The 54,214-nt window shown below is 70.3% G+C and carries 58 protein-coding genes, 1 tRNA gene and 1 pseudogene (1 of these 60 cut by a window edge); 31 read left to right on the plus strand and 29 right to left on the minus strand.

Going from position 1 to position 54,214, the window contains the following annotated elements:
- Window positions 1-330: 330 nt before the first annotated feature.
- From ACWEJ6_RS12660 to ACWEJ6_RS12675, 4 genes are read left to right on the plus strand one after another with little or no spacing between them, the layout of a single operon-like run.
- Window positions 331-618, plus strand: a complete 288-nt coding sequence (locus ACWEJ6_RS12660) for a hypothetical protein (protein ID WP_358290831.1) — start codon at window positions 331-333, stop codon at window positions 616-618.
- Window positions 619-621: 3 nt separating this feature from the next.
- Entirely contained in the window at window positions 622-1,353 is a 732-nt protein-coding gene (locus ACWEJ6_RS12665) for a prolipoprotein diacylglyceryl transferase (protein ID WP_358290828.1), read from the plus strand.
- Complete coding sequence (locus tag ACWEJ6_RS12670) at window positions 1,350-2,888, plus strand: radical SAM protein (RefSeq protein WP_452423535.1); 1,539 nt, start codon at window positions 1,350-1,352, stop codon at window positions 2,886-2,888. The genes ACWEJ6_RS12665 and ACWEJ6_RS12670 overlap by 4 nt, the downstream gene beginning before the upstream one ends.
- A gap of 32 nt (window positions 2,889-2,920) precedes the next feature.
- A complete protein-coding gene (locus tag ACWEJ6_RS12675; RefSeq protein WP_352365768.1) occupies window positions 2,921-3,130 on the plus strand; it encodes a hypothetical protein in 210 nt (69 codons plus the stop codon).
- Here the strand turns inward: ACWEJ6_RS12675 and ACWEJ6_RS12680 are convergent, their stop codons facing one another.
- From ACWEJ6_RS12680 to ACWEJ6_RS12690, 3 genes are read right to left on the minus strand one after another with little or no spacing between them, the layout of a single operon-like run.
- Entirely contained in the window at window positions 3,131-3,589 is a 459-nt protein-coding gene (locus ACWEJ6_RS12680; RefSeq protein ID WP_352365766.1) for a MaoC family dehydratase, read from the minus strand.
- 11 nt (window positions 3,590-3,600) lie between these two features.
- Window positions 3,601-4,764, minus strand: a complete 1,164-nt coding sequence (locus ACWEJ6_RS12685; protein ID WP_452423538.1) for a TolB family protein — start codon at window positions 4,762-4,764, stop codon at window positions 3,601-3,603.
- Complete coding sequence (locus ACWEJ6_RS12690; protein WP_452423540.1) at window positions 4,761-5,246, minus strand: SigE family RNA polymerase sigma factor; 486 nt, start codon at window positions 5,244-5,246, stop codon at window positions 4,761-4,763. The genes ACWEJ6_RS12685 and ACWEJ6_RS12690 overlap by 4 nt, the downstream gene beginning before the upstream one ends.
- 220 nt (window positions 5,247-5,466) lie before the next feature.
- On the opposite strand from ACWEJ6_RS12690, the gene ACWEJ6_RS12695 reads away from it, so the two are divergent.
- A complete protein-coding gene (locus ACWEJ6_RS12695; protein ID WP_352318114.1) occupies window positions 5,467-6,648 on the plus strand; it encodes an ATP-binding protein in 1,182 nt (393 codons plus the stop codon).
- A 103-nt stretch (window positions 6,649-6,751) separates the two neighbouring features.
- Here the strand turns inward: ACWEJ6_RS12695 and ACWEJ6_RS12700 are convergent, their stop codons facing one another.
- A complete protein-coding gene (locus tag ACWEJ6_RS12700) occupies window positions 6,752-7,567 on the minus strand; it encodes a MauE/DoxX family redox-associated membrane protein (protein WP_452423542.1) in 816 nt (271 codons plus the stop codon).
- Window positions 7,564-8,511: a hypothetical protein gene (locus ACWEJ6_RS12705; RefSeq protein ID WP_452423544.1), complete on the minus strand. Its 948-nt coding sequence runs from the start codon at window positions 8,509-8,511 to the stop codon at window positions 7,564-7,566. Before ACWEJ6_RS12705 ends, ACWEJ6_RS12700 begins: the two co-directional genes overlap by 4 nt.
- Window positions 8,512-8,726: 215 nt before the next feature.
- Here ACWEJ6_RS12705 and ACWEJ6_RS12710 point away from each other — a divergent pair, with 215 nt between their 5' ends.
- Entirely contained in the window at window positions 8,727-9,257 is a 531-nt protein-coding gene (locus tag ACWEJ6_RS12710) for a SigE family RNA polymerase sigma factor (protein WP_452423546.1), read from the plus strand.
- A gap of 14 nt (window positions 9,258-9,271) precedes the next feature.
- Here the strand turns inward: ACWEJ6_RS12710 and ACWEJ6_RS12715 are convergent, their stop codons facing one another.
- Window positions 9,272-9,763 carry a MarR family winged helix-turn-helix transcriptional regulator gene (locus ACWEJ6_RS12715; RefSeq protein WP_358290806.1) on the minus strand — a complete coding sequence of 164 codons (492 nt, stop codon included), beginning with the start codon at window positions 9,761-9,763 and terminating at the stop codon, window positions 9,272-9,274.
- 94 nt (window positions 9,764-9,857) lie between these two features.
- Here ACWEJ6_RS12715 and ACWEJ6_RS12720 point away from each other — a divergent pair, with 94 nt between their 5' ends.
- From ACWEJ6_RS12720 to ACWEJ6_RS12730, 3 genes are all read left to right on the plus strand, one after another.
- Window positions 9,858-10,418: a YceI family protein gene (locus tag ACWEJ6_RS12720; RefSeq protein ID WP_352318104.1), complete on the plus strand. Its 561-nt coding sequence runs from the start codon at window positions 9,858-9,860 to the stop codon at window positions 10,416-10,418.
- A gap of 164 nt (window positions 10,419-10,582) precedes the next feature.
- A tRNA-Ser gene (locus tag ACWEJ6_RS12725) sits at window positions 10,583-10,674 on the plus strand.
- Window positions 10,675-11,001: 327 nt separating this feature from the next.
- Entirely contained in the window at window positions 11,002-11,124 is a 123-nt protein-coding gene (locus ACWEJ6_RS12730; RefSeq protein WP_452423548.1) for a hypothetical protein, read from the plus strand.
- A 194-nt stretch (window positions 11,125-11,318) separates the two neighbouring features.
- Here ACWEJ6_RS12730 and ACWEJ6_RS12735 read toward each other — a convergent pair whose 3' ends face one another.
- The 3 genes from ACWEJ6_RS12735 to ACWEJ6_RS12745 form a co-directional block, all read right to left on the minus strand.
- Complete coding sequence (locus ACWEJ6_RS12735; RefSeq protein ID WP_452423550.1) at window positions 11,319-12,293, minus strand: DUF4360 domain-containing protein; 975 nt, start codon at window positions 12,291-12,293, stop codon at window positions 11,319-11,321.
- A gap of 71 nt (window positions 12,294-12,364) precedes the next feature.
- Window positions 12,365-12,694 (minus strand): hypothetical protein, encoded by a 330-nt coding sequence (locus ACWEJ6_RS12740; protein ID WP_452423552.1) that lies wholly within the window; start codon window positions 12,692-12,694, stop codon window positions 12,365-12,367.
- A gap of 703 nt (window positions 12,695-13,397) precedes the next feature.
- Window positions 13,398-13,529 (minus strand): hypothetical protein, encoded by a 132-nt coding sequence (locus ACWEJ6_RS12745; protein ID WP_452423822.1) that lies wholly within the window; start codon window positions 13,527-13,529, stop codon window positions 13,398-13,400.
- Here ACWEJ6_RS12745 and ACWEJ6_RS12750 point away from each other — a divergent pair.
- The gene (locus ACWEJ6_RS12750) at window positions 13,470-13,805 is read left to right on the plus strand and encodes an ester cyclase (protein WP_452423817.1); all 336 of its coding nucleotides are present in this window, start codon (window positions 13,470-13,472) and stop codon (window positions 13,803-13,805) included. The two genes, ACWEJ6_RS12745 and ACWEJ6_RS12750, sit on opposite strands and share 60 nt — an antisense overlap.
- A gap of 960 nt (window positions 13,806-14,765) precedes the next feature.
- On the opposite strand, the gene ACWEJ6_RS12755 is transcribed toward ACWEJ6_RS12750, so the two are convergent.
- The 4 genes from ACWEJ6_RS12755 to ACWEJ6_RS12770 form a co-directional block, all read right to left on the minus strand.
- Window positions 14,766-15,326: a DoxX family protein gene (locus ACWEJ6_RS12755; RefSeq protein ID WP_452423554.1), complete on the minus strand. Its 561-nt coding sequence runs from the start codon at window positions 15,324-15,326 to the stop codon at window positions 14,766-14,768.
- Window positions 15,327-15,610: 284 nt separating this feature from the next.
- Window positions 15,611-15,979 carry a VOC family protein gene (locus ACWEJ6_RS12760; RefSeq protein ID WP_387677505.1) on the minus strand — a complete coding sequence of 123 codons (369 nt, stop codon included), beginning with the start codon at window positions 15,977-15,979 and terminating at the stop codon, window positions 15,611-15,613.
- Window positions 15,980-15,981: 2 nt separating this feature from the next.
- The gene (locus ACWEJ6_RS12765) at window positions 15,982-16,359 is read right to left on the minus strand and encodes a VOC family protein (protein ID WP_452423556.1); all 378 of its coding nucleotides are present in this window, start codon (window positions 16,357-16,359) and stop codon (window positions 15,982-15,984) included.
- A 135-nt stretch (window positions 16,360-16,494) separates the two neighbouring features.
- Entirely contained in the window at window positions 16,495-17,595 is a 1,101-nt protein-coding gene (locus ACWEJ6_RS12770; protein ID WP_452423558.1) for a S1 family peptidase, read from the minus strand.
- Between the two features lie 185 nt (window positions 17,596-17,780).
- Here ACWEJ6_RS12770 and ACWEJ6_RS12775 point away from each other — a divergent pair, with 185 nt between their 5' ends.
- Window positions 17,781-18,299, plus strand: a complete 519-nt coding sequence (locus tag ACWEJ6_RS12775) for a hypothetical protein (RefSeq protein ID WP_452423560.1) — start codon at window positions 17,781-17,783, stop codon at window positions 18,297-18,299.
- Here the strand turns inward: ACWEJ6_RS12775 and ACWEJ6_RS12780 are convergent.
- Together ACWEJ6_RS12780 and ACWEJ6_RS12785 are read right to left on the minus strand one after the other, a co-directional pair.
- On the minus strand, window positions 18,256-19,437 hold the full coding sequence (locus tag ACWEJ6_RS12780; protein ID WP_452423562.1) for an MFS transporter: 1,182 nt from the start codon (window positions 19,435-19,437) through the stop codon (window positions 18,256-18,258). The two genes, ACWEJ6_RS12775 and ACWEJ6_RS12780, sit on opposite strands and share 44 nt — an antisense overlap.
- 161 nt (window positions 19,438-19,598) lie before the next feature.
- The gene (locus ACWEJ6_RS12785) at window positions 19,599-19,937 is read right to left on the minus strand and encodes a winged helix-turn-helix transcriptional regulator (RefSeq protein WP_352357614.1); all 339 of its coding nucleotides are present in this window, start codon (window positions 19,935-19,937) and stop codon (window positions 19,599-19,601) included.
- Between the two features lie 79 nt (window positions 19,938-20,016).
- Here ACWEJ6_RS12785 and ACWEJ6_RS12790 point away from each other — a divergent pair, with 79 nt between their 5' ends.
- The 3 genes and pseudogenes from ACWEJ6_RS12790 to ACWEJ6_RS12800 all read left to right on the plus strand — a co-directional run bounded on the left by ACWEJ6_RS12790 (window position 20,017) and on the right by ACWEJ6_RS12800 (window position 21,881).
- Window positions 20,017-20,595 carry an NADPH-dependent FMN reductase gene (locus tag ACWEJ6_RS12790; RefSeq protein ID WP_358290706.1) on the plus strand — a complete coding sequence of 193 codons (579 nt, stop codon included), beginning with the start codon at window positions 20,017-20,019 and terminating at the stop codon, window positions 20,593-20,595.
- Between the two features lie 78 nt (window positions 20,596-20,673).
- Window positions 20,674-20,913 (plus strand): annotated as a pseudogene (locus ACWEJ6_RS12795) (TIGR04013 family B12-binding domain/radical SAM domain-containing protein); the annotation flags it as partial.
- 398 nt (window positions 20,914-21,311) lie between these two features.
- Complete coding sequence (locus ACWEJ6_RS12800) at window positions 21,312-21,881, plus strand: radical SAM protein (RefSeq protein ID WP_452423565.1); 570 nt, start codon at window positions 21,312-21,314, stop codon at window positions 21,879-21,881.
- A 106-nt stretch (window positions 21,882-21,987) separates the two neighbouring features.
- Here ACWEJ6_RS12800 and ACWEJ6_RS12805 read toward each other — a convergent pair whose 3' ends face one another.
- Together ACWEJ6_RS12805 and ACWEJ6_RS12810 are read right to left on the minus strand one after the other, a co-directional pair.
- Entirely contained in the window at window positions 21,988-22,218 is a 231-nt protein-coding gene (locus ACWEJ6_RS12805; protein ID WP_352318077.1) for a hypothetical protein, read from the minus strand.
- Between the two features lie 44 nt (window positions 22,219-22,262).
- Complete coding sequence (locus ACWEJ6_RS12810; protein WP_452423567.1) at window positions 22,263-22,772, minus strand: VOC family protein; 510 nt, start codon at window positions 22,770-22,772, stop codon at window positions 22,263-22,265.
- Window positions 22,773-22,835: 63 nt separating this feature from the next.
- Between ACWEJ6_RS12810 and ACWEJ6_RS12815 the strand changes: the two genes are divergently transcribed.
- The 6 genes from ACWEJ6_RS12815 (at window position 22,836) to ACWEJ6_RS12840 (ending at window position 28,931) form a co-directional block, all read left to right on the plus strand.
- The gene (locus ACWEJ6_RS12815; RefSeq protein ID WP_397154845.1) at window positions 22,836-23,285 is read left to right on the plus strand and encodes a MarR family winged helix-turn-helix transcriptional regulator; all 450 of its coding nucleotides are present in this window, start codon (window positions 22,836-22,838) and stop codon (window positions 23,283-23,285) included.
- 165 nt (window positions 23,286-23,450) lie between these two features.
- Window positions 23,451-23,639 carry a hypothetical protein gene (locus ACWEJ6_RS12820; protein WP_387677531.1) on the plus strand — a complete coding sequence of 63 codons (189 nt, stop codon included), beginning with the start codon at window positions 23,451-23,453 and terminating at the stop codon, window positions 23,637-23,639.
- An 84-nt stretch (window positions 23,640-23,723) separates the two neighbouring features.
- Window positions 23,724-25,232, plus strand: coding sequence for a xylulokinase (locus ACWEJ6_RS12825; protein ID WP_452423570.1), 1,509 nt, complete (start codon window positions 23,724-23,726; stop codon window positions 25,230-25,232).
- A 353-nt stretch (window positions 25,233-25,585) separates the two neighbouring features.
- The gene (locus ACWEJ6_RS12830; protein ID WP_364327722.1) at window positions 25,586-26,269 is read left to right on the plus strand and encodes a DUF998 domain-containing protein; all 684 of its coding nucleotides are present in this window, start codon (window positions 25,586-25,588) and stop codon (window positions 26,267-26,269) included.
- A gap of 56 nt (window positions 26,270-26,325) precedes the next feature.
- Entirely contained in the window at window positions 26,326-28,560 is a 2,235-nt protein-coding gene (locus ACWEJ6_RS12835) for a sensor histidine kinase (protein WP_452423572.1), read from the plus strand.
- Window positions 28,557-28,931, plus strand: a complete 375-nt coding sequence (locus ACWEJ6_RS12840) for a DUF742 domain-containing protein (protein ID WP_358290686.1) — start codon at window positions 28,557-28,559, stop codon at window positions 28,929-28,931. The genes ACWEJ6_RS12835 and ACWEJ6_RS12840 overlap by 4 nt, the downstream gene beginning before the upstream one ends.
- A gap of 50 nt (window positions 28,932-28,981) precedes the next feature.
- Here ACWEJ6_RS12840 and ACWEJ6_RS12845 read toward each other — a convergent pair whose 3' ends face one another.
- The 6 genes from ACWEJ6_RS12845 to ACWEJ6_RS12870 form a co-directional block, all read right to left on the minus strand.
- Window positions 28,982-29,554 (minus strand): GTP-binding protein, encoded by a 573-nt coding sequence (locus tag ACWEJ6_RS12845; RefSeq protein WP_352318064.1) that lies wholly within the window; start codon window positions 29,552-29,554, stop codon window positions 28,982-28,984.
- Entirely contained in the window at window positions 29,535-29,897 is a 363-nt protein-coding gene (locus ACWEJ6_RS12850; protein ID WP_352357593.1) for a DUF742 domain-containing protein, read from the minus strand. The genes ACWEJ6_RS12845 and ACWEJ6_RS12850 overlap by 20 nt, the downstream gene beginning before the upstream one ends.
- Window positions 29,894-30,301, minus strand: coding sequence for a roadblock/LC7 domain-containing protein (locus ACWEJ6_RS12855; protein WP_352318060.1), 408 nt, complete (start codon window positions 30,299-30,301; stop codon window positions 29,894-29,896). Before ACWEJ6_RS12855 ends, ACWEJ6_RS12850 begins: the two co-directional genes overlap by 4 nt.
- The gene (locus ACWEJ6_RS12860; RefSeq protein WP_452423575.1) at window positions 30,298-32,409 is read right to left on the minus strand and encodes a sensor histidine kinase; all 2,112 of its coding nucleotides are present in this window, start codon (window positions 32,407-32,409) and stop codon (window positions 30,298-30,300) included. The genes ACWEJ6_RS12855 and ACWEJ6_RS12860 overlap by 4 nt, the downstream gene beginning before the upstream one ends.
- Before the next feature lie 164 nt (window positions 32,410-32,573).
- Window positions 32,574-33,431 (minus strand): PrsW family intramembrane metalloprotease, encoded by an 858-nt coding sequence (locus tag ACWEJ6_RS12865; RefSeq protein WP_452423577.1) that lies wholly within the window; start codon window positions 33,429-33,431, stop codon window positions 32,574-32,576.
- Window positions 33,428-34,816, minus strand: a complete 1,389-nt coding sequence (locus ACWEJ6_RS12870) for an NAD(P)-binding protein (RefSeq protein WP_452423579.1) — start codon at window positions 34,814-34,816, stop codon at window positions 33,428-33,430. The genes ACWEJ6_RS12865 and ACWEJ6_RS12870 overlap by 4 nt, the downstream gene beginning before the upstream one ends.
- 182 nt (window positions 34,817-34,998) lie before the next feature.
- On the opposite strand from ACWEJ6_RS12870, the gene ACWEJ6_RS12875 reads away from it, so the two are divergent.
- From ACWEJ6_RS12875 to ACWEJ6_RS12885, 3 genes are all read left to right on the plus strand, one after another.
- On the plus strand, window positions 34,999-35,223 hold the full coding sequence (locus ACWEJ6_RS12875; protein WP_452423581.1) for a hypothetical protein: 225 nt from the start codon (window positions 34,999-35,001) through the stop codon (window positions 35,221-35,223).
- 10 nt (window positions 35,224-35,233) lie between these two features.
- Window positions 35,234-36,721 carry an SPFH domain-containing protein gene (locus ACWEJ6_RS12880; RefSeq protein WP_452423583.1) on the plus strand — a complete coding sequence of 496 codons (1,488 nt, stop codon included), beginning with the start codon at window positions 35,234-35,236 and terminating at the stop codon, window positions 36,719-36,721.
- Between the two features lie 107 nt (window positions 36,722-36,828).
- Complete coding sequence (locus ACWEJ6_RS12885) at window positions 36,829-37,476, plus strand: hypothetical protein (protein ID WP_387677553.1); 648 nt, start codon at window positions 36,829-36,831, stop codon at window positions 37,474-37,476.
- A 3-nt stretch (window positions 37,477-37,479) separates the two neighbouring features.
- Here ACWEJ6_RS12885 and ACWEJ6_RS12890 read toward each other — a convergent pair whose 3' ends face one another.
- Together ACWEJ6_RS12890 and wecB are read right to left on the minus strand one after the other, a co-directional pair.
- The gene (locus ACWEJ6_RS12890) at window positions 37,480-39,516 is read right to left on the minus strand and encodes a glycosyltransferase family protein (protein ID WP_452423586.1); all 2,037 of its coding nucleotides are present in this window, start codon (window positions 39,514-39,516) and stop codon (window positions 37,480-37,482) included.
- Window positions 39,517-39,570: 54 nt separating this feature from the next.
- Window positions 39,571-40,701: a non-hydrolyzing UDP-N-acetylglucosamine 2-epimerase gene (wecB, locus tag ACWEJ6_RS12895; RefSeq protein ID WP_452423588.1), complete on the minus strand. Its 1,131-nt coding sequence runs from the start codon at window positions 40,699-40,701 to the stop codon at window positions 39,571-39,573.
- Window positions 40,702-40,877: 176 nt separating this feature from the next.
- Here wecB and ACWEJ6_RS12900 point away from each other — a divergent pair, with 176 nt between their 5' ends.
- The 7 genes from ACWEJ6_RS12900 (at window position 40,878) to hisC (ending at window position 49,063) form a co-directional block, all read left to right on the plus strand.
- A complete protein-coding gene (locus tag ACWEJ6_RS12900) occupies window positions 40,878-42,431 on the plus strand; it encodes a glycosyltransferase family 4 protein (RefSeq protein ID WP_387677560.1) in 1,554 nt (517 codons plus the stop codon).
- A gap of 115 nt (window positions 42,432-42,546) precedes the next feature.
- A complete protein-coding gene (locus ACWEJ6_RS12905) occupies window positions 42,547-43,809 on the plus strand; it encodes a nucleotide sugar dehydrogenase (RefSeq protein WP_352357573.1) in 1,263 nt (420 codons plus the stop codon).
- 19 nt (window positions 43,810-43,828) lie between these two features.
- Window positions 43,829-44,917, plus strand: a complete 1,089-nt coding sequence (locus ACWEJ6_RS12910) for a glycosyltransferase (protein ID WP_358290655.1) — start codon at window positions 43,829-43,831, stop codon at window positions 44,915-44,917.
- 43 nt (window positions 44,918-44,960) lie between these two features.
- The gene (locus ACWEJ6_RS12915; RefSeq protein ID WP_452423591.1) at window positions 44,961-46,760 is read left to right on the plus strand and encodes a DUF4434 domain-containing protein; all 1,800 of its coding nucleotides are present in this window, start codon (window positions 44,961-44,963) and stop codon (window positions 46,758-46,760) included.
- A gap of 31 nt (window positions 46,761-46,791) precedes the next feature.
- Entirely contained in the window at window positions 46,792-47,448 is a 657-nt protein-coding gene (locus ACWEJ6_RS12920; protein WP_387677565.1) for an NUDIX hydrolase, read from the plus strand.
- Window positions 47,445-47,942, plus strand: coding sequence for a GNAT family N-acetyltransferase (locus ACWEJ6_RS12925; protein WP_452423594.1), 498 nt, complete (start codon window positions 47,445-47,447; stop codon window positions 47,940-47,942). Before ACWEJ6_RS12920 ends, ACWEJ6_RS12925 begins: the two co-directional genes overlap by 4 nt.
- Window positions 47,943-48,004: 62 nt before the next feature.
- A complete protein-coding gene (gene hisC / locus ACWEJ6_RS12930) occupies window positions 48,005-49,063 on the plus strand; it encodes a histidinol-phosphate transaminase (protein ID WP_452423596.1) in 1,059 nt (352 codons plus the stop codon).
- Here hisC and ACWEJ6_RS12935 read toward each other — a convergent pair.
- Complete coding sequence (locus tag ACWEJ6_RS12935; RefSeq protein ID WP_452423598.1) at window positions 49,060-49,998, minus strand: EamA family transporter; 939 nt, start codon at window positions 49,996-49,998, stop codon at window positions 49,060-49,062. The genes hisC and ACWEJ6_RS12935 overlap by 4 nt on opposite strands.
- Window positions 49,999-50,157: 159 nt before the next feature.
- On the opposite strand from ACWEJ6_RS12935, the gene ACWEJ6_RS12940 reads away from it, so the two are divergent.
- Entirely contained in the window at window positions 50,158-50,616 is a 459-nt protein-coding gene (locus ACWEJ6_RS12940; protein ID WP_452423600.1) for a rhodanese-like domain-containing protein, read from the plus strand.
- Window positions 50,617-51,013: 397 nt separating this feature from the next.
- Here the strand turns inward: ACWEJ6_RS12940 and ACWEJ6_RS12945 are convergent, their stop codons facing one another.
- From ACWEJ6_RS12945 to ACWEJ6_RS12955, 3 genes are all read right to left on the minus strand, one after another.
- Window positions 51,014-52,303, minus strand: a complete 1,290-nt coding sequence (locus ACWEJ6_RS12945; RefSeq protein WP_352357559.1) for a GTP cyclohydrolase IIa — start codon at window positions 52,301-52,303, stop codon at window positions 51,014-51,016.
- A 201-nt stretch (window positions 52,304-52,504) separates the two neighbouring features.
- On the minus strand, window positions 52,505-53,770 hold the full coding sequence (murA, locus tag ACWEJ6_RS12950; protein ID WP_358290635.1) for a UDP-N-acetylglucosamine 1-carboxyvinyltransferase: 1,266 nt from the start codon (window positions 53,768-53,770) through the stop codon (window positions 52,505-52,507).
- A 78-nt stretch (window positions 53,771-53,848) separates the two neighbouring features.
- Window positions 53,849-54,214: the 3' end of a phosphoribosylaminoimidazolesuccinocarboxamide synthase gene (locus tag ACWEJ6_RS12955; RefSeq protein ID WP_358290632.1), read on the minus strand. The gene runs 471 nt beyond the window's last position; 366 of the gene's 837 nt are visible here — the last part of the coding sequence; its start codon lies off the right edge, out of view; its stop codon occupies window positions 53,849-53,851.

Genomic DNA, 54,214 nt, shown 5'->3' on the forward strand with positions numbered 1-54,214 from the left:
CCGCCACCGCCACAGGCGAGGCCGACGGCCCCGCCACCGCCACAGGCGAGGCCGACGGCCCCGCCACCGCCACAGGCGAGGCCGACGGCCCCGCCACCGCCACAGGCGAGGCCGACGGCCCCGCCGCCATCACAGGCGGGGCCAATGCCCCCGCCGTCGTCACAGGGGGGATCGATGCCCCCGCCGTCGTCACGGCCGGCACCGTTGTCGCCGCCACCGTCACAATCCTGGGCGGGGAACTTCCCGCCGCCCCCGTCGTCACCACCGCGACCGTCACGGTCGACGCATCTACCGCCGCCGCCACCACCACCCAGCAGTCGCAACTCCGCGATGCTTCTCGGCGCGATGCTGGTCGTCGGCGTGTTCACCTACACCGTCGTCAACGGCATCGTGGGCTTCTTCGCCTTCTTCTCCGCCATCAACGGCACGAACAAGGGGGTCGTGATCGCCGCCGCGGTGCTGCTGGCCCTCGTCGGTCTCGGCGGTGGTCTGGGGTTCGGCCTGGTCCGCAAGTCGTGGTCCCGAGGTCTGGGGCTGGGGCTCGCGATCGGCTGGGCACTGTGGTCCATGCTGACGGCCGGAGTCTGCACCGGCCTCAACCCCAGCCTGTACGGCTGAACCATGCCTTACCACGAGATATTCGTCGGCCTGGGCGTCCTGGTGGCCTCGGTGGTCTTCGTCCGCGAGGCCAGGGCCAGGGGCGCGCTCAACGAGCAGTCACTGGTCGCCGTCACCGGAGCCCTGGTGGGGGGCGCGATCGGCATGCGTCTGGCGGGCTGGCTGGAGACGCTCGACCTCGCCGACCTCTGGCTGTACGGCTCCCGCAGCATCCTCGGCGGACTGACCGGCGCGTACGTCGGCGTGCTGGTCGCCAAGAAGGTCATCGGCTACAAGGAGCGCACCGGTGACCTGTTCGCCCCGGCGGTGGCGCTCGGCATGGCGATCGGCCGTATCGGCTGTCACCTGACCGAGGCGCCCGGCAGGCCCACGGACCTGCCCTGGGGGGTGCACGCGCCGCCGTCCACCCCGGAATGCCCGGGATGTCTGACGGGCCAGGCCATGCACCCGTCGTTCGTGTACGAGATCGTCTTCCAGCTGGCCGCGTTCGTCGCGCTGCGGTGGGCGCGCAAGCGGCTGACCGAGCCCGGCGAGCTGTTCACGCTCTATCTCGCCGGATACGCGGCCTTCCGGTTCCTGGTCGAGTTCACCAGGGCGAACGAGACGTTGTGGCTAGACCTGACCGGGCCGCAATGGTTCCTGGTCCCTGGCCTGACGCTGCTCGCGCTCAGGCTCGCGTACGGGTGGCGTCGCGGCCACTACGATGCCCTTTTCAAACGGAAGGTCACGACATGAGCGCAGGGATGGGGCTACGGGGAGACCGCATCCTCCGGTACGTCAACGCGTTCTGCCCGAAATGCCACGGCCGGGACCTCGACCAGGTCGAACGGCTGAGCGGCTGGCTGGCCGAACGCGACGGCAAGGTGTGGCTGGAACGCGGCTGCCGCGAACACGGCCTGATCCGCACGCTGTACGACGAGGACCCGGAGATCCTCTCCTACCTGGAGGAGTGGACCGCTCCCACCAAACAGCACATCCCCGACGTGTCCGGAAACTTCGCCCCGATCCCCGGCGCGTACCTCGACGGCCTGCCCGAGATGCAGACCCAGCACACCTGCATCCTCCTGGAGGACATCGCCGAGGCGTGCAACCTGCGCTGCCCCACCTGCTTCGCCGACAGCTCGCCCGACCTGAGCGGCGTCGTCCCGGTGGCCGACGTGCTGGCGAACGTGGACCAGCGTCTGGCCAGGGAGAACGGCAAGCTCGACGTCCTGATGCTGAGCGGCGGCGAGCCCACGCTCCACCCCGAGCTGAAGACCCTCCTCGCCGAGCTGGTGAGCCGGCCGGTCACCCGCATCCTGATCAACACCAACGGCATGCTCATCGCCAGGGACGACGCCCTGCTCGACCTGCTCACCGAGCACCGCGACCGGGTGGAGGTCTACCTCCAGTACGACGGCTCGTCGGCCGAGGCGTCCAAGCACCACCGCGGCGGCGACCTGCGCCGGATCAAGGCGGAGGCCGTACGGCGGCTGTCGGAGCGGGAGATCTTCACGACCCTGGTCATGACCGCGGCCCTGGGCGTCAACGACGGCGAGATCGGCGACGTCGTGCGCCTCGCGCTCGACACGCCGTTCGTCGGCGGCGTGTCGCTGCAACCCCAGTTCGGCTCGGGAAGATCGGGCGTCATCGACCCGTCCGACCGGCTCACCCACACCGGGGTGCTCAAGCGGCTCGGCCCGCAGACCGGCGGCCTGGTGACCTGGCGCGACCTGACCGCGCTGCCCTGCTCGCACCCCCACTGCTGCTCGGTCGGCTACCTGATCCGCGACGACGCCCAGCAGTGGCGCTCGCTGGTCGCCCTGATCGGCCACGACCGCCTCAAGGAGAACCTGGGCCTGGTCTCCAACCGCATCGCCGACTCCGAGCTGCCGCGCGAGCTGCGGATGGCCGTCCAGGAATCGCTGCTGGGGCTGCTGTCGGAGCAGTCGTCGCTGTCCCACCCGCAGATCGGCGACCTGTGGCGGGACATCTGCGAGAACTGCGACCTGGGCGTCGCCACGCTGCTCACCCTCGCCTCCTCGGCGCTGCCCGGCCGGCGGAAGAAGCTGCGCAGGATGCTGGGGGAGCGGGTGGTGCGGATCACGATCAAGCCGTTCATGGACATCTCGACCATGATCGAGGAGCGGCTCACGCAGTGCTGCGTGCACGTCGGCACGCGTGCCGAGCAGGACCAGTGCGCGCCGTTCTGCGCCGTGCAGGCCTGGCCGCAGTTGTCGCGGCAGCGGCTGTCCGCGGTGGCCGCCAAGCCGGGGCTGGTGATCCTCTGAAGGGCCAGCCGTACGATCCGCTCCGGTTGTGCGTGTACGCCACCGTGGCGCTGCTGGCCTGGCTGCTCGGGCCGTGGGCGGTGCTCGGCTTCGCGGCGCTGGGGTTCGCCGGGTACTGGAAGGCGCGGCGGGCCGGGCTGACCCGGAGCAAATGCCTGCTCAGGGACACCCGGCTCGTGCTGGCCTATCTCGGGCTGATCGGGCTCGCCGCGGTGGTGGGAATCGTCCTGTCGCTGCGGTGATCAGCTCGCGGGGACGTACAGGATGAGCGACTCGGCGATGCAGGCCGGCCGGCGCTCGCCCTCGATCTCGATCGTCATCTTCAGGTTGGCCAGATAGCCGGCCGGGGTGCCCTTGACGTCGGTGAGCTCGCCCACGGCCCTGACCCGCGCGCCCACGGGCACCGGCCGGGGGAAACGGACCTTGTTCAGCCCGTAGTTGACGCCCATCGCGATGCCCTCGACGCGCACCATCTCGAACATGAACGTCGGCAGCAGCGACAGGGTCAGGAAGCCGTGGGCGATCGTGCCGCCGAAGGGCCCCTCCTTGGCGCGCTCCACGTCCACGTGGATCCACTGGTGGTCGTCGGTGGCGTCGGCGAAGAGGCCGACCTGCTCCTGGGTGACGGTGCGCCACTCGGTCGGGCTGAACGTCTCGCCCACGGCCGCCTTGAGTTCCTGTACGTTCGCGAAGGTCCGCATGGCCACGAACGCTATTGCGCGGGCGGGACGGCTGCCAAGTTGAGCAACCGGTACTCCTTCCCCGAGACCGCCCAGTAGACGATCGTGCTGGGCTCGGCGGACCGATCGTCGCCCCACCAGATCCCCACCCGCTCGAACGTCACCAGCGCGCCGGTCGCGAGGTCGTACACCTCGCCGTCGGAAACCGCGAAGCGGTCGAGAGCCGGGTAGTCGGCGAGCCGGGGCGCGAGGCCGAGCCCCTGGGGCTCGATCGCGCCGGTCCCGTCGGCCCGCTGCAGGTACGAGCGCCCGCCCTGGGCTCCCCAGCACCAGAACGGCCCGCACCGCAGCGTCACGACGTCCCGGGGGACGACGACGCGCACGGTGTAGGGGTCGCCGGACAGGTCCACGACCTTGGTCTGGACCTTCTGCGAGTCGTCCGCGTCCGTGGCCCACGGCCACCTGATGAGGTGCAGGCCCTCGCTGCCGGGGATCAGCCGCGGCGCTTCGCCGCCTGCGAGCGGCATCCACCACACGCCTCCGCCGCCCTCCGACCAGATGATCCGGTCACCGTTTACGGCGATGCGCTCGATCCGGAGGTGCTCGCCCGTCATCGCGGCGACCCGCCGGGGCGCGCCGCCCGCGAGCGGGGCCGTCCAGATCTCGCGTACGGGGGTGCCGTCGTCGCGGAGGGCTTTCACGTACCAGGCGAGGTTCGTCCCGTCGAACGCCGGCGGCTGGGGCAGGTACGTCCTCATGCCGGGAGGGACCGTCAGTCCGGCGAGCTCGCGGAACGTCCGGGTGACCGTGTCGTACACCTCGAACAGGCGGAACGTGTCCTCCCTGGGGCCGGTGGCGACCAGGATCCGCGTGGCGTCGAACGCGGTGAGCGGGAAGCGCCGCCATCCGTCCGGCCCTTGCGCGGGCATCGTGGTGACCGCCTGCGGCCACGCCCGTTCCAGGGGCACGACCTGCGGCGCGGCGACGGGCCGCGGCGCCTCCTCCCGTCCGTTCCCGGTGGTGAGCGTGACGGCCGCGATCACCGCCGCCACCGCCGTCGCGGCGGCCAGCCCCTGTGTACGCCGCCTGCGCCGTCGCCGTCTGCGCGCCGCCACCCCGCCGAGCAGGCTGGACGGTTCCGGCGCACGGTCCGCCGCCGCCCGCAGGGCCTCCGCCAGGTCGTCCTCGCTCCTCATGTTCGTCCCTTCTCGAACAGCCCTGGCCTGATGCGCAACGTCTGGAGCGCCCGGAACGCCTGGCTGCGGACGGTTCCGCGGGAGATGCCGAGGACGTCGGCGATCTCCTGGTCCGACAGGTCCTCGTAGTACCGCAGCACCAGGACGACCCGCTGCCTGCGCGGCAGCGTCGCCAGCTCCCGCCACAGCTCGCCGGAGGAGTGGCTGTCGGTGTACGCCCCCTCGGGCACCTCGCCCGTGAGCTGCTCCCTGCGCCGCCGGCGCCACCAGCTCACGTGCTGCCGCGCCATGATCGTGCGGACGTAGGACTCCGGGTTGTCCTTGTTGCGCACCTTGCGCCAGGTGTCGCCGAGCTTGAGCAGCGCCTCCTGGACGAGGTCGGCGGCGTCGTCCGGATTCCCGGTGAGCACGTATCCGTACCGGAGCAGGGCGGCGCCACGCGCTTGCACGAACTCCTCGAACTCCACAACACCCAGACGCACGGGCGTCCCGGACTGTTGCAAAGATCTTTTACTCGAAACCATCGCATGCATGTTCGAGTCCGCGCTACAGTTCTGGGTATCGAAATCGAACAAGGGTTCGGCCTGGTGAGAGGGGGTGTGTCCGATGACGATGCTCGCCACAGCTCCCGCTCGGACACGCCGTAGCGCTTTCTTCCCAAATCTAAGACGGCCGCTATATCCGGCAATAAAGTCCGAGAGCGTGGACCCTGTGCGCAATCCCTACGCCCCCGGCGCCGGGCAGCGTCCGCCGGAGCTGGCCGGGCGCGACCGTGAGCTGCAGCAGTTCGAAGTGGTGCTGGAGCGGGTCGCCCGAGGCCGCCCCGAGCGCAGCATGGTCGTCACCGGCCTGCGCGGCGTCGGCAAGACCGTCCTGCTCAACACGTTCAAGTCCATGGCCATGCAGCGGCTGTGGGGCACGGGCAAGATCGAGGCCCGGCCCGACCAGTCGATCCGGCGTCCTGTGGCGGCCGCCCTGCACATGGCCATCCGCGAGCTGGCGCCGCGTCACCGCGCGCCCGAGCGCATCGAGGAGTTCCTCGGCGTGCTGAAGGCGTTCGCGATGCGCGACCCGTCCGCGGCCAAGGGCACCTCCCACTGGTCGCCCGGCATTGAGGTGCCCGCCAGCCGCGGGCGCGCCGACTCGGGCGACCTGGAGATCGACCTCACCGAGCTGTTCGTCGACGCCGCCGGCGTGGCGACCGACCTCGGCGTGGGCATCGCGCTGTTCATCGACGAGATGCAGGACGTGCAGTCCGCCGACGTCTCCGCGCTCTGCGCCGCCTGCCACGAGCTGTCCCAGTCGGGCGGGCCGCTGATCGTGGTGGGCGCCGGGTTGCCGCACCTGCCGAGCGTGCTGTCGGCCAGCAAGAGCTATTCCGAACGGCTCTTCCGCTACGCGCGCATCGACAAGCTCGATCGTGAGGCCGCCGACCTGGCGCTGATCCTGCCCGCGCGGGAGGAGAAGGTCGAGTTCACCCAAGAGGCCCTCGACGCGCTCTACGAGGCCGCCGACGGCTATCCCTACTTCGTCCAGGCGTACGGCAAGGTCGCCTGGGACCTCGCGCTGCGCAGCCCGATCACCCTCGACGACGTCAAGGTGTCCGCGCCCGAGGCCGAGGAGGAGCTCGCCGTGGGCTTCTTCGGCAGCCGCTACGAGCGGGCCACCCCCGCCGAGCGCGACTACATGCACGCCATGGCCCAGATCGGCGACGAGCCGGTCGCCACCGCCGACGTGGCCGACGCCCTCGGGCGGAAGCCGTCCAGCCTCTCGCCCGCCCGCGACAGTCTGATCAAGAAAGGGCTCATCTACAGCGCCGAACGCGGTCTGATCGCGTTCACGGTGCCGCACTTCGGAAGGTTTCTGCGGGCTCAACCCATTTGAGCGCCGCCCCTAGACCTCTATTGGGCTGTCTAGTGGGGAAGCTAGACAGCCCAATAGAGCTGTATCGCCATGCCCGGATAGAGAAATCTAGGGCTCTCTAGCGTCACGCCGATACGGACGTATATTCCGGCAGAGAATCGCTGTCGTCGCTGCTCACGACCGCCACGCGCACCGCCGGACGCCGTCCGCTCAGGTAGACCGCGAAGACCACGTCGTCGTGGTCGTGGCCGGTGAAGACGAAGAAGCGCCAGCACAGCTCGCGCCAGCTGTCGTACGGTTCGGACGAGGTCAGCGCCTCCCGGTACGTCCGCCACGGGCCGCTGGACCTGAGCCTGGAGAGCATCACCTGCTCGGCGGGGCCGGGGCGCTGCTCGCAGGGGGCGCGGTACCGTACCCGATCGATCAGCTCCTCGATCTCGGGGGAGAGCAGCGCGATCACCGCCACCCCCGCGGCCGTGAACCAGGTCGGATGGGTCATCGCCGCCCAGCCTGACGCCGGCGCGGCCACCGACAACGCCGACATCCCGGTCAGCACGACCGTCCGGCCGATCGAGCGCATGCCGACCGGCGCCGAGCTGACCTCGCCGAAGCAGCCGCAGCCCGCGTCCGGACGTCGCCTGCGCAGCTCGATCAGCACGTACGTGGACAGAGCGAAGAAGCAGACCGTCCCCCACCTGAAGATCGGCGCGGTGGTGGCCAGCAGCCCGACGGCGAGCACCAGCTCGCCCGCCGCGCAGACCAGCAGCGAGGGCGCCTGCATCCGGCCGGGCATGAGCACGGCCGGGCCCAGCCTGGACAGGGCGCCCGGCTCCCCGCCCCCGCGGACCGTGACCACCTTCGCGCCGGTGCCCATGACCAGCAGCACGATCAGGATCGGCAGCTGCGATTCCAGCACGCCCGTCTCCAGCACGTCCGTCACCCCAATCCGATCTGAGCGTTGAAGCAGCCTTTGATCAACTCGCCGCCCAGCTCGACGAACGAGGCCGGCGACAGCTCGGCGACCCGGCCGCGTGGCGAGGTCTCGCACTCGACGCAGCGGTCGCAGAACCGCCCGGCCAGGCAGCCGCAGGCGACCACCGGCAGGTTGGCCGTGCGGCCGGCGCACGTGTTCCTGATCTGCAGCAGCGAGCCGATGGCGAGGTAGGGCAGGCCGGTGCAGGAGAGCCCGGCGTCGGGGCAGCCGGTGTCCACGCGTTCCAGCATCGGGTACGCCGCGCCTCGCTCCTCCTCGTCGAACGCGTCGGACCAGGTGGCGGTGCCGGAGATGCGCCCCTGCGCCCCGGCGTAGGCCGGCGGCGGAGCCGGGACGCTGCCCGACCGGTGGGCGGGCTGCGAGGTCGCCGGCAGCAGCGCCAGGGCGGAGCCGTCGCGCCTGATCCCGATCGCGTCGAACAGGTAGCCCGGCTCGAACTTCGGATGCCGCACCTGCAGCCGTCCGGTGGCCGGGTAGGGGATGACGATCGTGCGGGGGCCGCGGTGGGGGCCGCAGTCGAGCTCGACCGTCAGCTCCCCGCGCCCCTCGATCGAGACGATCGTGCCGGTGAGGCGGGTGGTGTCGGCCCAGATCCGCTCGACCACGCGGCCTTCGCGCAACGTGCGCATGAGCACCCTGGAGCCCACCGGGAGGTCCGCGGGCGCGATCTCCGCGCCGTGCCAGGCCGTGGCCCAGGGGGCGATCACCAGCCGCTCCTCGGTGCCTTCTGGGGTCTCGATGGCGATGAGATGCGGGCTCACGTCAAGGATCTCGCCGGTGACGGCGCATAAAGGCGCGCCGTCGGCCGGGTCGGGGCCGGCGATGCCCGGGGCGCGGCCCAGCGCGGCGGCCGCGAGCAGTCTGCGGCGCTCGACGTTCGGATAGCCCATCCGCCCTCCCTCGTCAGGTACTAGGTTCACATGACTCCGGAGCGGCTCGTGCCGCGGCGAACAGATGGGAGCAAAATACGCATCCCCGGGGAAGGTAGCTGACACCCGCCTTCGAACAATCTGCCACCGACCTTGACTGACCTTTGTCTTCGTCGGGCCGAAACCTGAATTGTGGCTCAGTCGCAAAAGGGCATCAGGCTGCGATTCTGGCCACGATGCAGACCACCGGGTGGGAAGAGGAGTTCCGCGAGTACGTCATGGCCCGCGGTCCCGCGCTGCTGCGCGCCGCCCGTCAGCTCACCGGGCATCCGCTGGACGCGGAGGACCTGTTGCAGAGCGCCCTGGCCAAGACGTACCTGGCGTGGGGCAAGATCGAGGACCGGGGGGCACTGGACGGGTACGTCCGCCGGGCGATGGTCAACATCAACATCTCGCAGTGGCGGCGGCGCAAGCTGGAGGAGTACCCGTCGGACGATCTGCCCGAGGTGGCCACGGTGGACCCGCCGACCTGCGGGGAGGTGCACGAGCTGCTGGAACAGGCGCTGGAGGGGCTGCCAGAGCGGATGCGGGCCGCGATCGTGCTGCGGTACTACGAGGACATGACCGAGCCGGAGATCGCCAGGACGCTCGGGATCAGCGTCGGCACGGTCAAGAGCACGGTGTCACGGGCGATGGGCAAGCTCAGGAGCGCCTTGGGGATCCCCTCGGACGCGGGAGGACCGGGGGTTCCGGAGACGTCCTCGTAGGAGCGCTCCAAGGATCAGTTGAGCGAGGGGGTGGTCTCCTCGGCGCCGGCGGTCGCGCAGGGGCGGACGACGTCTCTGATCTTGCGGAGCGTCTGCAGGAACGCGGCGAGCTCGTCCTGGCTCAGCAGGCCGGTGAAGGTGTCCTCGATGTCCTGAAGGTGCTGGGGGAGGACGCTCGCCAGCCGGTCGCGGCCCTCGTCCGTGAGCGCGGCGTAGGAGGCCCTGCGGTCGGTGGCGCACGCCTGCCTGGTCACCAGGCCCTCGCGTTCGAGCCGGTCGACGACCCTGGTCACGCCGCTGGTGGACAGGCCCGTCTGGGCGGCCAGGTCGGTCATCCGCAGCGCCTGCCGCGGTGATCGGGCCAGGCGGATGACGGTCTCGAAGTCGATGCCCGACAGCCCGGCCGCGCTGAAGACTGGCTGCATCCGGGCCGTCAGACCTGCGTGAACCTCGGCGAGCAGGCCCATCGCCGTCAGCCTGGGGTCATCGATGTGCTTCACGTCCATACCTTAACCGACGTTAGTTGACTTGCGGAATATTCCTCGTGTAGACATTTGTTGCCGCAGACATCCGCACAGCAACGTTCCCAAGGAGAACCCGATGAGCACCCGCACCTGGGAGTCCCTGACCATCCCCGCCGCCGGCACGTACAACCTCGACGTGGCCCACACCCGCATCGGGTTCGTGGTCAAGCACATGATGGTGAGCAAGGTCCGCGGCCGCTTCGGCGACTTCAGCGGCACCGTGACGATCGCGGAGAACCCGCTGGAGTCCACGGCCGAGCTGACGATCAAGACCGCCAGCATCGACACCGGCGTGGGCGACCGCGACGGCCACCTGCGCAGCGACGACTTCCTCGCCGTGGACAAGTTCCCCGAGATCACCTTCCGCAGCACCCGCGTGGTCGGCCACTCCGGCGACGAGTTCACCGTCGTCGGCGACCTGACCATCCGCGACGTCACCAAGGAGGTCGAGCTCACGGTCGAGTACGGCGGCGCCGGCACCAACCCCTGGGGCAACTCGGTCTGGGGCTTCTCCATCAACACCGAGTTCGACCGCGAGGAATTCGGCCTGACCTGGAACCAGACCCTGGAGGCCGGCGGTGTGCTCGTGGGCAAGAAGGTCAAGATCGAGATCGAGGGCGAGGCGAACCCCGCCTGAGCTGGGTTGTCCACACCCCGGAAGCCCGCCCTGGCATGGGGCGGGCTTCATCCACAGGTGGTTACCCACAGGCTGTTGATAACTCTTGGTGAAGGCACGACGCGCAACCGCTTTGCCGCCTCGGCAGAAGGCCGGTACGCTGTGCTGAGCCGCGATGGCTTCCAGGAGGATTCGCCTAGTCAGGTCTATGGCGCCGCACTGCTAATGCGGTTTGGTGGCAACACCATCCGGGGTTCAAATCCCCGATCCTCCGCCAGGCGGAAGGCCCTCTCCCTTGATCGGGGAGAGGGCCTTTTTGATCTCCGAAGGTGTCGTAGTCACAACGACCCGGGATTTCCCCAGAGAGCGGAGGCGAGCTCGCCCGTGTCGCGCACCAGGGGTGTGGATACGTGGGTGTAGGGCTCGGTGGTGGTCACTCGGGGTGTGGCCGAGCACTTGATGAACGATCCGGATGTTCACACCTGCTCGATGAGGACTGTCGTGGCGGTGTGGCGAGCGTCGTGACCCGGACGTTCTGGACGCCAGCCTGCTGAAGGATGGGCTTCCAGATCTTCCAGTCCTCTGTGCGCTCGCTGGGAGAGCCGTGCTTGGTCGCGAACACCAGGCCATGGTCTTCCCGTCGATCTCCCGCCCTCTCCCGCTCGGCATCCTGCACCACGGGATGTGCCTTGAGCTGGGCGAAGAGTTCGAGCGGGCACGGGCCTGAGTTTGCTCTTGCCCTTCCTCTGGTGGAAGACCAGGCCGCCGACGGTGCACTTGGGGCACTTGTCCGCATGGCCGGCGCAGTCATTGAGGCGGGCCCGCTTGTAGCAGGCATGGCCTGATTCGGTGCAGCCCGGCTTGCAGGTCGGCTGATGTCCGTGGATCGTGCATCTCTTGTGGCGGGAGCGTCGACCTGACTCAGCAGGAGGTGGTCGTCTCGGCTACGCAGGAATCGGTGCCCGGCCCTCCGTTGGCGGTGTCGATGCCCGGCCCACCCAGGATCCGGTCGTTGCCGGCTTCGCCGTCGAGGCTGTCGTTGCCGTCGTCGCCACTGATGTCGTCGTCGCCGTTGCCGCCGAAGACGGTGTCGTTTCCGGCGCCGGCGGAGATCCGGTCGTTGCCCGCGAAGGAGAGGATGACGTCGTCGCCGCCCAGCGCGGCGATGCGGTCGGCGAACGGTGACCCGCAGATGACATCGGCGCCCGCGGTGCCGACGATGGTCTGCCCCGAGGTGGCGGTGCGCCGGTCGATGGTGCAGCTCGGTCCGTTCTGGAGCGTCCCGTCGACACTGCTGGTGTTGAAGTAGCCGCTGCCGGTCTCTGCGGGGTTGTTGGTGAGGACCAGGCCCGTTGCCACGTTCAGCGCGCGCGTTGCGCCCTGCGCCGACGCCACGTCGTCGTGAAGCAAGATCCGGTCGGAGAAGAGGTACGAGTCGTCGTGCGGCCCCGAGATCTGCGAGCGAACCGACTGAGCCGGGATGGGAGCACCGTTGAAGTTGTAGCTTGCGCTCTGCGTCGCGCTCATCCCTGCTTGGTCCATGAGCGCGTAGCCCTGGTAGGAGAACTTGGCGGTGGAAAGCGAGGTCCCCGACGGCGTATGCACGCTCAGCGAGAGCGTGCATTCCTTGTCCGAAGCATCACTACCAGGTTCGATGAGCGTCTCGTATGAGCTGAATGTAACCGTGAACGACTTCCCGTCGGGGCTGATCGCCGCCTCCCATGTACCGGGCGGGCACCCGTTTCCGTTCGCGCTGACGCTCGAGATGTATGCCTCGGCCGGGTTGGGGGCAGAGGATGCCGCGACCGCGGGCGTCATGACCGCTGCGGTGAGGACGGTGGCGGCGAGTGTATGTGCGGCCAGCTTTGGGAGGGCGTTGCGCATGATGAATGGCATGGGTCATTCCTTTCCGTGGTGAGCATCTTGGCGAGAACGTTAGGTGTTCTCCTGGGGCTCATTGACGTGCGTCAGATCGAGCTCGTGAATGGTGTCGCGGTAGCGCGGGTGCCGGAGCTGTTCTTTTTGTATCCGCCCACAGCGCTGCGATAGTGCGACAAGGGAGATACCCCGGCGTCAAGCATGAAAGACGTGCGCACTTTTATGAGCGGGCAAACAATCAGCAATGAGCGAAAAGAGAGCACATCCTTGATGTCCGAATATTCGCCATTAAAACGGATATTATTCTGACGTGTAGCTCCCGAAAATTCCGATTCGCGCAGATATGCCATGGTTTGGAGAATCTGGCCCATCGTGTGGCGGTGGGCCGGGGGCAACAACCGCAGCAGCAACCGCGCCATATTCGGGCCACGTCGAGCGGTGTCGATGACCCCTCCGAGCAGCACAACAGCCTGTAGCGATCTCGCTGCCGAGATTTCATGGCTCGGAAGCTCCCGGGCTGGACTCGGCGTCGGCCTGGGGAGACGGTATCCCACTGCTCGGCTTCGTCTCCCGTCGACGCGCAAGCTCGTGCTCGTTGGGAGCCGCTTTGGCTTGCCGGGAGTCGTCGTCGCAGCCGGAGAATGTTTGAGAAGCCGTCTCCCTGAGTCGAGCAGCGAGCACGCGTGTCGACTCGGTAGGTCGGCGATGAGCTATGGCTACATTGATGTCCGTCACTCCACGCTTGGTGATCAGGCGGCAGTGGGGCTGGTCCAGTTGCAGTTCTAGTTGTAATCCCGTCTCGTATGTAGCCCGTCCAGTAAGACCAACGCGGCCAGGTGGTCCAGGGGAACCAATAGGGACACGCAAGATCGAGCTGCTGATGCGGTTTGGTGGCAACGCCGTCCGGAGTTCAAATTCCCGATCCTCCGCCAGGTGGAAGGCGCTTCCCTGATCTTCGGGGAGGGCCTTTTTCGGTCTCTGCGCGCCGCGGGTTGCAGTTGACCCGTCAGCCCCCGAGGGCTTCGACGGCGACGGGACGATGAGGCAGAGGGCGATGTGCGCGGAGGACATAAGAGCCTGGTGGCATCTGAAACCGCTGTATATGGTCCTTCTATGTCGGACTCAGTCGAAGCCAGCCGTGATCATAACGCCGACGTCGTACGCCGCTACCTTCGAGTGTTTGAGACACGGAATATCGCAGACCTCAAGGAACTCGTGGCTGAGGACGTACTCATCCACGGTGGCGGCCAGCATGTCAGGGGCCGTCAATATCCAGAAGGATCGGTCATGACTCCCGGTCTGTCCAACTGCCGCGTGCACGTGGACGACCTCTTCGCCGCCGAGGACCGCGTCACCGTGGCCTTCACCTTGACCTACACCCACGATCGCACCGGCCGCGACCTCACCATGACCGGTGTGAAGTCTTACCGGCTGCACGGCGGTCAGATCGTCGAGTTCTGGGGCGAGACCGACCTGTACGGCCTTCTCCGCCAAGCCGGACTGGTCCCCGAGCAGATCCCGTCGTTCTGACGACTTCGCTGAGTAGCTCGTTCGGGAGCCACCGTGGGAGCCGTCCGACCGGACGATCCTGACGGGTGAGATCCGAGCTGTTGATGCGGTTTGGTGGCAACCGTCCGAGGTTCGAATCCCCGATCCTCCGCAGATGAAAGGCCCTTCCCGGTCTTCGGGGGAGGGCCTTCTTCGGTCTCTGCAGGCTTGTGGGTTGTACTTGGCGTCAGCCCCGGAGGGTCGAGCCCATGCGGTCACCGGCGTCCTTCCACAACCTCCGGTTCCAGGACCGCCGACTCGGCAGTCGGGCGTCTTTCGTACATATGTGCGATCCCCTAATCTGTCGTGAGCATGGAAGCCGGGTGATCGAACGAGAGGGACGCATGGGGGTCTTCTACGACTATTACCGGGCGGCGAACAGGCAGGTCGCTGCGGAAAAGCCTGATTACCCACGTGCGGTTGAGAAACCCATGCCGGGGGTGGCCACGTTCGACGCCGTGGACGCCAAGTGGATCGACCCCGATGTGATTCTTGGCCGGCTCATAGCGTTTGCCAGAGACGTTCCGTACAGCGTGGACCTGGTGCGGACGACCACTGTCTATCCGCCGCCCGAGGGCGCTCCGGCGACGATGGAGGAGTGGGAGGCCCTGCCCGACGACTCCCCTTACAAGGACGGGCCGGGAATCGAGGAGCTCCCTGCGGACGTGCGCGACACGTTGGCCGGCGTCCCGGACGGCAGGTTGGACGAACTCGTCGAGCAATGGGAGCAGATCGAGGAGTTCGCCTTCGTGCCACCGGGCGATGGATACCTGCTGGAGATCCTTACCGGGCTGCGAGGTCTTGCACCGGGCGCAGGTGGAAGAGCAGATGATCTACTGCTGGATCGGTCTCTAGTCTCCGCCGGTGCCGGGGTTCGAGCCCATGGCACCTTGTTCTCAGCGGCTGCCGTGCGGGCACGGCCCGGGCGTGCCGGGGCGGTGATCAGAACTGGACGTTGGTCATCGTGTACCAGGTCGGGGCGAACGTCAGCAGGACCAGGGCCACCAGGACGGCGAGGGCGCCGAGTACGCGCCGGGTGGTGAGGGGCGCGGGGGAGATGGGGCGCTGCTTCCATCGTCCGGCCGTGAGGAAGGCCGCGACGCCGCCCAGGAGGAGGTTGGCGGGAACCAGTTCGTACTCGCCGCGCAGGATGTGGAAACCGGCCGCGAGGATCATCGTCAGCGTCAGGCCGGCGGCGGCGAGCGGCGTCAGCATCGGCTTGACCTTCGTCATCGCCGGCAGGATCAGGGCGATGCCGCCGAGCACCTCGACGATCCCGATGAAGACGATCAGGGACTGCGGCACCGCCGCGTACCAGGCCACCGCCCGGGGTGCTGTCGCGAACAGGGCGTCGTCGTACAGCAGCACCTTGCCGAAGCCGCTGCCGGCGAAGAAGAAGCCCCACAACGCTTGGAGCGACCAGAGTGCGCCGTTGAGGGTGAACCTCATTCTGCGCGTCCTGGGCTGCTGCTCGATGTCCGTGATGCTGACGTGGTGGCTCATGTCCTGTCACTGCCTTTTCTGATCGGATTTGCGGGGGAACTCGCCGATGCTTCGTGCCTTCGTCAGTACGTGGTGAGCGGTGCGTGCTGACGGGGCTTATCCGAACACGGAGGCGAGGTCGTGCGCATCGTCCGTGGGACAGGGTGGGACATGGGGGAGGCGGCCTACCTGCGGAAACGCGAGTTTTGCCGTGACCGCGGGATGGGACGCTCGGCGGTGGGGCGGGCGCCGCAGGGTGGGGAAGGTGTTCCTGCGGCGCCGAACCGCGGCCCGGCTTCCGGGCGTCAGTCCTGAAGGACTGAGAGGACGTTTCCCGCCGGGTCGGTGAACCAGGCGATCAGGGGGCCGCCGCCGCGGAAGATGCCCTTCTCGTCGGTCTTCAGCTGGTCGTAGCGCTGAAAATGCACGCCGCGGGCCGCCAGGGCGTCGACGGCCTGCTCGATGTCCTCGACCGGGAAGTTGAGGATGGTGAAGGTTGCGGGGACGTGGTCGGGTTTGGGGTAGACCAAAATGTCGGTGCCGCCGGCGATGTGCAGGGTGAGCAGGCCGTTCGACTCCGACACCGCCAGCCCCAGGGTGTCGCCGTAGAACGCCTTCGCGGCGGCCAGATCGTTGACGGAGAATCCGCTGAACGCCTTCGTCTTGCCGAACATCGTCACATCGCCTTCCGGTGGTCCTCGCTGAGCTGGATGATCTGGACGTAGTTGCCGTCGGGGTCGATCGCCGTGGCGAACAGGCTGCCCTCGCGGTCTTCCAGCTCGGCCAGCCAGGACACGCCCGCCTCCTCCATCCGGGCGACGATCGCGCGCGCGTCGGGGACGTCGAAGTTGAGTATCACCCGTCCGGGCTCGGGATTCTTGTCCGCCACGTCGGCCCGGGTGTCGATGATCAGGTGGAAGTTGCCGAACGTGAGCACGCCGTAATGGGTGACGTCGGTGTCGGACTCGGGGTCGAGCACGGTGGCGTACCAGGCGCGTAGTCGGGCCGGGTCGGTGCTGGCCAGGAGCAGGCTGTTCAGGTTGGGGCGCGTCATCGGTGCCTCCCGGTGGTCGGTGCGGCGGAGGGGATCCGCTTTCGGGAGGGCAGACTCGGCCGGGCGCGGGAACTCATCGGTGGCGCGCGAACGGATTTTCTGAGGGTGCCGGGTGGCCCTGGAGGAGGGCGGGGGTCAGGCGGTGCGGAGGGTCAGGCCGTACGCGCTCAGGATCTCGTTGACGGGCTGGAAGTACGTCGTGCCGCCCGTGCTGCAGTTGCCGGAGCCGCCCACGGTCACGCCCTGGGCCTGGCCGCCCGAGATGAACGGTCCGCCGGAGTCGCCGGGTTCGGCGCACACGTTGGTGCGGGTCAGGCCGTACACGGTGCCCTGCGCGTAGGTGACGGTGGCGTTGTGCTGCTGGACGGTGCCGCAGTGCCAGCCGGTGGTCGGGCCCCCGCGGCAGACGGACGCGCCCACCGTCGCCTGGACCGAGCCGCGTACGGTCACCAGCGTCCCGCCGGGACCGCGGACGTACGGCTGCGCGGTGTACCCGGGGGTGGCGACCCACGCGTAGTCGTTGCCCGGGAAGGACGAGCCCTGGAAGGTGCCGGCCGGTGACTTGACCAGGTCGCCGGTGTGCCCGCAGTGTCCCGCGGTGACGAAGCCCGGAATGCTGCCTTTGGTGACCGAGAAGCCGATCGTGCAGCGCATCGAGCCGACGTAGAAGGGGTCGCCGCCGATGATGTCGGCGTACGTGCGGGGCAGTTCGGCAGACGGCGCCACCACGACGGCCGCGCTGCGCGCCGCCGCCGCCAGGGCCGCGGCCGGTGCGGACCCGGACGGTGCGGACCCGGACGGTGAGGGGACCTGGAGGACGACCCGGTTCGCGCGGACGTCGGCGTACCAGAGGGCGGGGCCCGTCCGGATGCGGCGGGCGGCCCGGTCCAGGCGGCGGACGACGGCGTCCAGCTCCGACAGTGAGTGCCGCACGACGACGGGACGCGCCCCCCGGGCCGAGATCGCGGCGGTCCGATCGGGGTCGGTGGTGGCGACGACGAGGGCGGAGGCGTCCTCGGTCAGCCACGATCCGCCGTAGGAGTCGCCCAGCGAGGTGGCCAGTTCGGCCTCCAGGGCGGCGGCATGCCGCTCGTTCGCCAGCCGGGTGACCACCGCGGGCTCCGAGAGGCCGAGGTCGCGCGAGAGCGCCTCGATCACGGGGTCGGACGCCGCGTGGGCGGGGGTGGCCAGGCAGGCGGCCACCAGGGTGATGCCTGCCACTGCACAGCGAAACATGCCGCCGCTCCTCGATGGGGGGTTCTGTCACGGTAACGGCTGACAGACAAATGAGGAGATACCAAATATTTCCTATTAAGGCGATATGCCCGTCCTTCCGGCCACCGGCCACAAATGGAGATTTTTCGTCCTAAAGTTGTAACTGGTGGTATGTCGGTATCGTATTGGGCCTGGAGGTGTTCCCTATGGGTAATGGTGTTCGTCATTTCGCCGGGGCCGCGGCGGGGGTCGCCGCGATCCCGTTGATCGCGGCCGGTCTCCTGTACGGACCCCGCGCGACCACGTCCGTCCCCGACTGGACGGCGACGGCGGCGCTGGCGGGGACCGCGGTCCTCATCGGAATCCTGGCCGGTTCCCGGATTTCTCCGGTCGCCTCGCTGCTGCCCGGCCTGGCTTTCACGGCCCTGGCCGGGGCGGCGGTCGTGCGGGCCGCCACGGGAGGCGACCGGAGAATGGGATTCGACCTGGTGCCCGCCGATTATCTGGACGCGTACGCGGCATTGCTGAATACCTGGTCGTTGGTGGTCGGCGGCATTCTGCTGACCGCTTCGCTGTTCCCGTCCCGCTGGCGGGCGCGCCGGGGCGGGGCGCCGGCTCCGGAGAAGGAGGGGGAGGAGCCGCCGCCGCTGCCCAAGCGCGTCCCGTTCGCGTCGAAGAGGATCACATCGGCGCGACCCGCTCCCGGGCCAGCCACAGGGCGATGACCACGTACGGCAGGACCAGGAGGGCGAACGTCGTGCCGTGGGACAGGAACGGCGATCCCGCGCCGTAGGCCGTGTAGACGGCCAGGGTGACCACGTTCGTGCCGAGCCCGGCCACCGACGTCACGGTGGCCCGCTGATCGCCCGAGACGCGTTCCTGCAGCCGCGTGTCGGCCACCACGCCGGCCATCTGGAACGCCCCGAAGGCGCCGGCGACCAGCACGAACCCGGCCGGATGCGGAACCAGCGCGCCCGCCGCCATGGCCACCGCGGCCAGCCCCAGGACCAGCGCGAACGACCGCTCGCTCAGGCGGCGGGCGGGCCCCGCCAGCAGGCCGCCCGCCGCCGCCCCGACCCAGACGGCCAGGACGAGCAGCGGAACGGCCGTCCTGGACGCGCCGGTCGCGGCGGCCAGGAAGGGCACGTACTCCTCCAGAGCGCCCCAGATCGCCGTCACGACGGAGATCAGGACGATCGCTTCGAGCACGTTCCGATCGGTACGGGCCTCGGCCACACCGGCCCGCAGAACCGCGAGATACCGCCCGTCCGAATCAGTGGACGTCTCAGTGGACGTCTCAGTGGACGCCGCTCGGGCAGGACGCCGCTCGGGCAGGGTCAGCGCGGTGGCGGCGCACAACAGGCAGGCCGCCACGCTGGCCGCCCCCACCGCCGGATATCCGCCGGCCGCGAAGACGGGCGTGGCGAGGGCGATCGCCGACGCGGCGGCGGCGATGTCGATCGAGTGGGCCCGGCCCATGACGGCGGCGTACCGGCCCTGGAGGCCCCGACGTTCGAGCTCCTCGTACGCGAGCGCCTCGAAGGCGCCCGAGACGAGCGCGCCCTCGGCCCCCCACAACACGAAGCCCAGCGCGAAGGCCCAGTAGGACGGGAACAGCACCCACAGCCCGAAGCCGACACCGGCCAGCAGCGGGCCCAGGAACAACAACAGCCTGCGGGACACCGCGTCGGCCCAGGCGCCGGAGGGGATCTCCAGCACCATGCCGGTCACGGACCAGATGACGAACAGCGAGGACGTCTCGGCCACCGAGAGCCCGGAATCGGTGAACAACAGCGTGTACACCGGGTAGAGCAGGATGAACTCGCCGAGGAACGTGTAGACGTAAAGCTTGGGGACGAACATGCGGCCCTCTCGGAAGGGGCGGACAGGGACTCCGTCTGGTGCTCGGCACCTCGGAGGCCCGCGCGCGCTCCTGCCGCGTCGGCCGCTGGTGGTTCATCAATGTCGCCAGTGCATGCCCGGAGTCTAACCCCGGCCCGCCTCCCCGCGCTCGCCCGTACGCGCTAGGCGGATCTGGCCGGCTCCTCGGGCCGCGGGATCCACTTGTGTGCCCAGGTGACCAGCTCGTCGAGCACCGGGCGCAGCTCCTGGCCCATCTCCGTCAGGTGGTATTCGACCCGCACTGGCGACGTGGCCAGCACCCGCCGCTCGACGAGCCCGGCCGTCTCCAGCTCGCGCAGCCGGCGGGCCAGCATCGTGTCGTTGATGCCGGGGATGGCCGCCTTGAGGTCGGCGTAACGATGGGCGCCCTTGAAGATCATGTGGATCAGGGCTCCCGACCACCGGGCGCCGATCAGTTCGAGGGCGACGTGGAACCGGACGCAGACGGAATGGGGGCTCACGGGGCAGATCCTAACATTTGCTAAGAAATGTTTAGTTACTCAATAATGTTGAGGTATCAACTACCTGAGGAGGTACCCCATGGACAAGCCAGTCCTGCAGATCATCGTCGCCAGCACCCGTCCCGGCCGCGCCGGGCGCGAGGTCGCCGAGTGGTTCAGGAGCCGGGCCGTCGCCGCCGGCCAGTTCGACGTCGAGCTGGTCGACCTCGCCGAGGTGGGCCTGCCGTTCCTCGACGAGCCGAACCACCCCAAGCTCAAGCAGTACGTGAACGCCCACACCAAGGAGTGGAGCGCCACCGTCGAGCGGGGCGACGCCTTCGTGTTCGTCACCCCCGAGTACAACCACAGCTTCACGGCCGTGCTGAAGAACGCCCTGGACTACCTGCACCACGAGTGGCAGCACAAGGCGGCGGGGTTCGTCAGCTACGGCGGGATCTCCGGCGGCACCCGGGCGGTGAACGGCCTGCGCCAGGTCGTCAGCACGCTGAAGATGATCCCCGTGGTCGAGGCCGTCAACATCCCCTTCTACCAGCAGTTCATCGCCGAGGACGGCACCGTGGCGCCCAACGACGTCATGATCGCCGCCGCCGACGCCATGCTCGCCGAGCTGGCCAAGCTCACCGGCGCGCTGCGTCCCATGCGGCTGGCCTCCGCCTGAGCTACGCTGCCGGTCGTGGCGCTGGCAGTGGATGTGGTGGTCCGTTACCGCAAGGCCGTGACGTACGGCGTGCACGCGGTGCTCGCCGCCCTGGAGACCTCGGGCGTGGAGCACCGGCAGCTGCTGGGCGTCACCCCGGAGGAGACGGCGGCCCACATCGCGGCGAGCCGGGCCGACCGGGTGCTCGTGCTCTGGTCGTTCTACTCGCCGGACGCCGAGGCCATGGCTGCCGAGCTGGCCGCCGTCAGGTCGCTCAGCGACGGCCGGGGGCTGCACATCGCCGGCGGCGTGCACGCCACCGCCGAGCCGCAGCAGGTCCTCGACGCCGGCTGGGACCTGGCCGCGATCGGCGAGGGCGAGTCCACGATCATCGCCCTGGTCGAGGCGCTGCGGCGGGACGAGCCGCTGACCACCGTGCCGGGCCTCGCGGTCAAGGACGCCGACGGCGTCGCGCTCAGGACGCGCCCGGCCCCGCAGCTCCCGCTCGACGCGTTCCCGTCGTTCCTGGGGCGTAAGGGGCCGATCGAGATCACCCGGGGCTGCCGGTACACCTGCCGGTTCTGCCAGACGCCGTTCATGTTCGGCGGCCAGTTCCGCCATCGGTCGGTGGCCAGTGTGCGCGAGCACGTCAAGGGCATGGTCGAGCAGGGGCTGCGGGACGTGCGGCGACCTCGCTCTCCTACGGCTCGCCGGGTCCCGACCCCGATCTCGGCGCGGTGGAGGAGCTGCTGGCGGGGGTCAAGGAGGAGCTGCCGCCGCACGGCCGGGTGTTCTTCGGCAGCTTCCCCTCGGAGGTGCGGCCCGAGCACGTCACGCCGGAGGCCATGCGGCTGCTCAAGCGGTACGTCGCCAACGACAACCTGATCATCGGCGCCCAGTCGGGGTCCGACCGGGTGCTGGCCGCCGCCGGCCGGGGGCACGGCACCTCGCCCGTGCGTGACGCCGTCCGGATCGCCGTCGAGCACGGCTTCAGGCCGAACGTCGACTTCATCTTCGGCATGCCGGGGGAGTCGGAGGAGGACCAGCGCCAGTCGCTCGTGCTGGCCGGCGACCTGGCCGAGCTGGGCGCCCGCATCCACACGCACACGTTCATGCCGCTGCCCGGCACGCCCTGGCGGGACGCCGAGCCCGCGTTCATCCCGCTCGCGACCATGCGGGAGCTCGACCGGCTGGCCCAGCGCGGCGACGCGTACGGCCACTGGCGCCGGCAGGCCGAGCACTCGGCCCGGCTGGCCGAGACGGCCAAGGCCTACCCCCGCCGCACCCGCCGCCGCCGAACGGACTGAAGGGCCGCGAAACGCCACGCCGACGGAGACGGAGACGGAGACGGCAAGTCGACCACGCGCAGGACGACCCGACTGCGTCCGACCGGCACGCGCGGCGGCGGGCCGGTCAGTCGTCGTCGGTGAGTCGTTCGAGTGCGCGGTTGATGGAGTCGCCGAGCGGCCGCAGGACCTCGGAGAGCGCCTCGGCCAGCGGCCTGAGGATCTCCGTCGCCTCGTCCAGCAGGTCGGGCGACTTGTGCTCGGGAGGCGCCCAGCGCATGGCGTCCGCGCTCAGCGTCTCCCATTCGTCCACGACGCCGTCGATGGCGTCGAGGACGTGATCCGGATCGTTTGGCATGACCCTCTCCGGAACAAATCGGTCGGATACCTGCCACGGTACCTTCAGGCCGGGATCGACACCCCTACCCCGCCCCGGGTCTGCGCGCCGTACCGCTCCTTGTCGGCGGCCAGGTCGAGCGGGCGGATGGCGGACCGGGCGGCCAGGGTCTCCTCCGTGATCAGCGCGGCGGGCACGAGCCAGGAGACCTCGAACTCCAGCCCGTCGGGGTCCTTGGCGTACAGCGCCTTGGTCGTCCCGTGGTCGGAGGCGCCGACGAGGGAGCCGAGCTCGCTCAGGGTGACCGCGATGCGCTCCAGCTCGTCGAGCGTGTCCACCTCCCACGCCAGGTGGTAGAGCCCGACGGCGGTGCGTCCGGCGGGCGAGGAGCCGGCGCCCGCGCCGACCTCGAACAGCCCGAGGTCGTGGTCGTTGCTGGAGCCGGGGGCCTGGAGGAACGCGGCGCCGCGCATGCCCATGACCACCTCGAATCCGAGCGCCTCCCGGTAGAAGGCCACGCTGCGCTCCACGTCACGGACGTAGAGGACCGCGTGATTGAGCCTGTGGACCGGCATGGTCGTCCCCTTTCACCTGTTTCTCCCGGCCAGAGTATATGAGAGTTCAACTAAAATGAGAGGGTGACTCGATGGCTGGATCCGGACGAGCAGCAGACCTGGCGCGACTTCCTGGCCGCCGGTCAGCTCATCAACGAGGCGCTGGACCGGCAGCTCCAGCGCGAGGCGGGCATGCCGCACACGTACTACATGATCCTGGTGGCCCTGTCGGAGGCGCCGGACCGGTCGATGCGCATGAGCGAGCTGGCCGCCAGGGCCCAGAGCTCCCAGAGCCGCCTGTCGCACGCCGTCGCCCGCCTGGAGGAGCGCGGCTGGGTGCGCCGTGAGCGCTGCCCGGCCGACGGCAGGGGCAACATCGCCGTCCTGACGGACGAGGGGTTCGCCACACTGGCCGCCACCGCCCCCGGTCACGTGGAGGAGGTGCGCAGGAGCCTGTTCGACGTCCTCACCCGCGAGCAGGTCCGCGAGCTCGGCGCGATCTGCTCCGCCGTGCGGGGCGCGCTGGAACGGTAGGACGCCAGGCCGTGCGGGGCGCACTGGAACGGTAGGACGCCAGGCCGTGCGGGGCGCGCGGGAACGGTGGAACGCCCGGCCGTGCGGGACACGCTGGAGCGGTAGCGAGCGAACTGTCATGGCCAGGCCGTAGCCTCTCCCGGTAGCCGAACGAGGGGATTGCCGATGCACGACACCGAAGAGGCACTGTTCCGGACGGTCCACGGCATCGCCGGGCTGATGGCGGGCCAGCCCGTGCCCGTCGTCATGGAGGCGTTGCTGCGCCACCTGCCCAAGGCCCCAGGTCTCGAGGTGGTGGAGATTCGCAAGATCGCGGAGGAGATCAGCGTCGGCCGCGACCCCTCGGGGCTGTAAATCACCCGAATTGCCCCTGAACGTCGCTCCCGCGCGGGGATACCATCTCAACCATCTCGCGCGGGACACGCATAAGGAGTTCGGGTGACGCTGGTCGCTGGGGTCGATTCCTCCACGCAGAGCTGCAAGGTCGTCATTCGCGAGGCCGAGACGGGCGCGCTGGTCAGGCAGGGCCGCGCCGCCCATCCGGCCGGCACCGAGATCCACCCCTCCCACTGGTGGACCGCGCTGCTGCGGGCCGTCGAGGAGGCCGGCGGGCTCGCCGACGTCGCCGCCATCAGCGTGGCCGGGCAGCAGCACGGCATGGTCTGCCTCGACGAGGCGGGCGAGGTCGTGCGCGACGCCCTGCTCTGGAACGACACCCGCTCCGCCCGGGCCGCCGCCGACCTGGTGGCGGAGCTGGGCGGGCCGGGGGCCTGGGCCGACGCGGTCGGCTCGGTGCCCGTCGCCGCGTTCACCGTGGCCAAGCTGCGGTGGCTGGCCGAGCACGAGCCGGACAACGCCCGCCGCACGGCGGCGGTCTGCCTGCCGCACGACTGGCTGACCTGGCGCCTGGCGGGCGCACTCGCCCTGGGCAACGGCACCGGCCGGGGCGGCGGCTCCGGTTCGGGCAACGGCTCCGGCCGGGGCGGCGGCTCGGGTCCTCGGGGCGGCTCCGGCTCGGGCTTCGATCTCGCGGCCTGGCGCGACGCGCCCCCGCCGCCACTCGACCTGCTCACCACCGACCGGGGCGACGCCTCGGGCACCGGCTACTGGTCCCCGGCGACCGGCGCCTACCGCACCGACCTGCTCAAGGCCGCCTTCGGCGCCGTCCCGCTGCTGCCCCGGGTGCTGGGGCCCGCCGACCGCGCGGGTGACCCGGCGTCGGCCGGGCCGCTGCTCGCGCCCGGCACGGGCGACAACATGGCGGCCGCACTCGGCGTCGGGGCCGGGCCGGGCGACGTGGTGGTCTCGCTCGGCACGTCCGGGACGGTGTTCGCGATCGCGGAGACGCCCAGCGCCGATCCCACCGGCGCGGTCGCCGGGTTCGCCGACGCCACCGGGCGTTTCCTGCCGCTGGTGTGCACGCTGAACGCCGCCCGGGTCCTCGACGCCGCCGCCGGGCTGGCCGGGGTCGGCCTCGACGAGCTGAGCGACCTGGCGCTCCGGGCCCCGGCGGGGGCCGGCGGGCTGACGCTGGTGCCCTACCTGGAGGGGGAGCGCACCCCCAACCGGCCCACCGCGACCGGCTCGGTCCTCGGGCTCACGCTGGCCACCTCGACCCCGGCCCACCTGGCCCGTGCGGCCGTCGAGGGCATGCTGTGCGGCCTCGCCGACGCCCTCGACGCGCTCGGCACCCGTCCTGAGCGGGTGCTGCTGATCGGCGGCGCGGCCCGCTCGGAGGCCGTACGCCGCGTCGCGCCGACCGTCTTCGGCGTGCCGATCGCGGTGCCGCCGCCCGGCGAGTACGTCGCCGACGGCGCCGCCCGCCAGGCCGCCGCCCTCCTCACGACCCCTGACTGGCGAACCGAGGACACCGAGACCTACGACGCCCCGGCCGTCCCGGAGATCCGCGCCCGCTACGCCAGGGCCACGTCCCACGTGCTCGACTGAGGGCTCTGGTATCGGGTGAAAAAGCCTCGCAGTTGACAATTCCTTAGAAGTCCGGATGCGTGTCGGACGTACTGATCGCGGCCGTACGAAGCGATGCTGCGATCAGCGTGGTGTGCGGAACCACGGGTGTCGTGCCTGCGAGAGGGGATCCGGCGATGAGACGGGCACCGAGGAGTGCCGTCCCCCCCCGGGGGCCGGGGAGGGGGACTCAGGGGTGGACTCAGGGACGGCTCGGGGGTGCCACCGGATGTGCCGGCACGCCTGCGGGCGCGAGAGTTGGGCACATGACCGCAGTGCCGAACAGCAGAGTGAGGGTCGCGAGAGCGCCCTGGAGCGTGAGCCTGAGGGCCCTCATGACCCCGACGAGGCTCTACCCCCTGATCGCCTGTGCATCGATCGTGTTCTCGGTGGTCGCGATCCTGGTCGGCCACTTCGGGCCCGACCCCTACCTCGACCCCATGAACGTGACCATCAGCGAGTACGCCGTGACCGACCGCGGGGGCGTCACGGAGGTCGCGATGGCGGTGCTCGGGCTCGGGTCGCTCGCGCTGCTGACCGCGCTGCGGAGGATGGGGGCGCCGATCCGGGGGCTGCCGGAGAAGTTGCTCATGGTGTGGTCGGCGGCGCTGGTCGTGGTGGCGGTCATCCCGACCGTCCCCCTCGGTCTCGATCTCGACGTCGCGGCCCAGGTTCACCGGTACGTGTCGATCGCGGCGTTCGTGAGCCTGCCGGCCGCCGGGGCGCTGCTGGTGCCCAGGCTGACCGCGGACGTCCACTGGAAGCCCGTCGCGCGGGCCGTGGAGTGGGTGGCGCTGGCGGGCGGGTTCGGGCTGCTGGCGATCACGTACGTGGCCCTGCCGGGGGAGCGGGTCATGATCGGCCTGGTCGAGCGGCTGCTGCTGGGCGCCGAGGTGTCGTTGCTCGGCCTGCTGGCGGCGTGGGCGCTGTGGCTGACGTGGTCGCCGGCCCGCGCCCCGAAGCACCCAGTAGACGCAAATTTCCCGACATATCACAGATTTATCGCTAGTCGATCTTAATCTCGTCCGTTTCGATGCTATTCTCTCCCGCGATCTTCTATGCGGGAGCAGGTGTCATGGCATCGGGCAGATCCATCCGATTCAAGATCTCGACGCTGCTCGTCATCCCCTTGATCTCCCTGATCGCGCTCTGGGGCTTCGCCGCGAGCACGACCACGGGTGAGGCGCTGAACCTCTTCAAGGTCGACGCCATCTGGTCGGGTGTGATCAACAACGCCGACGGCCTGGTCTCCAGCCTCCAGGTCGAACGCCTGGCCTCCGCCGAACGCCTCGCCGGCACGGCGACCGAGCAGGGCGCCCTGACCAAGGCCCGCGCCAGGGTGGACGCCGCCAGGAAGACCCTGCGCGAGCAGGCCCTGTCGGAGGACGCCCAGTCGGCGATGACCGACGACATGAAGAAGCAGTTCCAGGTCGTCCTGGACACCGTCGACCGGCTGCCGGAGGTCCGGCGCAAGGTCGACGAGCGCAGGATCACCCCCGGCAACCTGGTCACCGAGTACGCCAAGGTCTCCGACGAGGTCCACCTGCTGTACTCCAGGCTGACCGTCAGCACCGACCTCGAACTGTCCCTCCAGGCCCACGGCCTGATCGCGGCCGACGAGGTGCGCGAGCTGCTCAGCCGCGAGAACGCCCTGGTCGTCGCCTCCAACGGCCGCCCCTCGATGCACGACCTGCACCTGCTGGCCGGCATCGACGGCACCCGCACGTTCCTGTTCCCCAAGGCTCTGGCCAACCTCGACACCGAGCTGCGGGCGCCGTTCGAGAAGCTGTTCTACTCCTCCAGGTACATCACCATGGAGAGCCTCCTGCGGAGCTTCGTCGCCGGCCAGCCGGCCGACATGGACCTCTGGCGCGGCATCGCCGACCAGGTGCTCAAGGAGTACAGCGAGGCCGTCTGGGACACCGGGGACAAGCTGCTGGGCCGGATGCAGCCGGCCGGGGTGGTCATCGTGGTCAGGGCCGCGATCGCGGGCGCGCTGGGGCTCATCGCGGTGGCCTTCTCGATCTTCATCTCCGTCCGGGTGGGCCGCAGGATCACCAGGGAGCTGGCCACCCTCCGCCGTACGGCGCTGGACCTGGCCGAGGTCAGGCTGCCCGACGTGGTGTCGAAGCTGCGTACCGGCGAGCGGGTGGACATCGACGCCGAGGCGCCGCCCATCAAGGTCGGCGACAACGCCACCAGCGAGGTCGCCGACCTCGCCGCGGCCTTCGACAGCGTGCAGAGCACCGCCGTGGACGCCGCCGTCGAGCAGGCCAGGCTGCGCGAGGGCGTGTCCGAGGCGCTGCGGAACCTGGCCAGGCGCAGCCAGTCGCTGCTCCAGCGCCAGCTCAGGATGCTGGACGAGATGCAGCACCAGACCGAGGAGCCCGAGGCCCTGGAGCGCCTGTTCCGGCTCGACCACCTGACCACCCGCATGCGCCGCCACGCCGAGGGCCTGGTGCTGCTCTCAGGCGGCACGGCGGGCCGCAGGTGGCGCGGCGTCATCCCGGTCGAGGACGTGCTGAGCGGCGCCGCCGCCCAGGTCGAGGAGTACACCCGGGTCCGGGTCTACCCGATGCCCGAGTGCGGCGTGTCCGGCTCGGCCGTGGCCGACCTCATGCACCTGTTCGCCGAGCTGATCGAGAACGCGACGTCGTTCTCCTCGCCCGCCAACGAGGTCTCGGTGCGCGGCGAGATGGTCGGCAGGGGCTTCGCGGTCGAGATCGAGGACCGCGGCCTCGGCATGGACGAGGAGACCCGCAAGTCCATCAACGACCGGCTGGCCAGCCCGCCCGAGTTCGATCCCGCGCAGACCGAGCGGCTGGGGTTCGCGGTGGTCGGCATGCTGGCCGCCCGGCACGGCATCAAGGTGACGCTGAAGCTGTCCCCGTACGGCGGCACGACCGCCATCGTGCTCGTGCCGGGATCGCTGGTCGAGCCCATGGCGACGCCGGTGCGGCCGATGGAGTTCGAGCCCGTGTCCGTCTCCGTCCTCCGGTCCGAGCGGCCGGTCGACGCGGGGGAGGCGACCGGGCCGGGCGAGCTGCCGCGCCGGGTGCGCACGAGCAAGCGCGCGGGGCCGGCGCCGGGCGAGGGGCAGGACCTGCCCCGCCGCGACCGGCAGACGGGCCTGCCGCAGCGGCAGCGGCTCAGGCAGGCGCCCCTGGCCGCGCCGACGCCGCCGGCGCCCGTGGCGCCCGTGGCCGACGAGCGTTCTCCTGAGGAGACCAGGGCGCTGCTCTCCTCACTCCAGTCCGGATGGCAGCGGGGGCGGCAGGAAAGCGACCAGGATGGGGGTTCCCGAGCGTGAGCGGCGAGCACGAGTGGGTTGACGAGGAGGCCGGGCCCGTCGTCCGGCCGTACGCCGTGGCGCGGGGGCGCACCAGGCCCTCGTCCCCGGCCCTCGATCTGCTGGCGACCGTCGTCTCGACGGGACGGCCCGCGCCGGCCAAGGCCGAGCTGAGCGGCCAGCACCGGCGGCTGATGAGCTGCCTGTCCGGTCACTCCAGGCCCGTCGCCGAGGTCGCCTCGGAGCTCGGGCTGCCCGTGGGCGTGATCCGGGTGCTGCTCGGCGACCTGCTGGAGTACGACCTGATCGACGTGCGCCCGCCGCGCGACAAGACCGCCACCCCGACGGAGAGCCTGCTCCGCGAGGTGATCAACGGGCTGCGCGCGCTCTAGCCCGGCGGCGGGCCGCGCCCGCCCGGGTTCGCGACGGCGGGCCGCGCGTCCTAGTTGGCGGCGGTGAGCGTCCGCAGGGAGTGCTCGACCAGGGTGATCATCACTTCCTTGGCCGAGGCCCTGCGCCGCACGTCGCACAGCATCACGGGGACGTCGTCGTCGAGGTCGAGCGCGATGCGCACGTCGTCCACGCTGTGCTGGGACGCGCCGTCGAAGCAGTTGACGGCCACCACGAACGGCGTGCCGCGCTGCTCGAAGTAGTCCACCGACGGGAAGCAGTCGGTCAGCCGCCGGGTGTCGGCGATGACGACCGCGCCCAGCGCGCCGTAGGACAGCTCGTCCCACATGAACCAGAACCGTTCCTGGCCGGGGGTGCCGAACAGGTAGACGACCAGTCCGTCGCGGATCGTGATGCGGCCGAAGTCCATCGCCACGGTGGTGGTGGTCTTGGCCTCCACGCCGTCGAGGTCGTCGACCCCGATCCCGCGGTCGGAGAGCACCTCTTCCGTGCGCAGCGGCTTGATCTCGCTGATCGACCCGACCAGGGTGGTCTTGCCGACGCCGAACCCGCCCGCGATGAGGATCTTCAGCGCGACGGGGTCCTCAGAGAGCACGGAGTCCATTGATCACTTCCTTGAGAATGCGCTCATTCGAACGCGACCCCGTTGCCGAGGGCGACGTCACCGAGATGAGGCCGTGGTCACGCATGTCGCCGAGCAGCACCCGGACGACGCCTACGGGCAGGTCGAGCTCGACGGCCAGGTCGGCCACCGAGATCGGGCTCCGCGCCGCCCGCAGGATGAGCTGCTGTTCCGGCCCGAGGTCGTCCGCCTGGTCGGCGAGCGCGCGCACGGACGCGACGAGGTCGAAGGCGTCTCCCGACGAGCGCGTCCGGCCTCGGATGAGGGCGAAGGGCCGGACGACGGGCCCGGCCTCCTCGTCGTACCAGCGGGGGGCGTCGGTCATGCCGTTCCCGCGCGCGGGTTGGTGGTGATGTGCTGGCCCACCCGCTTGACCAGCATCGCCATCTCGTACGCGATGTGCCCGACGTCGACGTTCGCCTCGGCGATCACGGCCAGGCAGGTGCCCTGGCCGGCCGCGGTGACGAACAGGAACGCGCTCTCCATCTCCACGATGGTCTGGCGCACGTCGCCGCCGCCGAAATGGCGCCCGGTGCCGCGGGCCAGGCTCTGGAAGCCCGCGGCCACGGCCGACAGGTGCTCGGCGTCCTCGCGGGTCAATCCCTTGGAGTACCCGACGGCCAGGCCGTCGGTGGAAAGGATGACCGCCTGGCGGACGGCGGCGACCCTGCCTGCCAGGTCGTCGAGCAGCCAGTTCAGCTCACCGGTGTTGGTGGTTTGCGCAGTCATGCGTCCCCCTTGCTCATGGGCTCCTCCTCGGAGGCTTCTTCTCGGGCACGTTGGGTTCCCCGCTGGAACGCGGAGAACAGATCGCGTACCTCGTCGGGAGAGCGTTCGGCCTGCGGCTCCGGCTCCGGCGGTTCTTCCTTCAGCTGCGGCGCCAGGTTCGCCTGGCGCACGCGCCTGGGCAGTCCGGCGTGGGTGCCCGAGGTGACCACCGCGAGGGCCTTCTTCGTCCGGCTCGGCAGCTCCGCCGGCCGGCCGTCGTCGTCACCGGAGGTCAGCGCGGCCTGGTCGGCGACCAGCGAGCGCGGCACGAGCACGATGGCCGCGGTGCCGCCGTAGGGCGAGCGGCGGAGCTGGACCTTGAGGCCGTGGCGTTCGGCCAGCCTGGCCACCACGAACAGGCCCAGCCGGTCGCTGTCGGCCAGGTCGAACTCGGGCGGGGCGGACAGCAGCTTGTTGATCGCGGCGTACTCGACGGCCGACAGGCCGAGCCCCTTGTCCTCGATCTCGATGGCGTAGCCGTTGCTGACCACGTCGCCGCGGATCTGGACCACGGTGTCCGGCGGTGAATAGATGGTGGCGTTCTCGATCAGCTCGGCCACGAGGTGCGTGAGGTCGGCCGCGGAGCCGCCGTCGAACGCGCTGACCGGCATGGCCTCGACGTTGACCCTCGTGTAGTCCTCGACCTCGGCGACCGCGGCCCGGACGATGTCGATCACCGGCACCGGCCTGCGCCAGGCCCGCGCCGGGGGCGCGCCCGACAGGATCATCAGGCTCTCGGCGTGCCGCCGCATGCGGGTGGTCAGGTGGTCGAGGCGGAAGAGCTCCTCCAGCCGGTCGGGGTCGTGCGTGCGGCGCTGCATGCCGTCGAGCAGCCCGAGCTGCCGGTGCAGCAGGCCCTGCTTGCGCCTGGCGAGGTTGAGGAAGACCTGTCCGACCCCGCGGCGCAGCGCGGCCTGCCCGACGGCCGCCGTCACCGCCGTGCGCTGCACGGACGCGAAGGCCCGGCCCACGTCGGTGATCTCCGCCGATCCGCTCACCCTGATGGCCTTGGCCTCCTTCCGCACGTCAACGTCCTCACCCTTGCGCAGCCTGTCCACGACGTCGGGCAGGCGCACCTCCGCCAGCTCGATCGCGGCGGTGCGCAGCCCGTACAGCTCGCCCGCCAGGCGGCGACCGAAGCGTACAGAGATGATGATCGACGCGAGCACGGCTATCAACCCGAGGCCGCCCGCGACGGCGATCTCGACGACCGTGCCGGTCGCGGCCCGCGAGGTCCGGCCGGCCAGCGTCTTGGCCGCGGCGGCGCTGTCGCGGTCCAGTTCGGTGGTGAGCCGGTCCACCGCGCTCTTCCACGCCTCGGCGTCGGCGGGCGGCGAGCCGGTCTTGACGACCCTGGACTCCAGCGCGGAGAAGGTCAGGAACGGCTGGGACGCGAACACCTGCTCGAACGGCCTGCGCAGCGGCACGTCGAGCCCGGCCAGCCCGCGGGCGTGCAGGAACTTCCTGGAGGCCGCGTACTCGGTGAAGGCGGCCCGCTCGGGCTCGGTCAGCCGCTTGTCCACCAGCGCGCCGACGATGAGGGCGTGCTCCCTGGCGATGTACTCCCGGGCGCTGCCCATGGCGTGCAGGGAGGTGGCCTGCTGGAAGACGGTCAGGTCGGAGACGGAGATCAGGTGGTCGTAGAGGGCGAAGACGGCGTCGAGCACCTGGTTGTAGGCGTCCACGCCGGCCAGGCGGGAGCTGATGCCGCCGTCGATGTCGGCGCGGATGGAGCCGAGCCGGTCGAGGTGGGCGGTCAGGGCGTCGAGCGGCGTCCGCAGGTCGTCCCCGACCGCGTCGCCCGCCTCGGTGACGGCGTGCGCGAAGTCGGCGGCCGCCTTGTCCGTACGGGCCCGCTGCGCGCCCAGGACCTCGGTGAGTTCACGGGTAGTGAGCGCCTCGGCGGAGCGCACCCGTTCGGACTGGAGCTGAACGCCCAGGTCGGTGGAGGTGACGCCGAGTGTTTCGTAGAGCGTGTCGGCCCGGAGGAGTGACTGTGCGTCGCCCATGGTCAGGTTGAGGACGAAACCCCACAGCGCGCTGAGAGACAGGAGGGGTAGCAGCAGCAATAAAAAGATCTTGAACCGAATTGACCGGTTTCGCGAGCCCATGTCCCAACCTCGAGTCGGGGGCATTTCCACACCTTGTGTAAATACACCTCCGGAAGATCGCACAGGAGACTAGCATCGTTTATGGTTCCGGCGCAGTGGGAGGAACAGGATGATTACCGTGATTATTGGGGCATGATCTCGGTCTCCCGGCGGGCCGCGCGCAGCACCCGCCAGAGCCACCCCAGCGCGACCAGCGAGATCACGATGAGTCCGGCCCAGTTCACCAGCGTGTACACGTGCACCTGCCCTTCGGTCACGTTCGGCACCCGGCCGATCCGCAGCAGCTCGAACTGCCACGGCCGCCCGGTCAGCACCAGCGTGATCGCGATGGCGATGGCGGTCATCGAGTCCCACAGCGCGTGCAGCAGCGAGACGCCGAGGTAGCACCACACGACGTGCCCGGTGAGGCGTCCGTGGGCGGCGAACAGCACGCCGCCGAGTATCGCGGTCCACAGGCCGTGGCCCACCGGCGCCAGGATGCCCCGCAGGATCTCGGTCTCGACGAGCTGCGCCAGCGACAGGCCGTCGGCGGTGAACAGGGCGTTGAAGGCGTAGCCGGAGCTCTCGAAGGCGGCGAAGCCGAAGCCGACCGTCGCGCCGAGCACCACGCCGTCCCTGGACGAGCGGCGGACCGCGTGCCGGGTGACGTACATCAGCGCGGCCAGCTTCACGCCCTCCTCGATCAGGCCGACCAGCGCGTACATGAGGAACGAGGGCCGGATCAGCCAGCTCTCCAGCAGCGACGCGCCGAGCACCCCGAGCACGCCGCCGACCACGAACGCCCGGAACTGCAGCTCCACCGTGACCACCGGCGAGCGGTCGCGCCCGTGCGCCCACACCACGAACGTCACCGGGATCAGGAAGCTGCCGAACAGCACGACGGTCGGCACCAGGTTGGAGTTGGCCGTCCAGGCCGTGACGGCGACCGTGGCCAGCCACAGGACCAGCCCGCCGAGGAAGACCCGCAGCCAGGGCCTCATGCGGTGAGCTCGCGCACGGCCCGGTGAGCGGCCACCACGGCCGCGTCGCCGCCGGCCGCCGGTTCGGTGTCCGACCCGGCGATGGCGATGCGGCCGAACCTCCTGCGGGCGACGTCGGCGGGGAAGGGGCCGTCGGGGTAGAAGGGGTGCCAGGGCCTGCAGTACGCCACCGGCAGCCCGTGCCCCCACCGGTGGACGGTGACCGCCTCGACGCCGGCCCGGGGGCCCAGCAGCCGGGTCACCTGGTCGCGCACGCCGTCCGCCAGCCGGTCGTACGGCGTCGCCATCATCTCCCGCCGGCCCGCCGCCGCCCCCACCACGGGCCCGAGCTCCGACCGGCACGGCGTGGCCAGCAGGCGCAGCCCCTCGGGCGCGGGCTCGGTCAGGCACCAGAACGCGCCCGTCCAGCGGGTGCGCCCGATCCGCGCCCGGCCCCCGCGCAGCCGCACGCTCGCCTCCAGGACCGGCAGCCGGGCCGCCTGGCCCAACGCCCGCCGCTGCTGCTCGGGCAGGTCGGGCACCAGGTGCGGCACGTCCGCGCTCCAGCAGGCCATGATCACCGACTCCGCGCCGACGGTCCTGACCCGATGCCCGTCGAAGTACGCGACCACCACGGACGCGTCCCCGTGCCGGACCGAGACCACGGGGCTGGACGGCCGCAGCACCGCCCGCGCGGCCCCGGGCGGGCTCCCGGTCGCGGGCCCGGCCGCCGAGGCGTACCGCGAGGGCTTGTCGAGCCCCAGGCCGTCGAACCCCGGGTAGCCGGCGGCCCAGGCGTCCACCGCCCCGAGCGCCCGGCCGTCGTAGGCCCGTTCGGCGCACGGCAGCGTCCGGCAGAACCGTTCCGCGTCGGGATGCGCGCCGCAGACCTCCAGCAGGAACCGGGAGTAGGTCAGCCCGGCCAGGCGCTCCTGCTTGTCCTCCTGCGACAGCCCGGGGAACCAGTCGGGCGGGTCGTCGCGCAGCATGCGCAGGTCGTCGACGGCCCGCGCGGCGAGCGGCAGCTCCTCCAGCCGGCCGGCCGGGACCAGCGTGTCGGCGCCGAAGCTCTCCCTGTCGCACATCACATGTACGGCCGGCCCCGCGCCGAACCCCGCAGGTCCGCCGTGCTCGCCGGGGTCGCGGTTGTCCAGCACGAGCACGCGGGCCCTCGGCTCCCGGCGCAGCCACTCCGCCGCCGCGCTGAGACCGCTGCGACCGCCGCCCACGACCACGAGGTCGTAGCTCTCGCCGGTGGGCTCGGGCGGCCCCGCGTGCCGCCAGAAGCGGCCGTCGCGCAGCGCGTGCGGCACCGCGACCGCCTGCGCGGTGTCCCCGCGCAGCCCTCCGGCCGGTTCCGCGGCGTTGACAACGGCCTTCGCCGCCGAGCAGCCCAGAGCGCTCACCGCAATTCCGTCGAACAAGTCACGGCGGGAAATGGGCACATCCATCCCGAGGTCGCGCGGATTCCTGCTCATGAGGGCGATCATCAGCACTTCGGCCAAAAGCCCCACAGGGGCGCGCAGCGGTTCGAGAAACATTTTGCGTGGCCTATTACCGCGAATGCCCGTTTGGAGTAGCGTCCGGAATGGACGCGAGCGGGGGGAGCACGGTGGTCGGCAAGCAGGGCAGGGTCACCGGGAAGATCGGCCCAGGGCTCGTCGGCGAGGTCATGATCCCGGTCAGAGGCGGGGTGGAGGCCTTCTACGCCCACCCCAGCGTGCCCGACGAGGAGTTCGGCCTCGCAACCATCGTGGTCGTGGTGGACTACTTCCCCCCGCGGACGGTTTACGTGGCCAGAGCACTCGTCTAGGGAGGGCCGGTTGTCCCCCGAGGTCTTCATCGTCGCCGGAGCCGCGGTCGTCGCGGTCGTCATCGTGATTCTGCTGTTCAAAGCCGTCTGGCGGGTCGCCGAGCCCAACGAGGCGCTGATCATCTCCGGTCTGGGGGCGCGCCGCAGGGGCGAGGGCGTCGACAGCCTGGGCTTCAAGATCATCACGGGCAAGGGCACGGCCGTGCTGCCCGGCTTCCAGGCCGCCCGGCGGCTGCGCCTGGACACCAGGGCGGCCAATCTCCAGGTCTCCTGCGTCACCCAGCAGGGCATCCCCGTGCACATCCGCGGCGTGGTCATCTACAAGGTCGGCGACGACCTGTCCTCGATCGCCAACGCCGCCCGCCGCTTCCTCGACCAGCAGGACTTCATGACCAGCGCGATCCACGAGCTGTTCACCGGGCACCTGCGCTCGATCATCGGCAACCTCACCATCGAGGACCTGATACTCAACCGCGAGCGCCTGACCAGCGAGACCAGGGCCTCGGCGGCCGACGAGATGAGCAAGCTCGGGCTGATCGTCGACTCGCTGCAGATCCAGGAGATCGACGACGAGACCGGCTACATCGCCAACCTCGGCAAGCCGCACGCCGCCAGGGTCGCCGCCGTCGCCCGCATCGCCCAGGCCCAGCGCGACCAGGAGGCCACCGAGGCCGAGCAGATCGCCGAGGCCAACAAGGCCGCCGCCCAGCGCGACGCGCAGCTCAAGCGGGCCGCCTACCAGGCCGAGATCGACCGGGCGCAGGCCACGACCCGGCAGGCGGGGCCGCTGTCGGAGGCCACCGCCCGGCAGGAGGTCGTCGTCCAGGAGACCCGGGCGGCCGAGCTGGAGGCCCAGCTCGCCGAGCAGCGGCTCCAGTCGCAGGTGCGCAAGCCCGCCGACGCCAAGGCGTACGAGACCGTCACGCTCGCGCAGGCCGACCGGGACGCCCGGATCGCCCAGGCCCAGGCCGAGGCCCAGGAGACCGAGCTGCGCGCCGGGGCACAGGCCAGCCAGGTCAAGCTGGCCGCCGCCGCCGAGGCCGAGTCCGTACGGCTGCGCGGCGAGGCGGCCGGCGCGGCGACCAAGATCGCGGGCGAGGCGGAGGCCCAGGCCGCCCAGGCGCGCGGGCTGGCCGAGGCGCAGGCGGCCAGGGCGCTGGGCCTGGCCGAGGCCGAGGCGATCAGGGCGCGGGCCGAGGCGCTGAAGGAGAACCAGGAGGCCGTCATCGCCCAGCAGCTCGCCGAGCGCTGGCCGGAGGTCGTCGAGGCGGGCGCGAAGGCGTTCGGGAACGTGGACCACATGGTGGTGCTGAACGGCGCCCAGGGCGTGGAGGAGCTGCTGGCCAAGGCGCTCACGCTCGGCGGCACCGGGATCGGCCTGGCCAGGGCGCTGCTCAACGGCGGAAGCCGGAACGGCGCCGACCCCGAAGTCCCGCGCGAACCCAAAACCACTCGCGAACCTGAAATTCCTCGCGAACCTGCCGAATTCCGTGAATAGCGACGTTACTCGGCTCCTTACTCGGCCCTTCCTCTAGCGTTTTCGAAAAAGCCGCTAGAGCAAGGGGAGAATTCGTGCTTAAGGCTATTTCGGGGGTATGTCTGAGCATGATGGTCGTCGCCGGATGTTCCGCCGGCGAGGCCGACAATCAGGCCGCCGGGTCGGCGCAGCCCGCCGCGTCCTCCTCGGCGGTGGAGGCGGCCCGGCTGCGCGCCGCCCTGTTGCCCGTGCCCAAGGGCATGCGCATCGCGTACGGGCCGGAGATGGGGGCGTTCGGCTCGCTCAAGTCCACCCAGGAGGGGCTGGCCGCCATCCAGCAGGCCAAGCTGGAGCGTCCGGAGTGCGCAGGGGCCGCCCAGCTCGACGCGGCCAAGCCGGAGGTCGCCAAGGCGCCCGCCGCCGTCATCGCCTTCTCCGCCGCGCGCGGCTCGATCACGCAGGCCGTCGTGTCGATGCCGTCGGCGTCCATGCCGGCGCCGTTGCCGCCGCAGTGCGCCCTGTACAAGGCCACCGTCGAGGGCGCGGACGTGACCTACCGCACCGCCAAGCTGGCCATGCCGGCCAGGGGCGACGAGTCGCGGGCGTACCTGACGACGGCCTCCGGCGGCGACAAGCGCGCCCAGATCGGGTCGGTCGTGATCAGGCGGGCCCACCTGATCATGAGCATGCTCGTCGTCGGCGAGAAGGTGAAGGCGGCCGGCCTGTACGAGCTCGCCCGCCTGGCCGACCAGAACCTGGCCCGCGTCACCCGCTGAGGCTCAGATGAGCACGTGGTCGTCCGGGCGGCCGACGAAGGAGAACTGCGCGTTGCGGGTCAGCTTGATGTGGTCGGCCTGCCAGGTGTGCATCGAGGCGTCGGCGCTGCGCCAGTAGACGAAGTTGAACCGGTCGGCCGAGTAGATCTTGACGGAGTCCTCCTTCAGCCGGCGTACCAGCTGCGTGTCCTCCCCCCGCGTGATGTCCGCGAAGCCGTACGAGCGGAACATGTCCGCCTTGCCGAGGAACGTGCCGCCCTGGACGAGGAAGGAGTACCGGTGCTCCAGGCCGGGCAGCCGGAGCATGGTGGTGTTGCTGCCCTCGAAGTACGCGTAGTGCGCCCCCTTGCCGACCAGCTCGGCGTCGGAGTAGTCGAACGCGCGCACCAGGTCCGACAGGTAGTGCTCGCCGTAGAGGTTGTCGTCGTCCATCTTGGCGATCAGGTCGCCCTCGGCGGCGGCGATGCCCAGGTTCATGCAGGCGCCGAGCGTCAGCTCCGGGGCGGCGGGCAGGACGACGACGTCCGTGATGCCGGCCATCCGCGCCTTGTCGGCGACCACCACCGGGTCGATGTCCAGCCCGTGCAGGACCATGACGAGCTGCAGCGGCCGGTGGAGCTGCCGGGCCACCGACGAGATCGCGTGCTCGATCTGCGCGGCCCGGTTGGTCGGCAGCACGACCGAGATCGAGCGCGACCGGGGCGTGGTCGCCTGGCCGAGGTTCTGCAGGATCTGGTCCACCCGGTGCGAGAACAGGTGCTTGTCGAAAACCTCCCGCATCGCCAGGTGGCCCATCCTGGCCCGCAGCTCGGGGCTGTTGATCAGGTGCAGCACCTGGTTGTACGACTCGACCGGCTCACGAGCGATCGGCACCAGCTCGCCGAACGTCTCCTCGATCGCCCGCGACCACCCCGACACCACCGGGGTCGCGCACGCCGACAGCTCGAAGACGCGGCGGGCGCACATGGTCGGCGAGTCGAGCACCGAGTTGACGTTGAGGAAGACCTTGTACATCCGGTACGCGGCCAGCATCTGGTCGTAGGGCAGCTCGCCCACGATGTGCGGGCGGTACTTCTCCGGCCAGGCGTACTTCTCGTCCACCTCGCCGTTGCGGGCGAAGATGTGCAGGCCCAGCTCGCGCACCGGGTCGAGGACGACCTCCATCTGCTCGCGCCGCTCGGGGTGCTTGTCGCGGAAGTACATGCCGGCGAACACCACGTCGTGCAGCCGGCCCTGCTTCTGCTGGATCGGGTTGTGCACGCGCGGCTGGGCGGCGAACTGCAGCACGTCGACCCGGTCGTGGCCGAGCACCTCGCGGTACTTCGGCACCATGTCGCCGTCGCAGGTGAACACGTGGTCGAACAGCTTGGCCGTGTCGATGAAGAAGTCGAAGTTCGGCGGGTCCTCCTTGTTCCAGAAGACCGTGGGGATGCCCTCGGCGCGGCACCAGGCGACCAGGTCGCGCAGCGGCTCCTTGGGGGCGTTCGTGCCGGTCATCTGGTAGCGCCAGCGGCCCTGGTTGCCGTGCCAGGCGGACTCGCAGAACAGCAGGTCGGGGCGCTTTTCGGCGAAGATCTCGGGCCAGTCCTTGAGGCCGAACTCGATCTGGTCCCACTCGTACCTGAAGGCCATCCTGGAGAAGTCGTCCAGGATGACCGCCACCTTGAGGTCGGGCCGGTTGACCGGGCCGAGCGGCCACTTCGCCGTCGGCACCTCGACCAGCGGAGGGCGGTGGTTGGCGAGCTCGACCGCCTCGGTGACCGGCATGGGCGGCTTGGGCGCCTTGTCCTTCGACCTGACCGCCTCGACGATCCTCCCCGGGCTCTTCGAGCCCAGGGCCTCGCCCAGCTTGAACGTGCGCTTGGCCTGGGTGGCCTCCAGCTTCCAGCCGGCGTACGCGGCCTTGGCCTCGGCGATCTCCAGCCGCCGCCGCAGCTCCCTGACCTCGGCCTCGTACCGCTCGATGAGCTTGCGCTCCTCGGGCAGCCAGTTGACGGGTCCCAGTCGCTGGAACGCGGGGGGCTCAGGGTTTTCGGCCATGGTGATACGCCTATCGCTCAGCGGAGGTATGTCATAGTACGGCGGATTCAGCCGCTATTCGGGGCGTTTGGCCTGGGAAGCGGGGGCCAGGTTGTCGCCCTTCAGCCACGCCGCGATCACCGTCGCGATGCGCGGACCGGCCTTGCCGTCCCACAGCACCGGCAGCTCGCCGGCCGGCGTGGCGGCGCCGTCGGACAGCGCCTTCTCCGCCGCGGCGGGCAGCAGCGCGGGCGTGACCAGGCGGTTCGTCCCGTGCGTGATCGTGATCGGCCGCTCGGTGTTGGGCCGCAGCGTCAGGCAGGGGACGCCCAGCATGGTCGTCTCCTCCTGCACGCCGCCGGAGTCGGTGACGACCAGCGCCGCGCCCCGGACGAGTGAGAGGAAGTCCACATAACCCAGCGGCTCGATGACCTTGATCGTGTCGCCGTCCACCAGACCGGCCTCGGCCAGCCGCGCCTTGCCACGCGGGTGCACCGGCACCACGACCGGCGTCCGCCGCGACACCTCCAGCACCGCCTCGACCAGCTCCCTGGCGGCCTCGGCGGTGTCCACGTTGGCCGGGCGGTGCAGGGTCGCCACGGCGTACCGGGCCGGCAGGCCGAGCCGCGCCACCACCGGCGCCGGGTCCAGCGAGGGCAGCGCGGCGAACAGGCTGTCGATCATCGGGTTGCCCACCAGGTGCACCTTCGCGGGTGGCACGCCCTCCGAGGCCAGATAGGCGAGGGCCTCGGGCGAGGTGACGAACAGCAGGTCGGCCAGCGCGTCGGTGACGACCCGGTTGACCTCCTCGGGCATGCCCCGGTCGAACGAGCGCAGCCCGGCCTCGACGTGCGCCGTCCTGATGCCGAGCTTGGCGGCGACCAGGATCGCGGCCAGCGTCGAGTTCACGTCGCCGTAGACCACGACGAGGTCGGGCTCCTGGGCGACGAAGACGTCCTCCAGGCCCACGAGCAGGGCCGCGGTCTGCCTGGCGTGTGTGCCGGAGCCCACCGCCAGGTTGGCCACCGGCTCGGGCAGGCCGAGATCGGCGAAGAAGACGTCCGACATCAGCGCGTCGTAGTGCTGACCGGTGTGGATGATGCCCTGCCGCACGCCGAGTTCACCGAGTGCACGCACCACCGGGGCCGCTTTCACGAAATTGGGACGAGCACCCAAAACGTGCAGGACCAGGGGGTTCTCCCTCATTGACCTCGCCTTTCATAGCGGAAGGGAAAAAACGCTGCCTATGGTACGGTCCCAGCGTGGCATCCGACGCCAGTCGTCAAGACTCCTCCAAGGTTTCCGCGAAGTCCGCCCGGGCCGGCGTCGGGGGACTTCTCAAAGGCTTCGTCCAGCACCCCGTCATCGTTTCCCGCGTCGTCGTGACCAAGGTCAAATCCGACCCCGTCCGCGTGGCGCAGGCCGCCGCCGACGCGCTCCCGCCCAAGCTGCGCCCGATCGTCGGCAGCGTGGCCTGGCCGGCCGCCCGTGGCGCCCGGCGCATGGTCCGCAAGCTCGGCATGCGCATGATCAAGGCGCCGTGGAACGAGGCGAAGGCCCACTGGGACGCCGGCCGGGTCTCCCAGGCCGCCGAAGTGCTCGACGCGTACACCAAATACCCCTTCGTCAAGCGCAGGGCCGCCTACTACCGCGGTGAGCTGGCCGCCATCAGCCCCGACCCGATCCCGCCGGGACCGAAGGTCGCCATCGCCGGGCGCGTCGAGGGCCGCGTGCTGCACCTGGTCACCAACGCGCTGCCGTACACGCAGGCCGGTTACACCGTGCGCACCCACCGGATCGTCACCTCCCAGAAGGCGGCCGGGCTCGACCCGCACGTCGTGACGAGCTGGGGCTGGCCCATGCTCCAGGGGCACGCCGACGCGCCCGCGCAGGAGGAGATCGACGGCATCCCGTACTACCGCCTGCTGCCCGACGGGCACGGCGAGGTGCCGTTCGAGATGCGCGGCCGCATGGTCAAGGGCGCCGAGGGCGTCACCCGGCTGGTCGAGCAGCTGCGCCCGCAGGTCCTGCACGCCGCCACCGACCACCGCAACGGCTCGGTCGCCCACGCCGTCCGCGACCGGACGGGCACCCCGTTCGTCTACGAGGTGCGCGGCTTCCTGGAGGAGACGTGGGCCTCCCGCGACCCCATCCGGGTCGGCAGCCAGCGGCACGTGCTCCAGCGCGAGCGCGAGGCGTTCCTCATGCGCGAGGCCGACGCGGTCGTCACGCTGGCAGAGACGATGGCCACCGAGATCGTCGAGCGCGGCGTGCCCAGGGAACGCATCCACCTGGCGCCCAACGCCGTCGACGACACCCTGCTGTCGGCCCACTACGACGGCGCCTCGTTCCGCGACGCGTACGGCATCGCCCCCGGTGAGATCGTGGTCGGCTCGGTGTCCAGCATCGTGGCCTACGAGGGCTTCGCGACCCTGCTGCGAGCCGCCGCGCTGCTGCGCGACGACCGCACGCCGGTGCGCGTGCTCATCGTCGGCGACGGCGCCGAGCGGGAGAACCTGCTCGCCCTGGTCGAGGAGCTGGGGCTGCGCGACGCCGTCCTGCCCGGCCGGGTCGGCCCCGACGAGGCGCTGCAGGCCCAGGACGCCATCGACATCTTCGCCTGCCCGCGTGAGGACCTGCGGGTCTGCCGGCTCGTCACGCCCCTGAAGCCGGTCGAGGCGATGGCGCTCGGCAAGCCGGTGGTGCTCAGCGATCTGCCCGCGCTCTCCGAGCTCGTCGGCTCCGACGGGGCCGGCCTGCTGGTGCCTGCGGGCGACCCGGCCGAGCTGGCCAAGGCGATCGCCGGCCTGCGCGAGGACCCGGCCAGACGGGCGGAGATGGGCGAGGCCGGACGCGCCGAAGTCGCCGCGAAGCGGACCTGGAGCCGCGTTGCCGAGACTTATCAAGCTCTATACCGATCGCTTGCCGAAAGATGACCTCCACGTTGCCTGTACGTTGTGACGGGTTCGGTCGCATTAGGCGTGAGCTAGGTGGACTTGAGATAACCTTTGCGACCATGAAGTGTTGTTTCCGGCTCTCGAAGGCACTGCTGTGACAGAAATCGACTTGGCTGTCATCGGCCTGGGCTACGTCGGTATGCCGCTTGCGAAGGAAGCGGTTGCCGCCGGGCTGCGGGTCGTCGGCGTGGACGTCGACCCCCGGAAGGTCGACGCGCTCAACGCCGGGCAGTCCTACATCGATGACCTGACCGACGCTGACCTCGATCACATGCTGGCGAACGGATTCAGCGCGACGCTGGACGAGTCCGTGCTGGCCAGAAGCAACACGATCGTCATCTGCGTACCCACCCCGCTGGACGAGGACCACCGTCCCGACCTGTCCGCGGTCGAGGGCGCGACCAAGGCCGTCGCCCGCAACCTCAGCAAGGGCACGCTCGTCGTGCTCGAATCCACCACCTGGCCCGGCACCACCGACGAGGTGGCCCGCCCGCTGCTGGAGCAGTCGGGCCTGGCCGCCGGCGTGGACTTCCACCTGGCCTTCTCGCCCGAGCGCATCGACCCGGGCAACCCGAAGTTCGGGCTCAAGAACACCCCGAAGGTCGTGGGCGGCTACACGCCGGTCTGCCGCGACCGGGCGACGGCGTTCTACAAGCAGTTCATCGAGCAGGTGGTGCCGGTCAGCGGCACCCGCGAGGCGGAGATGGCCAAGCTGCTGGAGAACACCTACCGGCACGTCAACATCGCCCTCGTCAACGAGATGGCGATCTTCTGCGACGAGCTCGGCATCAACCTGTGGGAGTCGATCGAGGCCGCGGCCACCAAGCCGTTCGGCTTCCAGAAGTTCCTGCCGGGGCCGGGCGTCGGCGGTCACTGCATCCCCGTGGACCCCTCGTACCTGTCCTACACCGTGCGCAAGCTCGGGTACCCGTTCAGGTTCGTGGAGCTGGCCCAGGAGATCAACGAGCGCATGCCGTCCTACGTGGTGGCGCGCGTCCAGCGACTGCTGAACAGACACAAGAAGCCCGTGAACGGCGCCCGAGTGGTTATGCTCGGCGTCACGTACAAACCGGATATCGCCGACGAACGGGAAACTCCGGCTCTGCCTGTGGCGCGTGCGCTGCTGGAACTGGGAGCCGATCTCTCGTTCGCCGATCCGTACGTCAAGGAGTGGTCGGTCGACGGCACTCCGGTGCCACGGGAAGAGGATCTGACCGAGGCCGTGGTCAACGCCGACGTGACGCTGCTGCTGCAGCAGCACGCCGCGTTCGATCTGGCCATGGTCGAGGCGAAGGCCAAGCTCGTGCTGGACACCCGCGGTGTGCTCACCGAGGGTGAACGCGTCGAGCGGCTGTAGCGACGGAGGGCTGCGCGCAGTGCACGTGCTCGTCATGACGGTGGTGCATAACCCCGAGGACGCGAGAATTCTGCATCGGCAGATCCGTGCCCTCGTGGATGCCGGTCATGAGGTCACGTATGCCGCCTCCTTCTCGGCGCACGGGGTCGTACCGCGTCCATGGGTCAACGGCGTCGATCTGCCCAGGGCCGCCCAGCGGAAACGCGTGGCGGCCGTCTGGGCCGCCCGGCGGCTGTTCAAGCGCATGCGGAACAAGGTCGACCTGGTCCTGATCCACGACCCGGAGCTGCTGTTCGCGGTCTGGGGCGTGCGCAACCGGCCGCCGGTGGTCTGGGACGTGCACGAGGACACCCCGGCGACGTTGTCGCTCAAGCCGTGGCTGCCCTCGTTCCTGCGCCCGCCGGTGCGCTTCTTCGCCCGCATGCTGGAGGGCACGGCCGAACGGCACATGCACCTGCTGCTGGCCGAGACCGCCTACGCGGGCCGGTTCAAGCACGCCCATCTGATCGTGCCGAACGAGACCTGGGTACCGGACTCGGTGACGCCTCCGGGCGACGACCGGGTGGTCTACCTCGGGTGGTTGTCGCGGGCGCGCGGCGTGTTCGAGGCCGTCGAGGTGGCCAAGCTGCTGCAGCCGTACCGGGTGACGGTGGAGCTGATCGGGTACGCCGATCCGCAGAGCCGTCCGATGCTCAACCAGGCCGTCGCCGACGGCCTGCTGGAGTGGCGTGACTTCATGCCCAACGACGAGGCGCTCAAGCGGCTCGACGGGGCGCTGGCCGGGCTGTCGCTGCTGCACGACGAGCCCAACTACCGGCACTCGATGCCCACCAAGATCGTGGAGTACATGGCGCACGGCATCCCGGTCATCACGACGCCGTCGCCGCGCGCGGTCGAGCTGGTGGAGCGGTACGACAGCGGCGTCGTCGTGCCCTGGGAGGACCCGAAGGCCGTCGCGCAGGCGGTGCTGACGCTGCGGGACGACGTGCGCGAGCGGCGGGCGCAGGGCGCTCGCGGGTACGCCGCGGCCCGCGCGAACCACCACTGGCCGAACTCGGCCAAGCGGTTCGTGACCCAGCTTGAGGCATGGGCCGGGATCACGCGATAGCGGTTTATCTCCGGCAGATCACGAGAGCGGTAGGTTCCTGAACGTGCGATGGCTCTTCCTGCTCGTGGGCGCAGCCGTCCTGGCCGTGGTCGCGGTGGTGATCATCCTTTTCCCGTCGTCGTCCGAGCGGCCGGTCGCGTCCTCGTCGAGCACGCCGAAGCCGTCCAGGACCGTATCGACGCCGCCGCCGCCGAAGGTCAAGGAGTTCACCGACCCCTGCGGCACGTTCGACACCACGACCAAGAACTTCTACGCCGTCACCGGCTACTGGATCACGCCGAAGTCGAACCCGTGCACCTGGCGTCACCAGCTCCAGGAGATCCACCGCGCCGGCGGCGACACGATCATCAGGATCGGGTACGGCCTGCAGTTCCGCAGCGTCTCCGACGACACCGGCGAGGTGCTGGCGAAGGACGGGACGCTCGACCCGCTGTACAAGGCGTGCGAAGAGGACGGCCTGAGCTGCCACGACGCGGCCGAACGGGACCTGCGCAAGGCCAACCCCGGCAACCGGATCGGGCGCACGTACGTCTACCGCACCGACGAGGCGTTCGGCGGCGACCTGTTCCGCTGCCCCAAGATGGAACACGCCGTCAAGGCCGGCGACCGCATCTACTACCGCATGGTCGCCCCTCCGGACGGCTCCGACGACGCCACCTGCGACTTCACCAAGAAGGCCACGTCGTACGACCTGATCCTGGTGGCCGGCTCGGCCAAGGACAGCCTGGCCGAGCTGCTCGACCTGGCCGACCAGTTCAGCATGCGGGTCTTCCCGGCACTGCCGCTCGCCCCGCGCGACTCCGAGACGCCGACCAGGGCGAACAAGCGGCACATCGGCACCCTCACCACGCTGACCCGGCGCATCCTGCAGGACTACGGCGTGCGCTTCGCCGACCGGCAGGCCCTGGGCGGCGTCTACCAGCCGTTCGAGGTCCAGATGGGGGCCACGCTGGCCACCAACCCCACCCTTGAGGTGTACGCCGACCAGCACCGGATCGTCGAGCAGGAGCTGGGCAAGCCGATCCTGATCAGCCCGTACCTGGACGCGCGCAAGCGGGTCGGCTTCGGCCAGACGCCGGCGCAGGTGGCCGAGGCGTTCAAGGCGCTGGCCCGGACCGGCGTCGGCATCATCGCCCCGCAGGACAGCCGGGGGACCGGCAAGGTCGGCCTGTTCTGGCCGGACGAGCGCGACACCGAGGTGGACGACCGGCTGCGTCCGGTGGTCGGCGAGGCCACGTACGGCACCGCGTACCACGGCTCGACCCGCGACTACTACCGGGAGATGGCCAAGGCCCGCGACGAGATGCTCCAGGCCGGTCACGAGGTGGAGCTGTGGGCGAACGTGGAGGCGTTCGAGCCGTCCGGCAAGCAGCCGTGCGCCCCGCAGGGCACCCGCGGCCAGACGGACAAGAAGCGCCTCGACCAGGCCGTCACGATGGCCGGCCGGTACGTCCAGAAGATCGTCTCCTACATGTGGAGCGACTTCATGACCTGCGGCGACCCCTCGCTCCAGGACGAGATCGCCGGCGACTGGCAGCGCCCGATCGCCGTGGACGCCATCAGGCGGCCCCGCGACCCCCAGGACGGCGTCGAGGTGCGCGGCTACAACCTGGACGGCAGCACCGTGCTCGTCGAATGGTCCGGCGGCACCAAGGAACTGGTGGTCTCGGCCGTCGGCTGGCTGGACAAGGACCCGCTGGACGAGCACCCGGCCCGGATGGCGACGGCCTGGGTGCCGTTCGACTGGACCCAGGTGCCGCCCGGGGAATGGGTCAAGATAGGGATCAAGGGGGCGTCCGGCAAGGAGGCCACGACGCCCCTCCACGTACGCATATCCGCATAGGGCAGACGGGACTCCGTGTAACGTGCCGTCCATGGTCCCGAGCATCCCGGTCAGCGTCGACCTGGTCGTGCTCACCGTGCGCAACCATGCGCTCAGCGCCCTGGTGTGGCGGCGCGACAACCCGCCGTTCATGCGCCGCTGGTCGCTGCCGGGCGGCTTCATCCAGCTCGACGAGGACCTGCCGGCCGCCGCCCACCGCATCCTGGCCGAGCGGGCCGGGCTCCCGGGCGCCCCGGTGCACCTGGAGCAGCTCCAGACGTACGGATACCCCGACCGCGACCCGCGCCAGCGCGTGCTGAGCGTCGCCTACCTGGGCCTGGCCCCCGACCTGCCGGCCTCGGAGAAGGCGCACATGAGCTGGCAGCCGGTCGAGGCGCTGTCCGTCATGGCCTTCGACCACCGCCGCATCATGCTCGACGGCGTCGACCGGGCCCGCGCCAAGCTGGAGTACACGTCCCTGGGGGCGGCCTTCTGCCCGCCGGAGTTCACCGTCGCGGACCTGCGCCGGGTGTACGAGATCGTCTGGGGGCGTCCCCTCGATCCCCGCAACTTCCATCGGAAGGTCACCAAGGCGGAGGGCTTCCTGGTGGAGACGGGCGCCACCACCACCAGAGACGGCGGCCGCCCCGCCAAGCTCTTCCGCCGCGGCCCCGCCGAACTCCTCCACCCGCCCATGCTCCAGGAGTGACCATCCCGAACGACCTCATCGACGTCATCGAGACCCCTCGCCTGTCGCTCGTGCCCCTGCAAGTCGAGCACGCCGCGGAGATGGCGGCGGTGCTCGCCGACCCGCGCCTGCACGAGTTCATCGGCGGCGTCCCCGCCACCGAGCAGGAGCTGCGCGCCCGCTACGAACGCCTGGCCGCGGGCCCGCCCGGGTGGCGCAACTGGGTGCTCCGCCTGCGTGCCGACGGCCGGCTGACCGGCTACGTGCAGGCGACCGTCGAGGCGGGCACGGCCGAGATCGCCTGGGTGGTCGGGGTGCCCTGGCAGGGCCGCGGCCTGGCCGCGGAGGCCGCCGGCGCCCTGGTCTCCTGGTGCGACGCCCAGGACATCGGCACGGTCGTCGCCCACATCCACCCCGGCCACGCGGCCTCCGCCGCGGTCGCCGCCCACGCCGGCCTCCACCCCACCGACCTCGTGCACGACGGCGAGACGCGCTGGGAACGCGTCCGGCCGTGAGCCCTCTCGACGTGCGGGGGCTGGCGGATGCTTCATCGGGCGTGGCCTTTTAAGGTAGTTCTATGCCTCGTTTCCGCCACATCCTGGACACCATGCCCCCCTACAAGCCGGGCAAGGCCGTGGTCTCCGCCGACGGCCGGTCGTACAAGCTCTCCTCGAACGAATCCCCCTACGACCCGCTGCCCTCCGTGGTCGAGGCCGTCGCCGAGGGCGCCCGGCAGATCAACCGCTATCCCGACCCCGGCGCCGTCGGGCTGACCGAGGCCCTCGCCGAGCGGTACGACGTGCCGTTCGAGCACATCGCGCTGGGCGCGGGCTCGGTCACGGTGGCCCAGCAGCTGTTCGAGACGGTCGGCGAGCCCGGCGTCGAGGTCGTCTACGCGTGGCGGTCGTTCGAGGCGTACCCGTTGCTGGCGGACCTGTCGGGGGTCACGTCCGTCCAGGTGCCGCTGGCCGGCGAGGATCACGACCTGGACGCCATGGCGGAGGCGATCACCGACCGCACCCGCATGGTCTTCGTGTGCAACCCCAACAACCCCACCGGCACCGCGATCCGCCGCGACGCCCTGGTGTCCTTCCTGGACCGCGTGCCGGAGAACGTGCTCGTGGTGCTGGACGAGGCCTACCGCGAGTACGTCCGCGACGAGGACGTCCCCGACGGCCTGACGCTCTACCGCGACCGGCCGAACGTCTGCGTGCTGCGCACCTTCTCCAAGGCGTACGGGCTGGCGGGCCTGCGGGTCGGCTACCTGATCGGGCACGAGCCCGTGGCGGCGGCCGTCCGCAAGACGATCATCCCGTTCGCCGTCAACCACCTCGCGCAGGTCGCCGCCGTCGCCTCGCTGAAGGCCGAGGACGAGCTGCTGGAGCGGGTCGAGCGGGTGGTCAAGGAGCGCGGCCGGGTCCGCGAGTCGCTGATCGAGCAGGGCTGGACGGTGCCGCCGACCGAGGCGAACTTCGTCTGGCTGCGGCTCGGCGAGCGCACCCTCGACTTCGCCGCCGCCTGCGCGGTGGAGGGCGTGGCCGTACGGCCGTTCGCGGGCGAGGGGGCCCGGGTGTCCATCGGCGACCCCGAGGCCAACGACGCCTTCCTCGCCGCCGCCAAGGAGTTCCGCGGTTAGGCGCTGACCTCTTCCGCGAGGGTCGCGGTCCTGGCTTTGGCGCGTCGTTCGGTGGAGACCACCAGGGCGACGCCCACCAGGATCACCGCCCCGCCGGCGATGATCTGCGGGGTCACGTGCTCGTTGACGACCAGCACGCCGAGGAGCACGGCGACGACCGGGTTGACGTAGGCGTACGTGGAGACCAGCGAGATCGGCGCGTTCCCCAACAGCCAGGTGTAGGCGGTGAAGCCGACCAGCGAGCCGACCAGCACCAGGTAGGCCAGCGCCGCCCAGGAACGCCCGGAGACCGCCGCCAGGTCGAGCCGTTCGCCGAGCACCGTGCCGGTCACGGCCAGGCCGGCGCCGCCGACCAGCATCTCGATCGAGCTGGCCGCGAAGGGGTTGGCGGGCATGGGGATGCGCGCCGACAGGAACGAGCCGACCGACCACGAGAACGAGGCCACCAGGATCACCACGATCCCGGTGGTGTCCACCGACTGGCCGCCGGTCAGCGACAACGCCGCGACGCCGGCGAACCCGACGAGCACGCCGGCCAGCGTCAGCACGGCCGGCCGGTCCCTGACCAGGATCCGGAACACGACGAGCCAGAGCGGCACCGAGGCCACGAGCAGCGCGGCCAGGCCGCTGGAGATGTGCTGCTCGGCCACGGCGACCATGCCGTTGCCGCTGGTCAGCAGGAGCAGGCCGACCAGCCCGGCCCCGCAGACCTGCCGCCACGACACCCGGAACGGCTCCAGGCCCTTCCTGATCAGCAGGAAGCCGCCGAGCAGCAGCGCGGCCGTCACGAACCGCAGCGCGCCGCTCAGCATGGGGGGCATGGTCTCGATGGCGATCCTGATGCCGAGGTAGGTCGAGCCCCACACCACGTACACGATCGCCAGGGCGCTCCAGACGAGGACGGGAGCCCGGCTGTCAGTGGTGTTCGCACTCATGGGTCATGACTTTATCGGGCGACCACGACAAAGCACCTGCGGGTATCGGACTTAGGGATTTGGCGCGATATTAGCGACAGGCGGCTTTCGTGCCACTGGTGAGTGGGCGGGCCGGCTGGGACGATCGCCACTGACCAGCAATGAAGGGAAATGTCGTAGATGTCAGCCGTCACCTCCACCCCGGCCGCCCCCAACGCCGCCGCCCTCGCCCACTTCGCCGCCCGCCTGGCCTTCGAGACCGACGTCTCTGACGTGGCCGCCGACCTGGCCGCCGGCGCACCGGGCGTCGTGGTCGTGGACTCGCGCAGCCGGGAGAGCTGGGACCAGGGGCACGTCCAGGGGGCGGTGCACCTGCCGACGGCCGAGATCGCCGCCGGGGCGGCCGCGCTGATCCCCCGGGAGGCCACCGTCGTCACCTACTGCTGGGGTCCCGGCTGCAACGGCGCCACGCGGGCCGCCCTGGAGTTCGCCCGGCTCGGGTACGCGGTCAAGGAGATGCTCGGCGGCTTCGAGTACTGGGCCAGGGAGGGCTTTCCGGTCGAGACGGCGTCGGGCGTGACCCGGCGACCGGTCGACGCCCTGACGGCGCCGGTCTCGGGGATCGCGTGCGCCTGCTGACGCCGGTGTGGGGTCGCGTGCGCCTGCTGAAGCCGGTGTGGGATGGCGTGCGCCTGCTGTAGCGGGCGATTGGCGGGCGCCTGCTGAAAGCGTCCCAGGCGGGTTGTGGTGACCGGCTATATCCGGACATGCCCGCCGGTCCGACAGTGCCGCCAAACGGCCTCACAGCCCCGTCCGGACGCCTTCCGTAAAAAGGGCGGCGGCGAAGGGGCTGTGCGGGAAAGTTTGGCGCCCCCGTCCGAATCCCGTCGATCGGGGGCGTGGGAGAACATACCCGCATCTACTCGGGTCAACCAATAAGACCACAAGAGTCAAGCGGATTGTCTGTACCTCTGACTCCCCAGGTCAAGAACCGGGCACCCGTCGCCCCTGAAATGGGACGACGGGCCCCGTACGGTCACCGTGGTCCGAGCTTCTCCACGATGAGCCGGTAGAGCTGACGCGGACGCCCCGGCTGCGGGGTGCGGTTCGGCGGAAGCGGCCACGCGAGTCCCTCGTCAACCAGCGTGCGCAGCAACCGCCGAGCCGTGCGCGGCGTCACCCCGAGCATCTTGCCCGCGCCCTCGGCGTCGACCACCGTGTCGCCGCCTTCGAGCTTGGCCGCCAGCCTGGCCAGCACCTCCACGCCCTTCGGCTTGAGCGCGGTCGACCCGGAGGGTGGCATCCGGGGGGCCGGGATGAGGGCCCGGCCCTCGCGGTCCACCGCGAACCCCTGCGCCTGCTTGCCCGCCTGGGTACGGGCCAGCGCGGCGCGCGCGTGCGACTCCGCGTCGTGTGTCGTCCGCCCCATCCCGACGCCCACCTCGACCGCCAGCCCCAGCTCGTCCCGGATCCTGGCCGCGAAGGGCAGCACCCTGAACCCGTCGGTGGCCGCGGCGATCGAGCCCCTGGTCGCGGTGACCAGGTAACTGTGATCGTCGATCGGCCAGACGGTCGCGTTGATCCGGTTCGCCTCCTGGACCAGTAACCGGTGGAGCGACAGCCGCAGCTCGTCGCGCCAGTAGCGCGGCGCCGCGCGCCGCACGGGCTCGCGCAGCGTCGGCACCTCCACCAGCACCACGGTGAGCTGCGACTCCTCCAGCCGGTGATGCGCCCCGAGCAGCGCCGCGGTGTGCAGCGCCGTCCGGACCGCGGCCGAGGTCGGCCTGATCCTGATGACCGGCACGCCGGCTGCGTGCAGGCGTTCGGCCACCGCGGGCAGGCACGTCAGTGCCCCCGAGGTGGCGCCCTGGCGGGCCAGCCGTTCGTGGTAGGCCGCGATCGTGCCCGTGGCTCCGGGCTCGTCGCGGCTGTGCACGTCCGTGGCCGGTATGCCGAGGTCGGTGTACGCCTCCTCGACATCCGCCCTGCTGACCACGTCCACGCTGACCCGTTGCGGGTCCATCCGAGTGTCAAGTGCGGCCTTCGCCAGCGCCGCCACCAATGCCGCTCCGCCGAGTTGCACGTAGGTCGCGGGCATCGTCAGCACGCCTGATCGCCTGGCCAGGTCATAAGGGACCGGGCTGGCGAACAGGCACGCGTCGACACCGGGACCGAGCCGCGTCACCTTGTCGGGCGCCTCCTGCTCATCGCGGTACGCGGCCGCGACCAGGCGACACGGCAGCGGTGCCGCGGCGTGACCCATCAGCATGACTCGCTCGACCAGGTCGTGGGGTCCGACCACGCCGATGGTGAGGTCCGGTGTCATGGCGCCCGGGCGTGACACTCGGGGAGTTTCTTCGGCCCTCTCGACCAATGTTCGTCCCATCCTGCCGTCCGTTGCAGTGCTCTCTTTTGGAACGATCGCTCGCGGGGGCCGTAATGTCACGCCCGACTTTTCCGGAAAGTCGTTCTGGTTGACCGCCCGACAAGATGTCTCAGCAGCTCAACGCGGTTTTTCTCATGTTTTTTAGCGCTCAGAAATCTCTCGTGTAATGTCCGCGCCGAGCGCGCGCATTCGCGCCGCGAGATGTGCGTGGCCGCGGTCGATGAGGTATCCGGACTCGATGACGGTCTCTCCTTCGGCCGCCAGACCGGCGAGCACGAGCGCGATACCGGAGCGCAGATCGTGCGCCGTGACTTGCGCGCCCTTGAGCGGCGTGCGCCCGCGCACGACGGCCCTGCTGTCGTCGACCTCGACGTCGGCGCCCATCTTGTTGAGCTCGCCGGCCAGGGCGAAACGGCCGTCGAAGATGCGCTCGTGGATGTAGCTCGTGCCGTCGGCCAGGGCGGCCACCGTCATCATCGGCGACTGCAGGTCGGTCGCGAAGCCGGGATAGGTGTCGGTGATGATGTTGATGGGCCGCAGCGGACGGTCGCACCGCACGTGCAGCACCGCGCCCTGCCGGGCGAAGTCGACGCCCATCTGCTCCAGCTTGTAGCGGACGACGCCCAGGTCGAGGCCGGTGCCCACGAGGCTGAGCTCGCCGCCGGTGATCGCCGCGGCCATCGCGAACACGCCCGCGTCGAGCCGGTCGGGCATCACGGTGTGCTCGACGGCGTGCAGCTCCTCCACGCCCTCGACGGTGATGAACCCGGTGCCGCCGCCGCTGATGCGCGCGCCCATCTTGGTGAGCATGTCGATGACGTCGAGCACTTCCGGCTCAAGAGCCGCGTTCTCGATCACCGTCGTGCCCTTGGCCAGGGCGGCGGCCATGATCAGGTTCTCGGTGCCGGTGTGGGAGGGCGTGTCCAGGTAGAGCGTCGCGCCGGTCAGGCCGCTGGCCTTGACGTGGATGACGGTCTCGCCCTCGTCGACGACCGCGCCCAGCCGCTTGTAGCCCAGGTAGTGGAAGTCGAGGTTGCGGCTGCCGAGGTTGCAGCCGCCCACGCCCTCCACGATCGCCTCGCCCAGCCGGTGGAGCAGCGCGGGGGTGAACAGCACCGAGCCGCGGAACCGGCGCGCGATCTCGGCCGGCAGCACCGGGCTGCTCAGCCGGGAGGCGTCGATGACCAGCGTGCGCTCGGACTCGTGCAGCTCCACGTACGCGCCGATCGCCTCGGCCAGCTCGACCGCGCGCCGGACGTCTTCGATGATCGGCACGTTCCGCAGCACGGTACGGCCCTTGGCGGCCAGCAGAGCCGCACCGATCATGGGAAGCACGGCGTTCTTCGCGCCCTGGATGAACGCGGTTCCACGCAGTGCGTTGCCACCGCGCACGCGGTAACGGACCATTTCGTGCGGCTCCTTGAAATCAACGGTGAGGCTCGATCGGGCCAACAGTAGTGGCTGACACCAGGTGACCCAGCCGAATCATCCGCTAAAGGGAGCCCCCGTGACGCGCTCATACGCTTCTAGGTATCGCTGCCTTGTGCGCTCGACAACGTGCTCGGGAAGCCGAGGTGGGGGGTTTCCGGAGGATTTGTCCCATCCGGATTCGGGCGAGAGCAGCCAATCACGTACATATTGCTTATCGAAAGAAGGTTGCGCCCTGCCCGGCTGCCATTCGTCGGCCGGCCAGAACCGCGACGAGTCCGGCGTCAGCACCTCGTCGCCCAGGGTCAGCACGCCGTCGGCGTCGAAGCCCAGCTCGATCTTGGTGTCGGCCAGGATGATGCCGCGCTCGCGGGCGATCTCCGAGCCGCGCGTGTAGACGTCGAGCGTGATGCGCCGCAGCTC

This window comes from Nonomuraea sp. NPDC004702, assembly GCF_053601695.1.

What these genes read in the sequence shown, in the direction of transcription:
- ACWEJ6_RS12660 (WP_358290831.1), top strand. Translation starts at nt 331, where the DNA reads ATGCTTCTCGGCGCGATGCTGGTCGTCGGCGTGTTCACCTACACCGTC.
- ACWEJ6_RS12665 (WP_358290828.1), top strand. Translation starts at nt 622, where the DNA reads ATGCCTTACCACGAGATATTCGTCGGCCTGGGCGTCCTGGTGGCCTCG.
- ACWEJ6_RS12670 (WP_452423535.1), top strand. Translation starts at nt 1,350, where the DNA reads ATGAGCGCAGGGATGGGGCTACGGGGAGACCGCATCCTCCGGTACGTC.
- ACWEJ6_RS12680 (WP_352365766.1), bottom strand. Translation starts at nt 3,589, where the DNA reads ATGCGGACCTTCGCGAACGTACAGGAACTCAAGGCGGCCGTGGGCGAG.
- ACWEJ6_RS12685 (WP_452423538.1), bottom strand. Translation starts at nt 4,764, where the DNA reads ATGAGGAGCGAGGACGACCTGGCGGAGGCCCTGCGGGCGGCGGCGGAC.
- ACWEJ6_RS12705 (WP_452423544.1), bottom strand. Translation starts at nt 8,511, where the DNA reads ATGGGCTATCCGAACGTCGAGCGCCGCAGACTGCTCGCGGCCGCCGCG.
- ACWEJ6_RS12710 (WP_452423546.1), top strand. Translation starts at nt 8,727, where the DNA reads ATGCAGACCACCGGGTGGGAAGAGGAGTTCCGCGAGTACGTCATGGCC.
- ACWEJ6_RS12715 (WP_358290806.1), bottom strand. Translation starts at nt 9,763, where the DNA reads ATGGACGTGAAGCACATCGATGACCCCAGGCTGACGGCGATGGGCCTG.
- ACWEJ6_RS12720 (WP_352318104.1), top strand. Translation starts at nt 9,858, where the DNA reads ATGAGCACCCGCACCTGGGAGTCCCTGACCATCCCCGCCGCCGGCACG.
- ACWEJ6_RS12735 (WP_452423550.1), bottom strand. Translation starts at nt 12,293, where the DNA reads ATGCCATTCATCATGCGCAACGCCCTCCCAAAGCTGGCCGCACATACA.
- ACWEJ6_RS12740 (WP_452423552.1), bottom strand. Translation starts at nt 12,694, where the DNA reads ATGGCGCGGTTGCTGCTGCGGTTGTTGCCCCCGGCCCACCGCCACACG.
- ACWEJ6_RS12745 (WP_452423822.1), bottom strand. Translation starts at nt 13,529, where the DNA reads ATGCTGGCCGCCACCGTGGATGAGTACGTCCTCAGCCACGAGTTCCTT.
- ACWEJ6_RS12755 (WP_452423554.1), bottom strand. Translation starts at nt 15,326, where the DNA reads ATGAGCCACCACGTCAGCATCACGGACATCGAGCAGCAGCCCAGGACG.
- ACWEJ6_RS12760 (WP_387677505.1), bottom strand. Translation starts at nt 15,979, where the DNA reads ATGTTCGGCAAGACGAAGGCGTTCAGCGGATTCTCCGTCAACGATCTG.
- ACWEJ6_RS12765 (WP_452423556.1), bottom strand. Translation starts at nt 16,359, where the DNA reads ATGACGCGCCCCAACCTGAACAGCCTGCTCCTGGCCAGCACCGACCCG.
- ACWEJ6_RS12770 (WP_452423558.1), bottom strand. Translation starts at nt 17,595, where the DNA reads ATGTTTCGCTGTGCAGTGGCAGGCATCACCCTGGTGGCCGCCTGCCTG.
- ACWEJ6_RS12775 (WP_452423560.1), top strand. Translation starts at nt 17,781, where the DNA reads ATGGGTAATGGTGTTCGTCATTTCGCCGGGGCCGCGGCGGGGGTCGCC.
- ACWEJ6_RS12780 (WP_452423562.1), bottom strand. Translation starts at nt 19,437, where the DNA reads ATGTTCGTCCCCAAGCTTTACGTCTACACGTTCCTCGGCGAGTTCATC.
- ACWEJ6_RS12790 (WP_358290706.1), top strand. Translation starts at nt 20,017, where the DNA reads ATGGACAAGCCAGTCCTGCAGATCATCGTCGCCAGCACCCGTCCCGGC.
- ACWEJ6_RS12805 (WP_352318077.1), bottom strand. Translation starts at nt 22,218, where the DNA reads ATGCCAAACGATCCGGATCACGTCCTCGACGCCATCGACGGCGTCGTG.
- ACWEJ6_RS12810 (WP_452423567.1), bottom strand. Translation starts at nt 22,772, where the DNA reads ATGCCGGTCCACAGGCTCAATCACGCGGTCCTCTACGTCCGTGACGTG.
- ACWEJ6_RS12820 (WP_387677531.1), top strand. Translation starts at nt 23,451, where the DNA reads ATGCACGACACCGAAGAGGCACTGTTCCGGACGGTCCACGGCATCGCC.
- ACWEJ6_RS12830 (WP_364327722.1), top strand. Translation starts at nt 25,586, where the DNA reads ATGACCCCGACGAGGCTCTACCCCCTGATCGCCTGTGCATCGATCGTG.
- ACWEJ6_RS12835 (WP_452423572.1), top strand. Translation starts at nt 26,326, where the DNA reads ATGGCATCGGGCAGATCCATCCGATTCAAGATCTCGACGCTGCTCGTC.
- ACWEJ6_RS12845 (WP_352318064.1), bottom strand. Translation starts at nt 29,554, where the DNA reads ATGGACTCCGTGCTCTCTGAGGACCCCGTCGCGCTGAAGATCCTCATC.
- ACWEJ6_RS12850 (WP_352357593.1), bottom strand. Translation starts at nt 29,897, where the DNA reads ATGACCGACGCCCCCCGCTGGTACGACGAGGAGGCCGGGCCCGTCGTC.
- ACWEJ6_RS12855 (WP_352318060.1), bottom strand. Translation starts at nt 30,301, where the DNA reads ATGACTGCGCAAACCACCAACACCGGTGAGCTGAACTGGCTGCTCGAC.
- ACWEJ6_RS12865 (WP_452423577.1), bottom strand. Translation starts at nt 33,431, where the DNA reads ATGAGGCCCTGGCTGCGGGTCTTCCTCGGCGGGCTGGTCCTGTGGCTG.
- ACWEJ6_RS12875 (WP_452423581.1), top strand. Translation starts at nt 34,999, where the DNA reads ATGGACGCGAGCGGGGGGAGCACGGTGGTCGGCAAGCAGGGCAGGGTC.
- ACWEJ6_RS12885 (WP_387677553.1), top strand. Translation starts at nt 36,829, where the DNA reads ATGATGGTCGTCGCCGGATGTTCCGCCGGCGAGGCCGACAATCAGGCC.
- ACWEJ6_RS12890 (WP_452423586.1), bottom strand. Translation starts at nt 39,516, where the DNA reads ATGGCCGAAAACCCTGAGCCCCCCGCGTTCCAGCGACTGGGACCCGTC.
- wecB (WP_452423588.1), bottom strand. Translation starts at nt 40,701, where the DNA reads ATGAGGGAGAACCCCCTGGTCCTGCACGTTTTGGGTGCTCGTCCCAAT.
- ACWEJ6_RS12920 (WP_387677565.1), top strand. Translation starts at nt 46,792, where the DNA reads ATGGTCCCGAGCATCCCGGTCAGCGTCGACCTGGTCGTGCTCACCGTG.
- hisC (WP_452423596.1), top strand. Translation starts at nt 48,005, where the DNA reads ATGCCTCGTTTCCGCCACATCCTGGACACCATGCCCCCCTACAAGCCG.
- ACWEJ6_RS12935 (WP_452423598.1), bottom strand. Translation starts at nt 49,998, where the DNA reads ATGAGTGCGAACACCACTGACAGCCGGGCTCCCGTCCTCGTCTGGAGC.
- ACWEJ6_RS12940 (WP_452423600.1), top strand. Translation starts at nt 50,158, where the DNA reads ATGTCAGCCGTCACCTCCACCCCGGCCGCCCCCAACGCCGCCGCCCTC.
- ACWEJ6_RS12945 (WP_352357559.1), bottom strand. Translation starts at nt 52,303, where the DNA reads ATGACACCGGACCTCACCATCGGCGTGGTCGGACCCCACGACCTGGTC.
- murA (WP_358290635.1), bottom strand. Translation starts at nt 53,770, where the DNA reads ATGGTCCGTTACCGCGTGCGCGGTGGCAACGCACTGCGTGGAACCGCG.